Raw genomic sequence first — 56319 nt, forward strand, 5'->3', positions numbered from 1 at the left:
TACAATGTCGCTCCCCGCCCGAATAGCTCAGCCGGTTAGAGCACTTGACTGTTAATCAGGGGGTCGTTGGTTCGAGTCCAACTTCGGGCGCCAAGCACATCAAGGCTCGCAGCGATGCGGGCCTTTTTGTTGTGTCGCGAAAACGGGGCGTGTCCGAAATCCGATTCAGGGGCGACGTCGCCGCGTGGAGGGAACCGTCGTCGCCATAGTTGTGCTCACCTGGATCGTCTTCAGATGGACTCGTTCCGGCACGGCTGCAGACGAAGGCACGGCCAAGCTTCAAGCCGTCGGACGACCCGACCATGTCCAGGGCCGCGAACCACCGCTGGTAGACGTTGGTGGCTCATCAATGGCCGTGGTGATCAGGTAGCCGAGACCGGACATCCCGGCATCGCACGCCGACCCGTCCCGAATCATGCGAGGCGATCGGCGGGGCCTTGGAAGGCTATCGCGAAGTTCGGATGCTCGCGGCGGTCGAGGAGTACACCACTCATGCGCAGATCGCCGGAGCCCTCCACGAGGGCGACGAGCTCCGATGGTTCCATCAGGGCCACATGCCGGTCGCCCGTGATGTACCGGTCGGCCAGAACGCCGAGATGGGAGATCAGGCCGCCCGGGGCGACATCCTTCACGATCAGCACGCCGTTCGGCTTGAGCAGCGCGAGGCAGTCGCGAATGAACACGGCGCGTCCTTGCGACGGCACGTGGTGCATCACATCGCTCACCAGCAGCGCGTCGGCGCGGCGGCCGGCCTGGGCGCGGTACGCGGCGAGCGACGTGCTGGGGTGGAGCGTGACGCGCTCGCGGACATCAGGGTCCAGGAACATGCCTATCTGGGCGCGGAGGTCGAGCATGGCGACCGTGACGTCCGGCCGCATGCGCAGCAGGTAGTTCAGCGGCTCACCGTCGCCCCCGCCCACGTCGATCAGGTAGGCGTTCTCGGGAATCGCCTGGACGATCTGCTCAGTGCACCGATGGACATTGATGAAGACGGCGCGATAGGCGGCGCAGAGTTTGCGCTCTAGCGGTCCCGCGATCTTCCGAACGATTGCTCCTGCCGACACGCCCTTCTCCCAGCATCACGCTGGGTGGGAAGGATGCCACCATTCCGACCCGACGGCTGCGGAGTGCACCGCAGATCTGCTGTCAGAAGCTGCCTGCTTCGGACCGACTCGTCGGAGTCCTGCACAGCCGCTCTAGCGTCGGCCCATACGCAACAAGCGCGTAGCTGTCAGGCAACCTGAGACTGCCAATCCGGAGAGCGTTGGTTCGAGTCCAACTTCGGGCGCCAGATTCGAAAAGGCCTGCAGCGAATACTGCAGGCCTTTTTCTTTGTCTGGTTTCCCGGCGTCACGCCGCTGCCGAGAAAGGCCTGCGCGAAGCAGGCCTTTGCATTTCAGAAGCAATCGCTCGCGACGGCGCCGCTCACACTGACGTCCTTCGTGCCGGACTGATTGACGCCCAGCGTTCCGCACTTGGTCTCCTTCGACGCCTGCACGCCCTTGGGTTGTGCGATAAGCCGATAGGTCGACGCCGTGGGATCGGCCGCGAAGCTGAAATCGTAGTGATTCGCCAGTTCGGTGCGGCAGGTCGTCGCAGGCAGCTCGTTCTGCGCGCCCTCGTAGGTCATCTTGGTGGTGTAGTAGCGTTCGGCGAAGTGCGAAAGCTCGGTCAGGCACGCACCTGCGGCGACACGGCGCGTCTTGGCGATGTGTGCCTGATAGCTCGGGTAGGCGAGCGCCGCCAGGACGGCGATGACCGCGACCACGATCATCAGCTCGATCAGCGTGAAGCCGGTGGCTTTGTTACGCATTGTCAGGTTCCCTGTCAGATAGTTGAAAAACGCACGTCCTGTGCGTTCTCCAGATCGCCAGCCCGGTGGAAGCCCGGCCTGGCTTACGGCGGATTCGACGCTGCTCCGCCGGCGCGCCCGCTCCTGCGCCGCGCCGGCGAGGTGTTCCAAAGCCCCTGCTACTCCCGATTGTAGAGCTCGCGCCACGACAGCCGCTTCGGCGTACCGCCACCCGGTGGCGTCGGAACCGTACCGCACTTGCCATCCGAGCCGCACACCAGCACCAGGTTGTCGATCTGGTTCGACTCGGTCGGCATGCCGATGCCAAGGTTCACCGAACCCACCGGCAACTCGCCATCGCCGCTTCCGATGTTGTCGTTCTTGCCGTTGCCGTCGCCATTGACGTCGATGTACGAGGTGGACGAGCCGGAGTCGTCTCCGCCGCTGGTGCCGGTGAACAGGTCCAGGGCGTTGAGGTAGCCGGTACCGCCGGACTCGCACCCCTTGCCTGCTTCCGGAATGATGCTCGAGACCCAGAGCGCACGCCCGTTGATGCGTGGACCGCTGACGACGCGCTCACCTTCGGTCGGAACGCCAAGATTGACGTACCAGCCACGCTTGCCGGTCGGGAGCGCCGAGTACTTCTCGAACGCGCGGTACTTACCGTCGTCGGTCACCAGTGCGATCGAGCGCTGCACCAGCGCGGAATGGTTGACGATAGCGGTGCCGTCGTCCATCAGGCCATAGATGCGCTGCGTGTCGGTCGTTTCGATGTCGCCATCCGTGATCAGGCGGCCTGTGCCGAACGCGACCCAGATGTTGTTGCGGTTGACCGGGTCGCGCGCCAGCGCCAGGCCGCCGGTGATCGGCTGGTTGGTGCCCGTCGTGAAGAACGGCGCATTCCCCGAGATGGTCCAGGAACCGGCGCCGGTCCCGGTCATGTCGAACTTCCAGACGTTGCCCTTCAGGTCGCCCGCATAGACGTAGTCCACCTTGCCGTCGCCGTTGAGATCGGCGCCGCGCGGAGCGGACAAGCCGTTGCCACCGGCAACGCCCGTGTCGAAGCGCTTGATCTCGGCGCCGGTCGTCAGGTTGTAGACGTAAAGCACGGCCTTTCCGTTCGCGCTGTCGATACCGTTCGCGACGATGGCGATGTCCACGTTGTTGTTGCCGCGCGTGATCAGCGGCGCGCCCAGGACATAGCCCATGTCATTGTCGACATCGGCCGTGCGGTCCCACAGGACGCTCCTGGCACTGAAGTTCGACGGCCGGGTGACATCCAGTGCGTACGCGCCCTTGCCGCCGCGCCCCAGGGTGCCCACCAGGTAATTCTTGTCGGCGGTCTGGCGGTAAGCCGACACCGAGATGGGACCGTCCACGAAGAAGTGGTGTTCGTACTCGGGCTTGCTGATCGTCGACAGCGCGGCAAAATCCAGGCCGGCCGGGACATAGGAGAAGTTGACCTTGCCGGTCAGCGCATCGATGGCGTGCATCATGCCGTCGTTGGCGCCGATGAAGATGCTCTCCGATTCCTTCACGTAGAACGGCGAGGAATTGACGATGTCGCCGATCAGGCCGCTGCGCGTACGCAGCTTGCCGCCCTTGGCCTGCTCCAGGGACTGGTCGCCCTTGATGTAGGCGGCGTTGTCGTCGCCCTCCACCGGCGCGATGGAGCCGGTGCGGGTCAGTGCGGTAGCCTGGTCGCCGGTCGGGAACGACGTGCCCTGGGTACCGCTCCAGGTGAACACGCCGCGATCGGCGAACTTGTTCTCCGGCAACGCCACCTGCTTCGACAGCGTCCAGGCCGCCGTGGTGGAGATCCCCTTGGCAGTCACGTCGTAGGCCAGCATGTCGCCCGTCCACTCGCCCGACATGTAGGTCGCCTGGTAGGCGCGGGTGTTCGACTGGAACGAGGTGCTGTTGGTGGCAACGTTCGAGCCCGACGCGCGCTTCGCGTCGATCTTGCCCAGCACGTCCTTCAGCGCGTCGTAGAACTTCTGAGAGTCGGTCGCGGCGATGAACTCGCCGTGGCCGTTGACGGCGGCATGCAGCAGGTCGTCGATGTTGTTGGTGCTGTCAGCACTCGGCGTCGGCCAGCCCACGGTCCTGCCATCCTTGGTCACACCCTTCTGCGCCAGCACCTCCTCCACGGAGGACTGGTCCAGCGTGCCTTTCAGGCCGATGGAAATACCGAACGTGATCATGTGCTGCCAGAACGCGTCGCCCGTCTTCGGACGCGGCACCACGTTCGGCAGATCGGTGCGCAGGTCCGTGCGCCAGTACTTCATGGCCACGTCGGCGAGGGTGTTGCTCTGGCCGTCCGTGTAGGGAGCGACGGCCTTGTACGTGTACGAGTGCGCGGTGGTTCCGTCGTCGAGCTTGGGACTGGTGATCGTGTCCGTTGCATCCGTGCCGTCGTAGTTGGCCATGCTGAAACCACTGTCGCCGTTCCAGTAACCGTCCGTGGTCAACACGGTGAAGTTCTGGCGGCACGCGAGCTGCTCCGATGCGGCCTCGTTGGGGCCGTACGGACCATCGCCATCGTCTCGCGAGAAGTACTTGCCCGCCTTGTCGAGCGTGCTTCGCAACGGCGTTCCGTCGCTCGGGTCGGCGTCCAGCAGGCTCTCGTACCACTTGTCGCGGTTGGCGCCTTCGAACTTTCCCTCATTCGTCTTGACCGGGATGTTGAAGTCGCCATCGGCATTGTTGTGGAGCGACCAGAACCCCATGCGCACGTTGTCCACCGCGTCGAAGGCGCGACTCGCGCCTGCCTTGGCGAGTTTCATGCGGGTGCGGTGGAACGAATACCAGGTGGCGAAGTTGTTGCGTTCGGCCTCTTCGCTGCGCTGGGTGCCATCCTTCAGCACCGGGGTCGCCGGGTCGCACTTCGACCAGGAGTAATTGCCGCCCCAGTTGCTGCGGCTGACGGTCGTGCAGCGCGTGATGACACCCTTGTTCGAGATGGTGTAGCGGTCGTAGTTGCCGAGGTCTGTCGCATCGGCCGTGCTTGACTTCAACACGTAGAAGTACGCGGTGCCCTGGTTGTAAAGGCTGATCGTGGAGGAACCGGGGCCGGCGCTCCGGGCACTGCTGTAAGCGCTGCCGTAAGTGGTACCGCCGGCGATCGGCTTGCCGTCGCTGCCGAGCCAGGGCTCGTACGTGATCTCCGGGTTGTAGTAGAGCGTGTTGGTGGCCGGCGACTGGTCGTACACCGCGCGGATGTCGTTGTCGAACGGATCGTAGGAGCTGTCTGAGCTCCTGTTGTTGCCGGTGGGCCTGCTTACCTCATCGGAGCCGTAGTAGATCCTGCTGACGCTCGGGTTGTACATGTACCGCCATTCCATCGATCCTGAATCGTCCAGGATGAACAGGATGTTCGGCGGCACGGAGTTCGTGCCGGTCTGCAGCGGGTAGTTCGGGAACGTCGCGGCGTGCACGGGCAAGGCCAGCAGGGTGGCGATGAACGCGGCCAGCGGAGCGCGGCTCGACATGGATGCAATCTTGTTCTTGGTTTTCATGGGCGGCTCCGTCACGGTACTTCGTAGGCGGACTGCAGGATCACTTCCGCGCCATTGGGTGCGCGGCTGTAGACGGTGACGCGATAGCGCTGCACCTTGGTCGAGCAAGGCGCGGCGGACACGTCCAGGTCGGTGGAGCAGTTGGAGTTGATCGACCCAAGGCCGAAGTCCTCCACCACGTACTTCGGCCGGATCACGACCGGATCATCGGGATCGCCGGTCTTGAACTCCGTCGTGGCGATGCGGTACCCCGCTCCGCCGTCGTCCCAGAATCCGGCGGCTTCCCACGCGGACTGGGCGCCGTCCAGCGGCTGCGCGCACAAGCCGCCGTTGCAACCCGCCGCCGGCATCGCCGGCTTGGCCTGGGCGAACGACTCCGCCTCGCGGAGCACCGCCTCGGCGGCCTGGAACGAGTAACTGCGCGCGACGGCGTTGGAGGTCATCTTTTCCTGCATGAGCGAACCGCGCATCGCGGCCAGCCCCAGCACGGTGACCAGCAGCAACAGCAGCAGCACGACAGGAAGCGCGCTACCGCGCTGCGCGGGAGAATACGAGCGCATCACAGCACCCCCTGCCGGTTGCGCAGGGCAACCGTGTTGACGACGGTCCGGGTCAGCAGGTTGCCGTCGGTACCGCGGATGTCGCCCGCGGCGAGGCCGCCTTCGACGCCGGAGAAGGTGAGCGAAATACGCGCGGAGACGACGTTGCTCCAGTTCGCGACGGCCGCGGGCGCCTGATAGGCGGCACCGCCGTTCGACAGGTAGGTGATGCTCAAGCCGCTGACCCCTTCGGCGATTTCCACCGGCGGTTCCAGCGGATCCGGCGTGGCGTTGTTGTCCTTGGTCGTGAGCGTGGCGCGGTAGAGGGACGTGCTGCCGCGACCGTTGTTGCCGATGTACCAGCGGACCGAGACCACCCGCGCCATGCGCGCCGGCGTGTCGCTCTTCAGGTCGCACTCCGCGCTCGCGGCGCCGCCGGTCGGGACCAGCATGCAATACCGGTTCACCGAGCAGGTGCCGGTGCGATCGAACTTGAACGCCGCGCACGTATTGCCTGGCGTGGCGGCGCCGCCACCGCCGTTGTGCTGCACCTTGTCGGTGGAACTCAAGCCGGTCGCCTGGAAAATCAGGGCGAAATCCATGTTGCACACCATCAGGATCTCGCCTTCGGTGACGCCGGCGTTGGTATTCAGATCGAGTTCGGCGCTCGGGTTGGTGTGGGCGGTGACGCGGTAATCGCCGGTGTTCGCCAGATGCAGGTCGATGGCGTCGGTGCCGTTCACGCGGTTCGCGGCGGCCGAGCCGAACACGGTGCCGGGCGTCGCGGTGGCGCCGTTGTATCCCCGGATTCCCTGCGCGAACGACTGCCACCAGCTGTCGTCGGCGGTGGTCAGCTGGTTGATGAGGGTGGCGGACGAGGAACACGGGTTGCCGCCGGCCTCGCGCACATCGCGCGACATGAGTTCGAAGGCGACGCGCGAACTCTCCTGGATGCGGTTCACCGTTTCGGAGGTGCCGTATACGCGACGATTCGACAGGAACACCGCGCTGGCCGCGCCGACCACGATCAGGCCCAGCACGAGCGAGATCATCAGCTCGATGAGCGACAGGCCCGACTGGCGGCTGCGTGAGGTGGGAGTCTGTTTCATGATCACAGCCTGCTCGTGGTCTGGATTTCGATCTGGACCGGCCTGTCGGCCTTGGCACCGGTGCCGCGGCTGTCGCTCCAGCGCACGCCGACCGTGCAGCTCTGCGTGCCGCACTGGATGCGTCCGCATGCGGTCTCGCCCATGTTGGCCTGGAGCTGCGAGATCCACGCGCCGATCTCGCCGATGGCGCGCGCGTCGTCGTCGTCGCCCGCGGCCGGCGCTTCGCAGGTCCAGGCGCGGTTGTAGCCGCCACTGCGCGCGGTTTCGCGGTTGGTGCGCATCGCGTCGAAGATGGTGTAGGTCTGCATGATGGCCTGCGTGCGCTCGGCCGAACTGCTGGTGTTCTTCAACGTCACGGCCTGCAGGGCGGCGATGCCGAGCAGGCCGATCGCCATGATCAGCACGGCGATCAGCACCTCGAGCAGGGTGGCGCCCTGCTGCGACCGCCGACGGGGCGGAGGTGGCGAATGGATCATGCGAACTCCCGGATGTCTTTCAGGTTGTCGGGAACGCACGTCCTGTGCGTTCGCGAACAGATGTTTCCCACGTGCCGCTAGTTGCAGCCGGCGACGACGGACGGCTCGACGTGGACGCGGCTGACGTTGACCTTCACGCTGCGCAGGTTCGGCCCGCTGTCAACGGCGCTGGAGCACAGCGTGATGTCCGCGCTGCGCACGACCGGATTGCCCATGCGCACGAAACCGTCCGCGCTGAACCACATCCGGTTGTTGGTCGCCAGCGGCGCCGTCCCCTTCACGACGATGCCGCCCTGTGTCGCGACCACATCGCGGATCAACGTGTCGCCCGCGCCGGCATCATTGTTGCGGTCGGCGTCGAAGAACAGGATCACGCGCTGCCAGTCGGCGCCGGAGCACGTGGTGCCGTTGGCGCTCGGGCACAGGACCACCCGCCCGTTGCGACGCACGGCTTCCATGCGCGCCGTCTGGATCGCGGATACGTATTCGTTGGCTGCAGCGGTCAGCCGGTTGCGGGCAATGAGTTGCGAGAACGACGGCACCGCAAGGCCGATCAGCACGCCGAGCACGGCAAGTGTGACCATCAGCTCAATTAGCGATACACCGGACTGCTTCCCCATCCCCGCCGTCGACCGAGCGCTCCGGCTCGCAAGGCTCCCCATGCCTGCCCCCTAGCGGATTGATGGCGATACGTTAGCGAGCGCCCGACCCGCCGCCAAGCTCGCCGCGACGGACGGCCCGCCGGGCGGAGCGAGTGGCAGGACGCGGCGGAATCCGACACAAATGGCATGATGCCCGTCTCGAATCAGGCCTTCATCGCCGTGCGCAAGACCGACTCTTCCGTCAGGCCGCTCGATCCGCTCTGGCAACCGCCGGCGATCATCTGGACGCTGCTGGGCGGCCAGGGACTGGCCATCGTCCTCGCCTTGGCGCCGGGACTCACGCTGGATCGCATGGTGTACTTCGGCCTGGCGTCGTTCGGCGCGATGTGGGTTTGCCTGTTGAGCCTGGCGATGCTGTACGTGTTGCGCGTGCCCCTGGAACGGCTCAGGCCGGTCCACATCGCCCTCGTCGCCCTCGTGCTGCTGCTGCTGAACACGTGGCTGGCCGCATTCACCATCACCCAGTTGCTGGGATCGGCGCTTTCGCAAACGTTCCCCGATGTACGGACCCTGCTGCTGCAACTCACCGGCATCGCGTTGACGGTGGGCGTGCTCGGTTTCGCCGCGTTCCAGAGCCACTGGCGCGCGCAGAAGCTCGCGCTGCATGCGAAGCAGTCCGAGCTGGAAGCCCTGCAGGCCCGCATCCGTCCGCACTTCCTGTTCAACACGCTCAACACCGGGGCGGCGCTGGTGCATCGCCGGCCGGAGGAAGTCGAGCGTTTGCTGTTGGACCTGGCCGACCTGTTCCGCGCGGCGCTCGCGGGGCCGCGCGACATTTCGCTGGAGGACGAGCTGGCGCTCGCCCGACGCTATCTGGAAATCGAATCGCTGCGCTTCGGCGAACGCCTGCGCATCGAATGGAAGCTGCCGCGCGAGATCCCCCACGTGATGGTGCCGGCGCTGTCGATCCAGCCGCTGGTGGAGAACGCGATCCGCCACGGCATCGAACGTCGCCCCGAAGGCGGCGAGATCGAGATCGCGGTGTCGACGATGCCCGAGACCGTCATCGTGCGGATCATCAACCCGCTCGCGCCCGGCGGCGAGAACCGGCCGGGCCATCAGGTCGGATTGAACGCCTCGCAGGTGCGCATCGAAGCGCTGACCGGCGGTCGCGGCAGCGTGCTGACGCAGCAGGAAGGCCGGCGGTTCATCGCGACGGTGCGGTTGCCGACGAACGCCTGATCACCGGCCACGTGCGTCCGCATGACGAAAGCCGGCGCGAACCGCACCGGTCTTCGATGACGCTTACGCCACCACGCGATAGCAGGGCTTGTACTCGCCCGCGATCTTCATGCGGCGCTGTTCGACGAACGCGCGCAGCAGCGCGTCGAGCGACTGCATCATGTCCGGATCGCCGTGGATCTCGAACGGTCCGAACTGCTCGATGCGGCGCATGCCGTCTTCCTTCACGTTGCCGGCGACGATGCCCGAGAACGCGCGGCGAAGATCGGCCGCGAGCTCATGCGGCTTGCGGCCGTGGTGCAGGTCGAGCGCGGCCATCGCCTCGTGCGTCGGCACGAACGGACGCTGGAACGTCAGCGGGATGTCGATCGACCAGTTGAAGAAGAACGAGTCCTTCTGCGCGATGCGATGCTCGCGCACCTTGCGGATGCCCGTGGCCATGCGCCTGGCCACTTGGTCGGGATCGCCGATGACGATCTCGTAGCGCGAGGTCGCCGCCTCGCCGAGCGTGAGGCGGATGAACCTGTCGATCTGCTCGAAGTACGGCGCCGCCGATGCCGGGCCGGTGAAGATCAGTGGGAACGGCAGGTTCGCGTTCTCCTCGCGCAGCAGGATGCCGAGCAGGTAGAGGATTTCCTCCGCCGTGCCGACGCCGCCCGGGAACACGATGATGCCGTGGCCGATGCGGACGAACGCCTCCAGGCGCTTCTCGATGTCCGGCATGATCACCAGGTGGTTGACGATCGGGTTCGGCGATTCGGCCGCGATGATGCCCGGCTCGGTGATGCCGATGTAGCGCGTCTTGAAGCGGCGCTGCTTGGCGTGCGCGATCGTCGCGCCCTTCATCGGGCCCTTCATCGCGCCCGGGCCGCAGCCGGTGCAGATGTCCAGTCCGCGCAGGCCCAGTTCGTACCCGACCTGCTTGGTGTAGACGTATTCGTCGCGCGAGATCGAATGGCCGCCCCAGCACACGACCAGGTTCGGATCGGTCGGATGCAGGATGCGCGCGTTGCGCAGCAGGCCGAACACCGCGTCGGTGATGCCTTCGGTGCTCTCCAGGTCGCGACCGCAATCGGGGCCGAGGTCCATCGCCGTGTAGGCGAGATCGCGCACCACGGCGAACAGCAGCTCGGCCACGCCGCGGATGATCTCGCCATCGACGAACGCCATCGCCGGCGCGTTGTGCAGGTCGATGCGCATGCCGCGATCCTGCTGGTGCACTTCGATGTCGAATTCGGGATACAGCTCGCGCGCGGCGCGCGGATCGTCGGACGCGCTGCCGCTGGTCAGCACGGCCAGCGCGCAGCGGCGCAGCAGGTCGTGCATGCCGGTGGAGACGTCGCGCAGGCGCGCGACCTCGGCGTGCGAGAGGACGTCCAATCCGCCCTTCGGATAGATCCGGGCGTTGACGGTGGGAAGGGTGGTTTCCAGCGGGATGGCGGTGCTCATGTGGTTCTTCATTCGTTCTCGTTCTTCAGCCCTGCGACTCTAGCCCCCTGCCCCATAAAAAGAAAACGGCCGGGGAAACCCGGCCGTTTTCGGTGCAGCGATGACGCCTGGAACTTAGAACTTGTAGCGGAAGCCCAGCTGCAGCGACCACTGCGACACGCCCTGGTTGAAGCCGTCGGCGTCCGCGTTGGCGACCGCCGGAGCTTCCACCGAGTCCGGCGAGAAGTTGTAGATGTACTTGCCGGTGGCCGGATCGATGCCCACCGCGCGCAGCACGGTCTGGTCGGCGAAGAAGCCGTAGTCGTAGATGTGGCCCCAATCCTTGTTGAGCAGGTTGCCGACGTTGATGATGTCCAGCCAGATCTCGGATTTGTGGCCCTCGAAGAAGCCCGGCAGTTCCTGGCTGATGCGGACGTCGAAGGTGTTCACCCACGACGCGCGACCGGCGTTGGCCGGAGCCACCTGGCCGGCGTAGCGGGCCAGTTCCGGATTACGCGCGAGCCAGTCGAAGAACTCCGCTTCCATCGCCGCGCCACCGGTGAACAGCACGTCGCCCGGGCCGTTCGGCACGTAGAACAGGTCGTTCGTGCGGCTGTCGCCGTTCATGTCGTTGGTGAAGACGTAGCTGAACGGACGACCGCTGCGGCCTTCGTAGAACAGGCCGACGCTGGTGGTGTTGTCGCCGAAGAACTTGTGCTTCCAGTTCAGCTGGCCGGAGATGCGGTCCTTGATCTCGTAGCGAGCCGTCGAAGCGACTTCCTCGTTGGCCTGGAACACGTAGTTGTAGTTCCAGCCCGAGGTCGCGGTGGAGCTGGTCAGGCCGCTGACTTCGGTGGCGTTGGTGTAGGTGTAACCCAGCGACCAGGACCAGTCGCTCGCCTCGGTCCACGGCTTGCTCAGGCTGACCGTGAACTGCTGGCTCTCGCCCTTGTCGGTGGTGTCGAGCAGCAGCACGTCGCCGAAGCGCGGATCGCGGTTGGCGCGGGCCGACGAGAACGTGTTCGGGTTGCGCCAGTACAGCGCGCGACCGTCCTGGCCGGCGGCGGTCGACTCGCCGATGTCCAGGCGCTTGTAGAACAGGCCGCTGTTGACGCTGGTCAGCAGCAGCTCGGCCGAACCGACCAGGCCGTACCACGGCAGCTCATGATCGAACGCCAGGTTGGCCTTCCACACCGACGGCGCTTCGAAGTCCGGCGAGATGAAGTTGACGTTCTGGCGCGGCGTGGACGGGGTGACGCCCGGCTGCGCGAACTCTTCGACCTGCGTGTAGGTCAGGCCCGTGGTGTTGTAGGCGTTGGACAGCCACACCTGCGGCGAATCGCCCTGGAACAGGCCCAGGCCGCCGCGCAGCTGCGTCGGACGCTCGGTGTCGAAGGTGTAGTTGAAGCCGAAGCGCGGCTGCCACAGCCACTCGTCGCCGCCCACGTCGCTGTTGTCGTAGCCGTAGACTTCCTGCGCAAGCGCGTTGTGCGCCGGGTTCTCGTCGATCTTGAAGCGATCGCCGCGCACGCCGAAGGTCAGCGTCAGGTTCGGGCTGACGTACCACTGGTCCTGCACGAACACACCCATCGCCTTGTAGGTGTAGTCGGAGGCCATGTTGTTGACGTCGCCGCCGAGCGGGGTGCGGAACTGGCGGTAGCTCCAGAGGCCGGCACGGAAGTCTTCCATGCTGTTGTAGGTGTAGTAACCGTCGACGTACGGCGCGTAGAGATTGAAGATCTCGTTCGTCGAGTAGTCCGCACCGAACTTCAGATCATGGTCGCCCAGGGTGAACGTACCGGCGCCGAAGTAGTTCCAGGTCTTGGTGAACAGGTCGTTGTACTGCGAGTTCGTTTCCGTACCCAGGTACAGCTGCGGACGCTGGCCGACGCCGTCGTCGTTCGCGTCGCCGTAGGCGAGTTCGATCGCCGGCGTGCCCTGCGTCGGGGTGTTGCGGATCGCGGAGTAGTCGCGGTACGAGACCTTGAACTCGGTCGAGAACGTATCGGTCCAGTCGCTGAAGAGCTGGGCGACGTAGTTCTCGATGGTCTTGTCGTGCTGGTACCAGTACGAGCTCAGCGAGGCCGCGCCCGTGCTGCCGGAGAAGAAGCCGTTGAGGCGCAGCTTGCTCTGCTCCAGCTTGCTGTAGCGGAAGTCGGCGCGGTGGTTGTCGCTGATGTTCCAGTCGAGCTTGACCGCGTATTCCTCGAGGTCCGTGTCGCCGTCGCTGCTCAGGTCGCCCGCGTCGAACGGCGCGAAGTTGCCGTTGCCGGCCAGCGCGATGTCGCGCGCTTCGGACGGATCATCCGACGGGATGATGCCCAGGCCCAGCGGCGTGTTGGCGATGTCGGCGCCCGGCGCGGCCTGCTTGAACTTCTCGTAGTTGGCGAAGAAGAACAGCTTGTCCTTGACCAGCGGACCGCCGAGGGTCATGCCGTAGGTTTCTTCCTTGGTGAAGCCGTTGAACGGCGCGCCGGTCGGGTCGTCGCCGAACCAGTCGCCATCGCGGTAGTAGCCGTACACCGAACCGTGGAATTCGTTCGTGCCCGACTTGGTCACCGCGTCGACCACCGCGCCGGTGGCGCCGGTGATGGTCACGTCGTAGTTGGCCAGGTCGACGTTGATCGCTTCGATGGCTTCCATCGAGACCGGCTGGCGGCGGGTCGGCATGTTGTTGCCTTCCAGGCCGAAGGTGTCGGAAGCCGACACGCCGTCGATGCGGATGGCGTTGTAGCGCGGGTTCTGGCCGCCGGCGCTGATGCTGCCCGAGGCGCGATCGATGAACGCCACGCGCGGATCCAGGCGCATGTAGTCCTGGATGTTGCCGCCGTTGGTCGGCAGGGCTTCGATGGTCTGGCGGGAGACGGCGGTGCCGGCGCCCATCTTGGTCGCGCTGAAGACATCCGAACCGCCGACGGCGACCGCGGTCACCGAGTCCAGCGTGGTCACGTCGCCGGTGAGGGCGGCGTTGATCGTGTTGATCTTGTTGAGGTCGAGGTAGACGTTGTCTTCCGTCTTCGTGCCTTCGCCCGACTTGGTGATGGTCACCGTGTACGGACCACCGACGCGCAGGCCGCGCGCGGCGTAACGACCGCTCGCGTCGGTCGTGGCGCGGCTCACCGTGCCCGACTCGACGTGGGTGATGACGACTTCGGCGCCGGCGACCGGCTGGCCGTCGTTGCTCGTCACCATGCCGCCGACACCGGCGGAGGTGGACTGCGCGAACACGGGAGCGGCAGCCAGGGCGGCAAGCAGGCCAAGCGTGAGCTTGGACATGCGGACGCGGTTGGGATGGGTCATTACGATGGCCTCGATTACAGGGTTCACAAGAGGGATGTCAGGCGCGACCCCGGTCGCGCCTGAGCAGGAAATGGTTTTCGCCCCCTGGGGCGTCGGGCCGGAGCCCGCCGGTTAACGTCAGTTTAACAGGCTAGGAGGGGTGTGTGACAGGGACGTGACGGCGGTCACCAACGGCCACACGCCGTAAACCTGCCCTGACGCAGGTTCCCGCCGTCATGCGTCAACGCCGATGCGAAAACGCCCGACCCGGCAAAACCGGATCGGGCGTCGCCAACTCGCGCGCGTTATGGAGGCGAGATCTGGAGGTACGTACCCAGTCCGTCGAGCAGCATCTGCACGGAGATCGCCACCAGCAGCATGCCCATCAGGCGCTCGATGGCGGTCAGCGCGCGGCGGCCGAGCAGCTTGTAGAGCAGCGTGGCCGAGAACAGGATCGCCGCCGTCGCGCCCCAGGCGATCAGCAGCGCGAGACTCCATTCGTTGAGGCGCTCGGGCTCGTTGCTGCCCATCAGCATCACCGCCGCCATGCCTGATGGGCCGGCGACCAGCGGAATGGCCATCGGCACGATGAAGGGCTCGCCGTCGGGGATCTCGCCCATCAGGCCTTCCGGCGGCGGAAAGATCATGCGGATGCCGATCAGGAACAGCACGATGCCGCCGGCGATCGACACCGACTCCTGACGCAGGTGCATCAGTTCCAGCGCGTACTTGCCGCCCCACAGGAACATCATCAGCACGGCGAGCGCGATCAGCAGCTCGCGCGCGAGCACGATGCGCTGGCGTTGCGGCGGCAGGCCGCGCAACAGGCTCAGGAAGACCGGCACGTTGCCGAGCGGGTCGAGGATGAGGAACAGCAGCAGCGCTGCGGAAGCGATGGTCATGGACGTTCCGTCATTGCAGCTGGGTCAGCGCGACCGCGGCGGGCTTCGGCGCCCACACCTGTCCGCGATGGACGGCACCGGCGGACGACAGCAGCGTCACGCAGGCGGCGGCGTAGGCCGTCGGTTCGACGGCGGCGCGATCGTTCTCTTCCACGTAGGCCTTCGCGCGCAGCGGCGTGCGCATCGGGCCGGGTCTCAGGCCGGCGACTCGGATCGGCGAGTTGGCGAGTTCGGCATGCAGCATGCGCACCAGGCCTTCGCGGCCCTGCTGCGCGAGGCCGTATCCGCCCCAGTACGCCTGGCCGACGCGCGCGAGGTCGTCGACGACGAACACCACCGCTGGGTCCTCCGCCTTCGCCAGCAACGGCAGGCACGCCTGCGTGAGCCACCACGGCGCGGTGAGGTTCACGTGCACGGCGCGCGCGAACGTCGCCGGATCGGTCTGCGCCAGCGGCGTGAGGCCGGCAAAATCGGCGGCGCAATGCAGCACGCCGTCGAGCCGTCCAAGTTCGGCTTCGATGCGCTGCGCGAGCTCGGCGTAGTCGTCGGCGCTGGCGCCTTCGAGGTCGAGCGGGTACAGCAGCGGCTCGGGCCCGACCTGCGCCAGCGCGTCGTACACGCGATTCAACTTCGGCACCTTGCGGCCGAGCAGCACGACCGTGGCCCCGGCGCGTGCGCAGGCCTGCGCCGCCGCGCTGCCCAGTCCCCCATGCGCGCCGGCGACCAGGACGACGCGTCCTTCGAGCGCCGCTCCGGCCCGGGCGCCCTGACCTTCCGATGGACTCACTGGCGCTGCGTCTCGCTGATCATGCGCGCCAGTTCGCCCGACTCGAACAGCTCCAGCGTGATGTCGCAACCGCCGATCAGCTCACCGTGGATGAAGAGCTGCGGGAAGGTCGGCCAGTTCGAATAGCGCGGCAGGTTCGCGCGGATCTCCGGATCCTCCAGCACGTTGACCGTGTGCAGCTGCGTCGCGCCGGCGGCCTTGAGCGCCTGGACCGCGCGGCTGGAAAAGCCGCACATCGGGAACTGCGCGGTGCCCTTCATGAAAAGGACGATGGGATGGCTTTCGACCTCGGCCTGGATCCGCTCCATCACGGACATGGCGACAACTCCTGCAATGGTGCGTTGCCGGGCGGTTGACGGCACGGCAACGGAACGTGGGGATAGAATGTCCAATTGTAAGCCTTCCGCAAGCCGCGGACGCGCGCAGTTCACCAGCGCCGCCCGGCATTCCCTAGCCAGCCCCCAGGAGCCCGCAATGGCCATCGAACTGCCCCCCCTGCCCTACGACCGCACCGCGCTGGAACCGCACATCTCGGCCGAGACGCTCGACTACCACCACGGCAAGCACCACAAGACCTACGTGGACAACCTCAACAAGATGATCGAGGGCACGGAGTTCGAGCAGCTGTCGCTGGTGGAGATCATCCGCAAGGCGCAGGGCGGCATGTTCAACAACGCCGCGCAGGTATGGAACCACACCTTCTACTGGAACTGCCTCTCGCCCAACGGCGGCGGCGAGCCGACCGGCAAGCTGGCCGAGCTGATCAACAAGGCCTTCGGCGACTTCGCCAAGTTCAAGGACGAGTTCTCGAAGCTCTCCATCGCCACCTTCGGTTCGGGCTGGGGCTGGCTGGTGCAGCGTCCGGACGGATCGCTGGGCCTGGTGAGCACCTCCAACGCCAACACCCCGATCACCGGCGACGACACCCCGCTGCTGACCTGCGACGTGTGGGAACACGCGTACTACATCGACTACCGCAACGCCCGCCCGAAGTACGTCGAGGCGTTCTGGAACCTGGTCAACTGGGACTTCGTGGCGTCGAACCTGAAGTAAGTTCGCGTCGCGTTTCGAGATGCGAGAACGGCCGGGGAAACCCGGCCGTTTTCTTTTCCGCGCGGCGCCACGCAGGCGAACCTCATTCCGCCAAGGCGCGAATCCGTGGGGGCGCGAACAACGTCGCGTCAGCGCAACGCCCCGATCACCGGCGCCACCCGCGCTTCACGCGCCAGCCATGCCTTTGTAGCCCGGGTAAGCGCAGCGCACCCGGGGCGACGTCTCCGCGTCGATGCACGTCGATCCCGGGTGCGCTTGGCTGACCCGGGCTGCAACGGCAGGCGATCGTCATTCCGCCAAGGCGCGAACCCGTGGAGGCGCGAACGACGTCGCGTCAGCGCAACGCCCCGATCACCGGCGCCACCTGCGCCTCACGCCCCAGCGCCGCACCGACGCGCTCCAGCGACATCGCCAGCGCATTCGCATCGTCCGCGCGCAACGTCGCGTGGCCGACCTTGCGGCCCGCGCGCGGCAGCTTGCCGTAGTCGTGCCAGTGGCCGCCGGGCTCGCGCAGCATCGGCAGCGCGTCGGGCATCTCGCCGATCCAGTTGAGCATGCACGCCTGCCCGACCATGCGCGTGTCGCCCAGCGGCAGGCCGAGCACCGCGCGCAGGTGGTTCTGGAACTGGCTGGTCTCGCTGCCTTCGATCGTCCAGTGGCCGGAGTTGTGCACGCGCGGCGCGAGCTCGTTGGCGAGCAGTTCGCCGTCGCGGCAGAACAATTCGAGTGCGAACACGCCGACGTAATCCATCGCCTCGGCGAGGCGGCGTGCGTAGTCGTAGGCGATCTCACCCAGCGCGGTGTCCACGCGCGCCGGCGCGAGGCTCGCCGAGAGCACGCCATCGACGTGCCAGTTCTCGGTAAGCGGCCATGCGCGGAATTCGCCATCGCGGCCGCGCACGGCGACCACCGACAGCTCGCGCTGGAAGTGCACGAAGCCTTCCAGGATCAGCCCGACCTTCGGCGCCTGCGCACCGAGCGCGTCCCACGCGGCATCGGCATCGGCGAGCGTCTTGATGCGGAACTGGCCCTTGCCGTCGTAACCGAGCCGACGCGTCTTGAGGATGCACGGCGTGCCGATGTCGGCGAGTGCGGCATCGAGCTGCTCGCGCGTGTCGATCGCCGCGAACGGCGGCACCGGAATGCCCAGTTCGCGGAACAGCGTCTTCTCGGCCAGGCGATCCTGCGCGGTCGCGAGCGCGCCGGGATTCGGGAACACCGGCACGCGCTCGCTCAACCATTGCGCCGATTCGGCCGGCACGTTCTCGAAATCGAACGTCGCCACGTCCACGCGCGAGGCGAATTCGGCCAGCGTGGTTTCGTCGCGGTAATCGCCCACGACCATCGGCGCGAACTGCCCCGCGCACGCGTCGGCGACGTTGTCCATCACCAGGAAGCGCAGGCCGAGCGGCGCGCCAGACAACGCGAGCATGCGCGCGAGCTGGCCGCCGCCGAGGATGCCGACCGTGGTCATTTGCGCGGATCGTCGTTGGCCAGCACGTCGTCGGTCTGGCGGGTACGGAAGGCGTCGAGCGCCGCGCCGATCGCGGGCTGCTCGTTCGCCAGCAGCGCGGCGGCGAACAGCGCGGCGTTGGCCGCGCCGGCGTTGCCGATGGCGAAGGTGGCAACGGGAATGCCCGCCGGCATCTGCACGATCGACAGCAGCGAATCCATGCCGTTGAGCGCCTTGCTCTGCACCGGCACACCCAGCACCGGAACGGCGGTCTTGGACGCGAGCATGCCCGGCAGGTGCGCCGCGCCGCCGGCGCCGGCGATGATCGCGCGCAGGCCGCGCGCCTTCGCCGTGGCCGCGTATTCGAAGAGCACGTCCGGCGTGCGGTGGGCGGACACCACGCGCACTTCGTGCGGGACGCCCAGCGCCTCCAGCTTCGCGGCGGCATGCTGCATCGTCTCCCAGTCGGAGCGCGATCCCATCACGATGCCCACGAGCGGGGCGGCGGCAGTTCCGGACATTGGGCGGGTCCTGAGACAAAGACGTATTCTAACGCCCCGTCTTCCCCCGGCACCGCATTCCATGGACCGCAAGCTGCTCGACCTGCTCGTCTGCCCCACCACCCGCCAGCCGCTGCAGATGCTGGACGGCCGGGGCCTCACGGCGCTGAACGCCGCGATCGAGTCCGGCGGGCTGCAGCGCGCCGACGGCAGCGCCCAGACCGAGCCGCTGCGCGAGGCGCTGGTCACGCGCGATCGCCGCACCGTCTACCGCATCGACGACGGCATCCCGGTGCTGCTGGCCGAGGAAGCCATCGCCACCGCGCAGATCCCGGCCTTCCCCGGCGCATGAGCGCCTTCGCTCCGCCGCCGGCAGAGGCCGTCGCGCAGGACGTCGCGCTCGCGCTCGCCGAGGACCTGGGCGACGGCGACGTCACCGCGGCGCTGCTGCCGGACGTCGCCGACGACGCGTACCTGCTGTGCAAGGAAGACGCCGTCGTGTGCGGGCGGCCGTGGTTCGATGCCTGCCATCGCGCACTCGATCCGCTGGTACGCATCGACTGGCGCGTGGACGAAGGCGACCGCGTGAAGGCCGGCACGGTGCTGGCGACGCTGCACGGCCGCGCGCGTGCGCTGGTGAGCGCCGAGCGTGCATCGCTCAATTTCATGCAGACGCTGTCGGGCACGGCCACGACCACCGCGACCTACGTCGAAGCGGTGCGCGGTACGGCGGCGAAGATCCTCGACACGCGCAAGACCCTGCCCGGCCTGCGCCAGGCGCAGAAGTACGCCGTGCGCGTCGGCGGCGGCGTCAACCATCGCATCGGCCTGTTCGACGCGGTGATGCTCAAGGAAAACCACGTGCGCGCGGCCGGCTCGATCGCCGCGGCGATCCGCGCCGCACGCTCGATGCATCCGGCGTTGCCGCTGATCGTGGAAGTCGAATCGATCGCGCAGCTGCGCGAAGCGCTGCACGAAGGCTGCGACCGCATCCTCATCGACGATTTCGATGCGGCGATGCGGCGCGAGGCGGTGCGTATCGCGCACGAGGCGCCGGTCGCCCGGCGCATCCCGCTGGAGGTATCCGGCGGGGTCGACATGCAGACCCTGCGCGCGATCGCCGAAGACGGCGTGGACTGCATCTCGATCGGCGGACTGACCAAGCACGTCCGCGCGATCGACCTGTCGCTCAAGCTCGGTCCGCCGCCTGCCTGAGGCGGCGGCGCGTCAGGGCATCAGCACCACGGCCGCGGCACCCGCGGCGGCCAGCGCAAGCACCAGCGCAACCCAGGGCCACGGCGAACGCCGCGACTGCGGCTTGCGCATCGACGTCGCCACCACCTGCACCGGCTCCGTCGCCGCCGCGCCGGCCAGGCGGAAACGCAGCACGTCGAAGGCGAGTTCGTCGCCGACCTTCGCCTCGCCGCGCAGGACGCGCTTGCCGTTGAGAAAGGTGCCGTTGCTGGAGCCAAGGTCCTCGACCTGCACTCCGGCGTCGGTGGGAATGAGCCGCGCGTGCATGCGCGACAAACCCGGCGCATCGAAACGCAGGTTGCAGTCCGGTCCGCGGCCGACGGTCAGCACGCCGACGATCGCATCGCTGCGCGTGCCCAGCTCCGCCGAGACGCTGCGCAGGAAGAAGCGCGGCAGCACCGGACGCACGGCGGTGACGCCGGGGTCGTCGTTGGCGGACACCAGATCCGGCCCGGGCACCGACTGGCGCGCGACCACCGGCGGCGGACCGAGCGCGGCGAGCTTGGCCTGCACCTGGTCGAAGCCGACGCTGTCGCCTGGGCGTAGCGCGATCAGGCCCTGCACCTGCCGTCCGTTGACGCTGACCGTGGTGCCGGCCGGCACGTCGAGCATCACGCCCTGCGCGGTGACGTGCAGTTGGCAGTGTTGCGGCATGACGCCGGGACGGTCGATGACGATGGTGGATTCCGGATCGGAGCCGACGCGGTTTACGCCGTGACCGAGCAGTACCTGCGGGTGTTCGCCACCCGGAAAGACGAGTTTCAAGCGGGATCTGCCCCCTGCAGCGGTTCCCTGGTCCGACTGTGCCGACAGGCCTGCGCTCCGGAACTTGCGAGCGGCGCGGCACGTCGCCACAGTAATCGGCATGACTCTACTGATCTTGATGATCGTCGCTGCGATGGCGTTCGCATTCTGGAGCGCCAGCCGTGCCGCCGCCGAACGCGCCGAAGCCGTCGGGCGCGACGCCTGCCGCGCCGCCGGCGTGCAGTGGCTGGACCAGAGCGTGCACGCGATCGGCATTCGGCTGTATCGCCAGGAGAGCGGCTGGCTCGGCTTCGAGCGCACGTTCCGCTTCGATTACTCGATCAACGGCGAGGACCGCCACGTCGGCAAGCTGGTGCTGCGCGGCGAGCGGCTGGTGGCGTTCACCGGGCCGGTGACGCGGGAGCCTTCGGCTTTGCATTAGCCCGGGCAAGCGAAGCGCACCGGGGTTCGCGGGCGCCCATCCTGGGTGCGCTTCGCTTACCCGCGTTACAAACGCCGGCGCGCTGATGCGGGAACAAGCCGGGTTCCCCGCCTCGCGGGGATGACCTATCGGCAGACGCGCCCGCGCTTCGCGCGAACGCGCCGATGCGTCACTTCACGATGCGCAGGTGCGCCCCGCGCCGCGGCGTCGGCGTCGGCGTCTGCGGGCCCTCGTCGTCGCCGTCGGGCGCCGGCTCGCTCGGCACGGCGCTGAGCGGACTTGCGGGCGTTTCGTCGGCCAGTTCGATGTCGACCTCGCCTTCCTCTCCCGCCGCATGGATGTCTTCGGGCAACGCCATGCCCTGCCCCGTTTCGCGCGCGTAGATCGCCAGCACCGCCTGCACCGGCACCGTCACCGGATAGCTCACGCCGCCGAAGCGGGCACTGAAGCGGATGGCGTCGTTGGCCATCTCCAGGCGCGACACCGCGCGCTCGGCGATGTTGAGGACGATCTTGCCGTCCTTCACCGCATGCGTGGGCACCTGCACGCCGTGGCGGGTGGCATCGACCAGCAGGTGTGGCGTCATGCCGTTGTCGGCGATCCACTCGTACAGCGCCCGCAGCAGGTACGGACGATGGCTGGTCATCGAAGAAGTGCTTTCCTGACTCATGTCGGGAGTGTAGCGCCGCGGGGTCGCCCCCAGGTACACGCGCGGCGTGCTCGGCGTCGGCCAAACGGACGCGCGGGAAGCGAAAACGGGCCCGAAGGCCCGTGTCGTTCTCGCACCCGATCAGGCCCCCTCAGGCTGGCAGTTCGCGCAGCTTGCGTTCCTGTTCGGTCAGGCTGCGGGTGAAGCCGGGGTTGCGGAAGATGCGGTTGCCGTAATCCTCGATGGCCTTGCCGTCCTTCGGCAGCGGCACGCCCAGCGCGTCCAGGCGCCAGATGATCGGCGCCATCGCGCAGTCGGCCAGGCTCATTTCGGGGTTCAGGAAGAACTTGCTCGCCTTGAACAGCGGGACCGATGCGGTCAGCAATTCCTTCAGGCGTTTGCGGCCGGCTTCGGCCTGGGCCTTGTTGCCCAACTGGATGGCCTGCACCTGCGGCACCCAGTCGTGCTCCAGCCGCAGCATCGCCAGGCGCAGGCGCGCGCGGGAGAGCGGATCGACCGGCATCAGCGGCGGATGCGGATAGCGTTCGTCGAGGTATTCGCTGACCACGCTGGCCGCGTAGAGGACCAGGTCGCGCTCGACCAGCGTCGGCACCGAGTGGTACGGGTTGAGGTCGACCAGGTCTTCCGGCGGGTTCTGCGGATCGACCGGCACCAGGTCGTACGTCACGCCTTTCGCGGCCAGCACCAGGCGCACGCGATGGCACAGCACGCAGTCGGTGGAAGAAAACAGCGTCAGGGCATTGCGCATACGTGGACTCGCCGCCATTCGACCTCTCCGGCCACCGGATTCCGCCGGTGGTTAGACGCCGTCCACCCCGTGTGGACGGTCGTCACGGCCTCGATCAGCTGCTGCTGCCTGCAAACCAAGGAGCCCGCACATTCCTGTACGGGCTCCAAGGGATACAGCATGCGATCAGTGCTTGTCCACGTCCCGCCAGTACTCGTGCTTGAGCAGGTAGGCCAGCAGGGTGAACATCGCCAGGAACAGGATCACCCACACGCCCATGCTCTGGCGCTTGAGGGCGGCCGGTTCGCCGGCGTACTCGAGGAATGCCGTGATGTCGCGCACCGACTGGTTGAACTCCTCGGCGCCCTGGTGACCCGGCTGGGTGACCTTGAGGCCCAGCACCGGCCGCTCGCCGGTGGCCTTGTCGGCCTCGCCGAACTCGGCGTGCTGCAGGCCCTGCAGCTCCCACAGCGGGTTCGGCATGGAGGCGTTCGGGAACAGCTTGTTGTTCCAGCCCAGCGGACGCGATTCGTCCAGGTAGAACGACTTGAGGTAGGTGTAGATCCAGTCGCTGCCGCGGACGCGGGAGATCAGGCTCAGGTCCGGCGGCATCTTGCCGAACCACTGGTTGGCGTGGTCCGGGGTCAGGCTGACCTGGATCTGCTCGCCGAACTTGGCGCCGGTGAAGTTGAGGTTGTTCATCACCTCTTCTTCGGTCAGGCCCAGGTCCTCGGCCATGCGCGAGTAGCGCAGGTACTTCAGCGAGTGGCAGCCGGAGCAGTAATTCATGAACAGCTGGGCGCCGCGCTGCAGCGACGCGCGGTCGCCCAGGTCGGTGCCCGACTGCATCAGGTGGCCGCCCTCGGCTGCCGACGCACTGGTCGTCAGCGCGGCGAAGGACACCAGCAGGCCGGCGGCAAAGGTGGCGAACTTGTTCACGATGCGCATCTTCTGGACGGGGCGGTGGATGGCGTGAGCGGTCATCTCAGTCATGCATCGTCACCCGTTGCGGTACCGGCTTGGTTTTGTCGAGCTTGGTCCAGATCGGCATGCTGATGAAGAAGGCGAAGTACAGGAACGTCAGCACGCGACCGATGATCGTTTCGACCGGATCGGTACCCGGGCCGGCACCGATCTTGCCCAGCCACAGGAAGCAGATGGCGAGGATGGCGAGCATCACCTTGGTGATCCAGCCGCGGTAGCGGTGCGACTTCACCGGCGAGCGGTCGAGCCACGGCACGAAGAACAGGATGGCGATCGCCGCGAACATCACGATCACGCCCAGCAGCTTGTCCGGGACCACGCGCAGCATCGCGTAGTACGGCGTGTAGTACCACACCGGCTTGATGTGCTCCGGCGTCACCAGGCGGTTGGCCTCGGTGAAGTTGTCGTGCTCCAGGAACCAGCCGCCGAAGGCCGGCGCGAAGAAGATCACGAACGCGCAGATGATCAGGAAGAAGCCGACGCCGAACAGGTCCTTCACCGTGTAGTACGGATGGAACGGGATGCCGTCGGCCGGCTTGTTCGGATCCCAGCGGTTGCCCTTCGGACCCTTCTTGATCTCGACGCCGTCGGGGTTGTTCGAACCCACCTCGTGCAGCGCGCCCAGGTGCAGCACGACCAGCAGCAGCAGGACGAGCGGCAGCGCGATGACGTGCAGCGCGAAGAAGCGGTTCAGCGTGGCGTCGCCCGGCAGGAAGTCGCCCATGATCCATTCGGTCAGGCCGTTGCCGATGACCGGGATCGCGCCGAACAGCGAGATGATCACCTTGGCGCCCCAGAACGACATCTGGCCCCACGGCAGCACGTAGCCCATGAAGGCTTCGGCCATCAGGACCAGGTAGATCAGCATGCCCAGGATCCACACCAGCTCGCGCGGCTTCTGGTAGGAGCCGTACATCAGGCCGCGGAACATGTGCAGGTACACGACGATGAAGAACATCGACGCGCCGGTGGAGTGCATGTAGCGGATCAGCCAGCCCCACTCCACGTCGCGCATGATGTATTCGACCGACGCGAACGCTTCGGCCGCGGACGGCTTGAAGTGCATCGTCAGGAAGATGCCGGTGACGATCTGGTTGACCAGCACCAGCAGCGCGAGCGAACCGAAGTAGTACCAGAAGTTGAAGTTCTTCGGCGCGTAGTACTCGGTCATGTGCTTGCGGTACGCCGGCATCATCGCCGGGGCCCGCTCGTTGACCCAGTCCATCACGCCGTTGGCGGCCTTCGTGAAGATGTTCGCCATGGCTTACGCCGCTCCCTTGCTGCTGGACGACGGGTCGACACCGATGACGATCGTGGTGTCGTTCTCGTAATGGTGCGGCGGCACGAGCAGGTTGGTCGGCGCCGGGACACCCTGGAACACGCGGCCGGCCATGTCGAAGCGCGACTTGTGGCACGGGCAGAAGTAGCCGCCTTTCCATTCGGGATCGAACGGCTCGGGGCGGATCTCGGCCTTCATTTCGGGCGAGCAGCCCAGGTGGGTGCACAGGCCGACGAGGACGGAGATCTCGGGCTTGATCGAACGCAGCTCACCGGTGATGTACGCCGGCTGCTGGTCCTTGTTCTCGGACTTGGGATCGCGCAGGTGCGAATCCAGGGTCGGCAGCGCGTCGAGGATCGCCTTGGAACGCTTGACGATCCAGATGGGCTGTCCGCGCCATTCCAGGATCAGGCGCTGGCCTTCTTCGAGGGCGCTGATGTCGGCGGTCACCGGCGCACCGGCGAGCTTCGCCCGCGTGCTCGGATTCCAGGACTTGATGAACGGCACCGCCACGAAACCGGCACCGACCGCACCGACCACGGCAGTGGTCGCGGTCAGGAACCGACGGCGGCCCTGGTTGACAGGATCGTTGACCCCTTGGTTGGCCATCCGGCACTCCGCAAAGCTGGAACGAAGTTTCGCCGCACAACCCACGCCACTGGCGACGGCTCGCGGCACAAAAGACGGGGAAGTGTAACGGAACCGTGAATGAGCCGACAATCCGCTTCACGTTGCACGACTCGTCCGCTCGACGGGCGCGCACGCGGCCCACGCCCGACCGGGCGCGGGACGGGAAAAATCGTCAGCGCATCACGGCCATGGCGCCCCGGTAGCGGTCCGCCAGCACGCCCACCCGCTGGACGTATCGCTGGGTCTCGCTGTAGGGCGGCACGCCGTTGTACTTGTCCACCGCGCCCTCGCCCGCGTTGTAGCCTGCGGCGGCGAGGGTCAGGTTGTTGTTGAAACGCTTGAGCAGCCACGCCAGGTACTGCACGCCGCCCTGGATGTTCTGCTTCGCGTCGAACGCGTTGCTCACGCCGAAGCGCCGCGCCGTACCCGGCATCAACTGCATCAGGCCCTGCGCGCCCGCACGCGAGAGCGCGTTGGGGTTGTAGGCCGATTCGGCGTGGATGATCGCGCGCACGATCGCCTCGTCCACGCCGTGCTGGCGCGCGGCGGCGGCGATCTCGTCGCGGTAGGCGTCGGTGTTGAGGCGGACCGTGCCGAAGTTCACGCCCGGGCGGGCCGAACACGCATAGCAGGTCTGGATGTAGCTGTAGCGGATGGTGCGCACCGCCGAGGCGTTCGCCACGCCGTGCGGCTTGCGGCTGGTGTAGTGGCGCACGCCGTCCTTGATGTACGAGTACACCTGCCCGCGCACCACGCGCGGCGCGTTGTAGGAAGTCGTGGGCGTCGGGGCGATCGGCGCCGACGTGGCGACGGTCGCGACGGCCGGTACGGAGGCCACGGCGGGCGCCGAAGCCGCCACCGTGACGGACGAGGCCGAGGTCATGCCGCCGACCGCTGCGGCCGGCTTCGGGGATTCGGACGTGCGCGCGGGGCGGTCGGCCGAGTGGCTGATGACGGTGCACCGGGCGCCGGCCACGCGCTTGCTCACGTAGCTGCGCGCGCCGTCGGCGCCTTCGCAACGGTAGAGCGTGCCGGCCACGGACGGCGCCGCGGCCAACAGGCAGACGATCCCCAGCAGCAGCGAGCCCCCCCTCATGGCGGCGAGTGTGTCCTGTCTCCCGCCCCTTCACAAGTCCTTGATTGCGCAGGGAGCGGGAAACGTGACCACGCCCGCATCCGCATCTGCGACCCGTCCGCGGAACGCGAACCGGCCACCTCGCTCAGCGCCGCATCGCGCTCGCCGTGCGGTAGCGCTCGGCCAGCAGGGCGACGCGCTGCACGTAGCGCTGGGTCTCGTCGAACGGGGGAACGCCGCGATAGCGGTCGACCGCACCCTCGCCCGCGTTGTAGCCGGCCGCGGCCAGGACCAGGTTCCCGTCGAACCGCCGCAGCAGCCACGCCAGGTACTGCACGCCGCCGCGGATGTTCTGGCGGATGTCGAACACGTTGACCACACCGAAGCGCCGCGCCGTCGCCGGCATCAGCTGCATCAGGCCCTGCGCGCCGACGCGCGAGATCGCGTTGGGGTTGTAGGCCGATTCGGCGTGGATGATGGCCCGCACCACCGCCTCGTCGACGCCGAAGTCGCGCGAGGCCGCGGCGATTTCCGCGCTGAAGGTCTGGGTGTCGAGCCGGATCGTCGCGAAGTCCACGCCCGGCTGCAGCGCGCAGGCGTAGCAGGTTTCCATGTAGGTATAGGTGAGCCGGCTGATCTGGCCGAGCCCGGCGCGCGGGCTGGGCCGCTGGCTGGCGTAGTGGACCACGCCGCCCTCGACGAACCGGTAGACCTGGCCCTGGGCGACGCGCATCGGCGGCGTCGCCGCGGCGGAGCCCGGCGCCTGGCCGGTCGCGGGCGCATCCGCATGGACCGCCGCCCCGCCCGCGAACCCGAGCGTCCGCCCCGGCGCGGCCGGCCGGCTCGGCTGCCCGAGCTGGGCCGGAGCGGATTGCGCCCACGCGGAGGTCGCCGCCACCAGCAGCCCGGCGAACCCCAGCGATGCAAGGCGAGCCTTCAGCGATTCCACGAACGTACGGGCCTGCCGGCGCGGCCCGCGCGCCCTCCTCCTGCCCTCGGACCAGCAAACGCGATTCCCGGCCCGGCGCGGCCTGCGGTCGCCCGGGCCTGTAGAATGGCGCCCCCTCCGGCGCGGAATAACCGCCGCCCTTCCCGGATCGAGCCAGATGAGCCAGACCCAGACCCCGGCCGCCACGCGCGGCACCGACGCTTCCCCCGCGCCCGCGACGAAGAAGCTCTACATCCAGACCCACGGTTGCCAGATGAACGAGTACGACTCGGCCAAGATGGCCGACGTGCTCGCCGCCAGCGACGGTCTGGTGCTGACCGACAACGCCGAAGAGGCCGACGTCATCCTGATCAACACCTGCTCGATCCGCGAGAAGGCGCAGGAGAAGGTCTTCAGCCAGCTCGGCCGCTGGAAGTCGCTCAAGCAGGGTGACAAGCCGGTGGTGATCGGCGTCGGCGGCTGCGTGGCGTCGCAGGAAGGCGAGGCGATCGTGAAGCGCGCGCCGTTCGTGGACCTGGTCTTCGGCCCGCAGACCCTGCACCGCCTGCCCGAACTCATCCAGGCCCGCCGCGACACCGGCCTGCCGCAGGTCGACATCTCCTTCCCGGAGATCGAGAAGTTCGACCGCCTGCCCGAGCCGCGCGCCGAAGGACCGTCGGCGTTCGTGTCGATCATGGAAGGCTGCAGCAAGTACTGCTCGTTCTGCGTGGTGCCCTACACGCGCGGCGAGGAAATCAGCCGCCCGTTCGAGGACGTGCTGGTGGAAGTGGCCGACCTCGCCGCGCAGGGCGTGCGCGAGATCAATCTGCTCGGGCAGAACGTCAACGCGTATCGCGGACCGTTCGGCGATGGCGAAGTCGCCGACCTCGGCCTGCTGATCCGCGCCATCGCCGAGATCGAAGGCATCGGCCGCATCCGCTTCACCACCTCGCATCCGCTGGAGTTCTCCGACTCGCTGGTCGAGGCGTATCGCGACGTGCCCAAGCTCGCCAACTACCTGCATCTTCCGGTGCAGGCCGGCAGCGACCGCATCCTGGCGGCGATGAAGCGCGGTTACACGGCGCTGGAATTCAAGCAGAAGATCCGCAAGCTGCGTGCGGTGCGTCCGGACATCTCGATCAGCTCGGATTTCATCGTCGGCTTCCCCGGCGAGACCGACGCGGATTTCGAGAAGACCATGAAGCTGATCGAGGACGTCGGCTTCGACCAGTCGTTCTCGTTCATTTACTCGCGTCGCCCCGGCACGCCGGCGGCCGACCTGGAAGACAACGTTTCCAGCGAGGAGAAGCACGCGCGCCTGTCGCGCCTGCAGGCGCACATCAACGCGCATGCGCGCACGATCTCCGACGCGATGGTCGGAAGCGTGCAGAGCGTGCTGGTCGAAGGCCCGTCGAAGAAGAATCCGAACGAACTCACCGGCAAGACCGAGAACATGCGCTCGGTGAACTTCCCGGGCCATCCGCGCCTGATCGGCCAGTTCGTCGACGTGGTGATCACCGAGGCGATGAGCAATTCGCTGCGCGGACGCGTGGCGATGGCGGACGCGGACGTGGCCTGACGGCCACGTCGCGCCTTCATCCGTTGCGGTTCAAGCCCGATGCCGGATGACAGCCGCGCATCCGGCGCGCCGACTCACTTCGCGCGATACACCGCCTTCCCGTCCACGTACGTCGCCTGCACCGTGAGGTTGCGCAGGCCGTTCGGCGCGATCGCCAGCGGGTCTTCGCTCAGCACCACGAAATCCGCGCGCTTGCCGACGGCGAGGCTGCCCACCTGCGTTTCGGCGAAGCCTGCGTAGGCGGCGTCGAGGGTGAAGCCGCGCAGCGCCTCGAACGCCGTGAGCTTCTCCTGCGGGAACCAGCCGCCAGCGGGCAGGCCCTGCGCGTCGGCGCGCGTTGCTGCGGCGTACAGGCCGAAGCGCGGATCGACCGATTCCACCGGGAAATCCGAGCCCAGCGCGAGTCGCGCGCCGCTGTCGCGCAACTGCCGCCACGCGTACGCACCGATGATGCGCTGCGGTCCTACGCGGTCCTCCGCCCAGGGCATGTCGCTGGTCGCGTGCGTGGGTTGCATCGACGCGATGACGTGCATCCGCGCCAGGCGCGGCAGGTCCGCCGGCGACAGCACCTGCGCATGTTCGATGCGCCAGCGGTGATCGGTCGTCGCCGCGTTCTGGCCGAGCGCCTTCGCGTAGGTTTCGAGCACGACGTGGTTGCCGCGATCGCCGATGGCGTGCGTGGCGACCTGCACGCCGCAACGTTTCGCCTTGTCCACGGCGACGGCGATCTGTTCGGGCGAGGTCACCATGATGCCGAGGTTGCCGTGATCGTCGCTGTATTCCTTCAGCATCGCCGCGCCGCGACTGCCCAGCGCGCCGTCGGCGTAGAGCTTCAGCGTGCGCATCTGCAGGCGGCCCGACGGATGGGTGTACAGCCCGTGCTGGCACAGCGATTCCAGCGCTTCGCTGTTGCCGTCGGCCATCGCGGTGATGCGCAGCGGCATCGCACCGCGATCGGCGAGGCGCTGGTAGCGCTTCAGTTCGGCCAGGCTCACGCCCGCATCGTGCACGCCGGTGAGGCCGTGTTCGACCGCCGACTGCATGCCCAGCGTCAGTGCGCGCTCGGCGGTCGCTTCGTCGAGCGGCGGGCGGGCTTCGTCGACCAGCGCGGAGGCGGCGTCGATGAAGATGCCGGTCGGCTGCCCGCGCGCATCGCGTTCGATGCGACCGCCGTCGGGCTGCCAGTCGCCGGAGAGACCGCGCTTCACCGCGCGCATCGCGGCGCTGTTGGCCCATCCGGCGTGGCCGTCGATGCGCTCCAGCCAGACCGGGCGATCGGGGAAGGCGGCATCCAGGTCGGCGGCGCTCGGGAATGCCTTCTCCGGCCAGTCGTTCTGGTCCCAGCCGCGGCCGATCAGCCACGCGCCGGCGGGCAACTGCTTCTCGAACGTCTTGAGGCGTTGCAGCACTTCCTGCTTGCTCGACGCATCGACGAGGTCCGCGCTGAGCATCGTCATGCCCAGGCCCGACACGTGCGCGTGCGCGTCGATCAGGCCGGGAATCACCGTCGCCTGGCCCGCGTCGATGCGGTCCGCCTTCGGATAGCGCTTCATCAGGTCTGCGGTCGCGCCCAGCGCGAGGATGCGGCCGGTGTCGTCGAACGCCAGCGCCTGCACCTTCGGTTGCGCGGTTTCCATGGTGTGGATGCGCGCCGCGCTGAGCACCGTGACCTGCGCGGCTATCGCGTGACCGGACATCGCCACCAGCACCGCCGAAACCGCTGACACCAGCTTGCGCATCCCGTTCCCCTCATGTCCGAAAGTGTCCGGACTGTGCGCAATCGCGTGCGTCGTGGCAAGTCCCGGCCGCGGTGCGGCGACTCAATCCAGCCGCTTGCGGAACCGCGATATCGCCAGCGTCATCATCACCACGATGAAGGCGATCAGCGCCAGCACGTCCGGCCACAGTTCCGTCAGGCCCGCGCCGCGCAGCATGATGCCGCGGATCAGCCGCAGGAAATGCGTGAGCGGCAGCAGTTCGGCCAGCCACTGCACCACCTTCGGCATGCCCGCGAACGGGAACATGAAACCCGACAGCAGGATCGACGGCAGGAACACGAAGAAGGTCATCTGCATCGCCTGGAACTGCGACTGCGCCCTGGTCGATATCAGCAGGCCCAGCGTCAGGTTGGCGAGGATCAGCAGCACGCCGGCGAGGTACACGTCGAGCAGGCTGCCACGCACCGGCACGTCGAACAGCCACGTGCCCAGCACCAGGATCACCGTCGTCTGGATCAGGCCGATCGCCGCGTACGGCAGCACCTTGCCGATCATCAGTTCCGAACTCGACAGCGGCGTGGCGATCAGCAGCTCCATGTTGCCGCGCTCGCGTTCGCGCACGATCGCGACGCCGGTGAACAGCACCATCGTCATCGTCAGGATCACCCCGATCAGGCCCGGCACGATGTTGATGGCCGAACGTCGCTGCGGGTTGTAGAAGCTCACCACGCTCACCTGCCCCGGCCCGACCTGCCCCACGCTGCCGACGACGCGGTTGTCCGTGGGTCGCGTGTCGAGCGGCAACTGCGCCAGTTGCACCGCCGCGCTCTGCACCACCGTGTCGCTGCCGTCGACCAGCACCTGCACGGCTTCGCGGCCTTCGAAGCGGCGGCGTTCGAAGTCCGGCGGAATCACCACCCCGATGCTGATTTCCCCGCGCCGCAGGCTCTCCATCAGTTGCTGCGGCGAGGTCGCGCTCACGGTCGGATCGATCACGCCGGTGGCGACCATGTCCATCACCAGCGCGCGCGAGGCGGCGGTGTTGGATTGATCCGCGATGCCGGTGTCCAGGCCGCGCAGGTTGAGGTTGATCGCGTAACCGAACAGCACCAGCTGCATCACCGGAATACCGACGATCATCGCCAGCGTGATGCGGTCGCGGCGCATCTGCCGCAGTTCCTTCATCACGATCGCGAACAGCCGGCGCAGGTTCATGCGGCCTTCTCCGGCGCCTCGTGGTCGCGTCCGCGCGTGGAGGAGACGAACACGTCCTCCAGGTTCGGATGCGAAGCGGCGACTTCGGCGTCGAGCCCCGCGTCGGCGAGCGCTTTCCTCACGCGATCGGCGGCATCGCCGTTGGCGTCGTTGAGCACGCGCAGCGCGTTGCCGATCTGCGCCACGCTGAGCACGCCCGGCACGCCCATCAGCACCTGCTGCGCGCGACGCGGCTGCTTCGCCATGACTTCCAGCGTGCGCCCGGCGAGCGCGTGGGTGAGTTCGTCGGGCGTGCCGTCGGCGACGAGCGCGCCACGGTCGAGGATCGCGATGCGATGGCAGCGCTCGGCTTCGTCCATGTAATGCGTGGACACGAGGATCGTCGTGCCGGCGTCGGCCAGATCGAACAGTTTTTCCCAGAAATCGCGGCGCGATTCGGGATCCACCGCGCTCGTCGGTTCGTCCAGGAACAGCAGTTCCGGCTTCTGGATCACCGCACCGGCGAGCGCGAGGCGCTGCTTCTGGCCGCCGCTCATGGTGCCGGCGAGCTGTTTCTGGCGATCGGCGAAGTGGTACTGCTCGACGAGCTCATCGATGCGCTTGCCCGCCGCCGCGCGCGGGATGTCCTGCACGGCGGCGAGGAATTCCAGGTTCTCGCGCACGGTCAGGTCCTCGAACAGCGAGAACTTCTGGGTCATGTAGCCGATGCGGCGACGCAACTCCTCGGCCTGTTCCGGAACGCGCAGGCCGAGCACTTCCACATCGCCGTCGCTCGGCGTGAGCAGGCCGCACAGCATGCGGATCGTCGTGGTCTTGCCCGATCCGTTCGGGCCGAGGAAGCCGTACACGTTCGCGCGCGGCACGCTCAGATCGACGTGGTCCACCGCGACGAGCTGGCCGAAGCGCTTGGTCAGGCCACGCGCGCGGATGGCGAGCTCGTCGGGCGCGCCGTTCATCGCGCGAATTCCACGCGCACCGGCACGCCGGCCGGCAGTTCGCCGGGCGCGCCGGTGATCTCCACTTCGGCGAGATAGCTCAGTCGCGCGGCGTCCTCGCCGATCAATGCGTAGTACGGGGTGAAGCTGGGTTCGCTGCGGATCATGCGCACGCGGCCCTGCAGGGCGGCGTCGCGTCCACTGAGGAATACGTTTGCGGTGTCGCCTACCTTGACGTTCGCGCGGATCGGCTCGGGCACGTAGATCCGCGCGTACGGGCGATCGCCGACCAGCATCACCGCCAGCGGCGCGCCGATGGGCGCTTCGTCGCCGAGACGGTACGGGAGGCTGTCGACCACGCCCGCGCGCGGTGCGGTGAGGTCGAGCCGACGCAGCGTCGCCGCCTGCGTGGCGGCCTGCGCCTGCGCCGACGCGACCGCCGAGCGGCCCTGCGCGATCTGTTCGCTGCGCGTGCCGCGTTCGAGTTCGAGCAGCACGGCCTGCGCGGCGCGCACCTGGCCGTCGGCGTTGCCGGCGGCGGCGCGGGCGCGATCAACTTCGGACGCGGCGACAAGCTGCTGACGCCCCAGCGGCTGAAGTCGTGCGTAGTACGCGCGCGCGTCGACCGCCTGCGCCTGCGCGGCGGCGAGGTTCGCGCGCGCCTGCGCGATCTGTTCGCTGCGAGGGCCATGTTCGAGCTCCTCCAGCGCCTGGCCCGCCTGCTGCGCCTGCGCCTGCAAGGCCTGCAACTGCGCCTGCGTGCGCGTGACCTCCAATTGCAGCAGGCGCGTGCCGGCCTTCACCCGTTGTCCTTCGCGCACGTCGATGCGGACGATCTTCTCCGCCGCGGGCGCGGGCAGCGCGATGCGGTCCCATTCCAGCGTGCCGAGCGCCTGCGGCGTGTCGTCGCGGCAGGCCGCGAGCGTCGTGGCGAGGACGATGACGAGAGAAACGAAGAACGCGCGGGACGCCCTCCTCCCGTTTCCCGTTCCTTTCCACTGGTGCTTCCGGATCTTCATGGCGTCACTCCAATCCCGGTCTCATGCGAGGAACGAGAGATGAGGAACGAGAAACGAAGGTGCACCACCTTCGCCTGGTTTCTCGTTCCTCTCCGCTCGTTCCTCGTTTCCTTCCGTCCTCATGCCAGCCCCAGCCCGCGATCCAGCAGCGCCAGCGTGTGCCGGCGCAGCGCTTCGAAATCGAGGTCGTCCGCCTGCAGCAGGCGGCGCCAGATCGGCGCGCCCGCGGCGGGAAACAGCGTCAGGCCGACCAGCGACACCATCAACAGGCGGGGATCGAGGTCTTCGTTGATCTCGCCGCGTGCCTGCGCCTGGGCGAAGCGCGTGGTCATCATCTGCGGCAGTTGCGGACCGATGCGTTCGAACAGCACGTCGCGCAGGGCGCCGCCCTCGCACAGCACCTCCCGCACCCAGAGCGGCGGCAGCCAGGGATGCGCGGCGACCACGCGCCCCACACCCTGCACGAAGGCGGCGATCAGCGCGGCCACGTCGTCGCCGGCGGCCATGATCGGCTCGCGCAGTTGCCCGAATGCCGGCAGCACGCGCTCGCCGATCACCGCTTCCTGCAACTGCGCCTTGTCGCCGAAGTAGTAGTGCAGCAGCGCTGGCGTCACACCGGCCTCGGCCGCGATGGTGCGCAGCGACGTGCCGGCGATGCCCTCGCGGACGAAGCAGGCGATGGCGGCGTCGAGCAGGCGTTCGCGCAGGTCCGGGCCGTCGGCGCCGGGGCGTCCGGGCGATCGCTGGCCGGCGGGACGGCCTGCGCCGGAGCGTCGGCTGGACGTCGTGGCCGGGGTCTTTTCCGCCTTCCTGCGCGGCGTCTTCGGGTGCTCGGCGTTCATGGCGCTTATTTAATTGTTCGATTAATTAGAATTCAAGCCCGACCCGACGAACGGTCGAGCCGGCCCGCAACGGCAACCCCATCGACGCCGCGGAGGTCCATGATGCGAATGGTCCAGTCCGGTTCCCCGCCATGAACCCAATGCCCACCCTGTTCCAGCGCTGCGCCCTCGGTCTCTGGTTCCTCGGGCTCGGCCTGCTCGGATTGCTGCGCTGGTGGATGCGCTACGCACGCGACGCGCAGGTCTTCCACGATGCGGTGATGCATGCGTGGCTATGGGGTTCGCTGGCGCTTGCGGCATTCGGTTCGATCGCGATCCTGCGGGCGTTCGCAGCGCACCGGCGCGATCGGACGTCCACGCAAAGCCGATAGACGCCTGCGCGACCCGAGCGACGGACGCGGACTTGGCAAGTCCGCGACGCGCGGCGATCCTCGCGTGTCCCCAGCGCATGAAGGCACCACCCTGTCCGCCCTGACGATCGCGCAATCCCGCCTGCCCGCGTCCAGCCGCATGCTGCTCGCCAGCGCCGTCATCGGCATGGTGACGCTGGTGTACCTGGTGACGGTGCACCTGCCACTGCGCGTTCCGCGGCCGATGACCCCGACGGCCGTCGATCGGGTGATCGGCTGGCATGCGTGGGCGATCTGGCCCTATTGGCTGCTGCTGGTGATCGCGCCGGCTTTCATCCTGGCGATCAGCGACCGCCGCATCTTCCTGGCGACGCTGCGTGCATACGCGTGGTCGATGGCGGCCAACGCCGCGATCTGGGTGCTGTGGCCGACCTCGCTCGCGCGGCGCGAGGTTCCGATCGACCTGCACGGTGCGACCGCCGCGGCATGGCGCCTGCTGCACTTCCTCGACGGCAGCGGCAACTGCTTTCCCTCCGCACACATCACCGCACCGGTCGTCGCCGTCGCCGGCTACTGCGCGCAGCATCCGCGCGCGCGCGCGTGGGCGTGGCCGTTGGCGATCTCGTTGTTCCCCAGTGTCGTCGCGACGGGCCAGCACTACGCGTGGGATATCGTCGGCGGCGCGGGTACGGCTGCGATGGGATTGTGGATCGCACGCCGCGACCTGTTCCGGTAACCGACGCCGACACGGTTCCTTTGCGAAATCGGCAGCGCAGGCGCAAGCTTCATTCCTGCGTCGCTTCCCCCGATCCTCACGATGGCTTCACGAACCACGTCCGAATTCGTCCTCGAGCCGGCCGAAACCGAGCGCCTGGCCAACCTCAGCGGCCCCTTCGACGGCCATCTGCGCATGATCGAACTGCGCCTGGGCGTGGAGATCGCGAATCGCGGCAACATCTTCCGCATCGTCGGCCCGCAGGACGCGGTCGGCAAGGCCGAACGGCTGCTGCGCGATCTGTGGCGCGACGCGGCGGAGGAAACGCTCACCGAGCCGGCGATCCACCTGCGCCTGACCGAGATCGATGCCGACGGCGTCGCCAACGACGACGTCGAACCGCAGGAAGTCGCCATCCGCGTCAAGCGCGGCACCATCCGCGGGCGCGGCATCAACCAGGCGAAATACCTGCACGCCATCGCCACGCACGACATCAACTTCGGCATCGGCCCCGCCGGCACCGGCAAGACCTTCCTCGCCGTCGCCAGCGCGGTGGAGGCGCTGAACGAAGCGCGCGTGCAGCGGCTGATCCTGGTGCGCCCGGCGGTGGAAGCCGGCGAGAAGCTCGGCTTCCTGCCCGGCGATCTCACCCAGAAGGTCGATCCCTACCTGCGTCCGCTCTACGACGCGCTGTACGAAATGCTAGGCGTCGAGAAGGTGGTGAAGCTGCTGGAGAAGAACGTCATCGAGATCGCGCCGCTGGCCTACATGCGCGGACGCACGCTTAACGACGCGTATGTGATCCTCGACGAGGCGCAGAACACCACGATCGAGCAGATGAAGATGTTCCTGACCCGCATCGGCTACGGCAGTACCGCCGTCGTCACGGGGGACCTGACGCAGATCGACCTTCCGCGAAACCAGAAGTCCGGCCTGAAGGACGCGCTGGACGTGCTGCGCAACGTCAACGGCATCAGCTTCACCTTCTTCGAATCGCGCGACGTGGTGCGCCATCCGCTGGTGGCGCGCATCGTCAACGCCTACGACGCCCGCGACGCGAAGGACGCGTCGACCGGCCCCTCCGCCTGAGCGTCCACGCCATGACCCAGGGCCCGGTCCGCCTCGACGTCAGCATCAACTATGCGGTGCCGCGCACCGGCGTTCCCTCGGCGGTGAGCTTCCGCAAGTGGGTCGCCGCCGCGCTGCACAGCCGCATCCGCGAGGCCGACCTCGCCATCCGCATCGTCGGCACCAAGGAAGGCCGCGCGCTCAACCACCACTATCGCGGCAAGGACTACGCGACCAACGTGCTGAGTTTTCCCGCCGAGCTGCCCGAAGGGCTGCCCAAGGGCGTGAAGATGCCGCTGCTGGGCGACCTGGTCATCTGCGCGCCGGTCGTGGCGCGCGAGGCCAGGGAACAGAAAAAGCCGCTGGCCGCCCACTACGCGCACCTGACCGTGCACGGCGTGCTGCACCTGCTGGGCTGGGACCACGAGGACGAGAAGGAAGCCGTCTGCATGGAGCAGCTGGAACGCGAGATCCTCGCCACGCTGGGCATCGAGGACCCCTACGGCGACTGAGCCCGGTCCTGGCGCCCGGCCCGACGGGCCTCGCCAAGCGCCTGTCGCGCATCCGCGCTAGACTCCTCCGGACGTCCCCCTTCCCCCCGGGGCGCCTGACTATCGCAATGTCCGAGGACGACAGTAGTAGCTTCCACTCGCCCGAGCTCCAGGAAAAGCGCGCCGAACGGCGCGGGCACGAAAGGCCGCGGTCCTGGCTCGAACGCATCAGCTCGGCGCTTTCCGGCGAACCGACCACACGCGAGGACCTGGTCGAACTGCTGCGCGACGCGCAGGCCGACGGGCTGATCGCCGCCGACACGCTGCGCATGATGGAAGGCGCCATCGCGGTGTCCGACCTCACCGTGGGCGACGTGATGATCCCGCGCTCGCAGATGGTCTCGCTGCCGGCGGACGCCCGCTTCCTGGACCTGATGAAGCAGGTGGTCGAATCCGGCCATTCGCGTTTCCCGGTGCACGGCGAGGACAAGGACGAGATCCTCGGTGTGCTGCTCGCCAAGGACCTGCTGCGCGGCGTGGTCGCCGACAACGGTCCGGGCAGCGTCCACGAGCTGCTGCGCCCGGCGGTGCTGATCCCCGAATCCAAGCGCCTGAACGTGCTGCTGCGCGAGTTCCGCCAGTCGCGCAACCACATGGCGATCGTGATCGACGAGCACGGCGGCGTCGCCGGCCTGGTCACCATCGAGGACGTGCTGGAGCAGATCGTCGGCGAGATCGACGACGAACACGACGACGCCGAGGATCCGAGCGCACTCATCGCCGCGCAGGCGGACGGCCAGTTCGTGGTCGATGCGCTGACGCCGATCTCCGATTTCAACGAGCGCTTCGGTGCCGACTTCGATGACGACGAATACGACACCATCGGCGGCCTCGTCACGGCCGCGATCGGCCACCTGCCCGAAGCCGGCGAGGAACTCACGCTGGGACGCTTCGTGTTCCGCGTCTCCGGTGCCGACGCGCGCCGCGTGCACGCCTTCCACGTCGGGGTGCTGGGTGACGCGTAAGCCGGGCGCGATGCGCCGCGCGTTCGCGCTGATCGCGTTGTTGCTCGCATTCGTCGCCCTGCCCGCCTTCGCCGCGCCGCGCATCGGCGTGGCGACGATGCAGCCGGGCGAGATTTTCTTCGAGCGCTTCGGCCACAACGCGATCGTGGTGGTCGATCCGGAGACGAACGAGGCGATCTCGTACAACTTCGGTTTCTTCGATCCGACCGAGAAGGATTTCGTCAGCCGCTTCGTCAAGGGCGACATGCGCTATCGCCTGGCGGCGCTGCCGTTCGAACAGGACCTGATGCAGTACCGCGAGGAAGGCCGCGGCGTGAGCATCCAGTGGCTGGACCTGGACGAAGCGCAGGCGGTCGAGCTCGCCGCCGCGCTGGCCGAGAACGCCAGGCCCGAGAACGCGTTCTACAAGTACGAATACTTCGACGACAACTGCTCCACGCGCGTGCGCGACGCGCTCGACCGCGTGCTCGACGGCGGCCTGCGTCGGCAGATCGAAGGGCGTTCGCACGGCTCCACCGCGCGCAGCGAAGCCGTGCGACTCGCGTCGCCTGCGTGGTGGATGTGGCTGGGTTTCGACGTCGGCCTGGGCCCGTCGGCCGACCAGCCGATGCCGGTGTGGCGCGAAGCCTACGTGCCGATGCGCCTCGCCGCCGCGCTGCGCGAGGTGAAGAACACCGACGGCCGCCCGCTCGTGCTGGAAGAACAGCAGATCCTGCCGCATCGCCTGCCGCCGGAACCGCAGGACGGCCCGGTGCGCTGGTGGCCGTGGGCGCTGGCCGGCATCGCCATCGGCATCGCCGCGGCGATGCTGGGACGCACGCGTCCGCGTCTGGTCGCCGCGATCGCATTGCCGTTCTGGGTCCTCGCCGGCCTGCTCGGCGCGCTGATGCTGTTCCTGTGGTTCGGCACGCAGCACACCTACGCATGGGCGAACGCGAACCTGCTGTTGCTCAGCCCGTTGTGCTGGCTGCTGGTTCCGGGCGGCGCGCGCGCGTTGCGCGGGCGCGATCCGGGGCGCTTCTTCCGCGGCGTGCTGGCGGCGATCGCGCTGGGCGCGGTGGCCTCGCTGTTCGTGTACTGGCTGCCGGTGAACCCGCAACGCAACGTGCACTGGATCGCGCTGCTGCTGCCGATCCACCTGGGCCTGCTGCAGGGCTTCGGCGCGCGTCGCTGAAGCTCGCCCACGGCTTGCCGCGCGCGCGGCGCGGGCGCACGATTCGCGGATGAGCACGCCCGTCCCGACGTCCGCCGACACCCATCGTCCCGACCTGCCGCAATGCGTGGTCAACTGCGCCGCGTACGAACCCGGCGGCAAGCGGCGCGAGATCGGCCTGGACGAGATCAGCGAGGTCCTGGCGAAGGACGACGACACCTTCGTCTGGGTCGGCGTGTACGAGCCGGAGGACGCCATCCTCGACAAGCTGCAGGAGGAGTTCTGCCTGCACGACCTCGCCATCGAGGACGCGCGCAACGCGCACCAGCGCCCGAAGATCGAGACGTACGGCAACTCGCTCTTCATCGTCGTGCACACCGCGCAGAGCGTGGACAGCCACATCCGTTTCGGCGAGACCCACATCTTCGTCGGCCCGCGCTACCTGGTCACGGTGCGCCACGGCGCGTCCACCAGCTACGCGCCGGCGCGCGCACGCTACGAGCGCGACGCGGACGATCTCGCGCACGGTCCCGGCGCCGCGCTGTACACGGTGCTCGACCTCATCGTCGACAACTTCCAGCCGATCGTGCAGGAGTTCAGCCAGGACCTGAACGAGCTGGAGCAGGACATCTTCGCCGAGGAATTCCGCAGCGACACGGTCAAGCACCTGTACGACCTCAAGCGCGAACTCACCCGGCTGCGCATGGCGGTCGCGCCGCTGCAGGACATCCTCGGCCAGCTCACGCGCGGGCGAAGCAGCCTCATCGACGAGGAAAGCCGGCTGTATTTCCGCGACGTGCACGACCACGCGGTACGGCTCAACGAAACCACCGACACCCTGCGCGAAATGCTCACCGCCGCGATGAGCGTGAACCTGTCGCTGGTGACGATCCATCAGGGCGAGGTGGTGAAGCGGCTGGCGGGCTGGGCCGCCCTGCTCGCCGCGCCGACCCTGATCACCAGCTGGTACGGCATGAACTTCGCGCACATGCCCGAACTGGAAGGCCGCTGGAGCTACCCGGCCCTGATCGCCCTGGTCGGCGTGGTCTGCGTGGTGCTCTACGGTCTGCTGCGACGGGCCAAGTGGCTGTAAAGGTTCGGATTTCTCTTATTGTTTAGACCAAAGTCGCAGGCGAGTTGACGCATTGCGCATTGACCCGGTGCCCGCGCCGGCGCGACCCTTCGGTGATCCTTCCGGAGGGGTGTCATGAAATCTCTGTCCTGGCTCGGCTGGGCCGTCGTGGCGGTACTGGCGGCGTTCTGCATCGGCACGATCGCGCTGCATCGCGGCGAAACCATCAACGCGATCTGGCTCGTCGTCGCGGCGGTGACGACGTTCACCATCGCCTTCCGCTTCTACGGCCTGTACATCGCGCGCAACGCGCTGATGATCGACGGCTCGCGCGCGACGCCCGCGTGGCGACGCAACGACGGCCTGGATTACGTCCCCACCGCCAAGAGCATCGTCTTCGGACACCACTTCGCCGCGATCGCCGGCGCCGGCCCGCTGGTCGGCCCCGTGCTCGCCGCGCAGATGGGCTACCTGCCCGGCACGTTGTGGATCCTGTTCGGCGTGGTCCTCGCCGGCGCGGTGCAGGACATGCTGGTGCTGTTCTTCTCCACGCGCCGCGACGGCCGCTCGCTCGGCGAGATGATCCGCGCCGAGATGGGCCCCGCGGCGGGCGTGATCTCGATGGTCGGCATCCTCATGATCATGGTGATCCTGCTGGCGGTGCTCGCGCTGGTGGTGGTGAAGGCGCTCGCGGAAAGCCCGTGGGGCACGTTCACCGTCGCGATGACCATTCCGATCGCGATCCTGATGGGCCTGTACCTGCGCTACTTCCGCCCGGGCCGGATCCTGGAGGTCTCCGTCATCGGCTTCGTGCTGCTGCTGCTGGCGATCTGGGGCGGCGGCGTGGTCGCGGCGCATCCGACCTGGGGCCCGGCGTTCCATCTGGAAGGCACGACGCTGGCCTGGCTGATGATCGGCTACGGCTTCGTGGCCTCGGTGCTGCCGGTGTGGTTCCTGCTGGCGCCGCGCGATTACCTTTCCACCTTCCTCAAGATCGGCACCGTGCTGATCCTCGCGCTGGCGATCGTGGTCGCGATGCCGGACCTGCAGATGCCTGCGATGACCAAGTTCGTCGACGGCACCGGCCCGGTGTTCTCGGGCAAGCTGTTCCCGTTCCTGTTCATCACCATCGCGTGCGGTGCGGTGTCGGGCTTCCACGCGCTGATCAGCTCGGGCACCACGCCGAAGATGATCTCCAACGAACGCGACATCCCGATGGTCGGCTACGGCGGCATGCTGATGGAGGCGTTCGTCGCGATCATGGCGCTGATCGCCGCCTGCGTGCTGCAGCCGGGCGTGTACTTCGCGATGAACGCCCCCGGCGCGCTGATCGGCACCACCGCCGAATCCGCCGCCGCGGCGATCTCCAGTTGGGGCTTCGTGCTCACGCCCGACGTGCTGACCGCCACGGCGAAGGAGATCGGCGAGAACACCATCCTCTCGCGCACCGGCGGCGCGCCGACGCTCGCGGTGGGCATGGCGCAGATCCTGCACGGCCTGCTGCCGGGCGAAGGCATGATGGCCTTCTGGTACCACTACGCGATCCTGTTCGAAGCGCTGTTCATCCTGACCACGGTCGACGCCGGCACGCGCGTGGCGCGCTTCATGATCCAGGAACTCGCGGGCTTGGCGTATCCGCCGTTCCAGCGCACCGAAAGCTGGGCCGCGAACGTCGCCTGCACCTTGATCGCCGTCGCGCTGTGGGGCTACTTCCTCTACCAGGGCGTGGTCGATCCGCTGGGCGGCATCAACACGCTGTGGCCGCTGTTCGGCATCGCCAACCAGATGCTCGCGGGCATCGCGCTGGTGTTCTGCAGCGTGGTGATGGTGAAGATGAAGCGCGAGAAGTTCCTGTGGATCCCGCTGATCCCGACCGCGTGGCTGCTGATCTGCACGCTCACCGCGGGCTGGCAGAAGTTGTTCCACCCGGACCCGAAGATCGGCTTCATCGCCAACGCCCGCAAGTTCGCCGACGCCGCCGCGCGTGGCGAGGTGCTCGCGCCGGCGAAGTCGATGGACGACATGTCGCGGGTGATCTTCAACAACTACCTCGACGCCGCGCTGTGCGGGTTGTTCGTCGCGGTCGTGGTGGCGACGGTGCTGTTCGGCATCCGCGCCGCGCTCGCCGCACGACGCAGCAACGCACCGACGGCGAAGGAGTCGGACTATGTCGCGCTCGATGCCGTCGCCCGCTGATCGCGTCGTCCGCGTGGCGCTGGAGCTGCTCGCACGCTGGTGGCGTGCGAGCTGCCAGACCGCGCGGCTGGCCATCGGCATTCCCGACTACGACGTGTACGTCGCGCACGTGCGGCGCACGCATCCGGATCGCGAACCGATGACACGGGACGAGTTCTTCCGCGAGCGGATGGAAGCGCGTTACGGGAAAGGACGAAGCCGCTGTTGTTGAGCGGTCTCACGGAAAAGGCGCCTTGAAGGCGCCTTTTTCTTTTGTAGCCCGGGCAAGCGAAGCGTGCGCGGGATCACGCGCGCAAACCCCGGCTGCGGCCCGCGGCCTTACCCGGGATACAAGGCGCTACTCGACCGCTTCGGTTCCGGGCCAACGCAACGTGCGCAGCACGGCCTGCGAGGAATGCGCCGGGAACGTGATCCGCAGCGCGCGCGAGGACAGCACGCCGCGCAGTTCGATGGCGAACAGGCACACGCGCCGCTTCCGTCCGAACGCGCGCGAGTAGTGCACGCCTGCGACGCCGCCGAGCGGATGGCAGCGTTCGATCAACCGCCCCCGCCGCGTGCGGCGGACCACCAGCACGCCTTTCCACAGTCGCACGTCCGGCGGCGTGCGCCAGCTGCGCAGCACGACGAAGGCGATCGTCCCCAGCGCAAGGCCGGCACCGCAGACGAGCGGCGCGAGCCACCACGACGGCGCATCGAACGACCCCGGCCACAGCATCGCCGGCACGTGGCACGACACGGCCACCACGAGCCCGGACGCCGTCGACAACGGCATCGCGACCAGTTCGGGGCAGCGCGCCCACCAGGGCATCGCGGCGATGTCGCCGCCCAGGCGCGGCGCGCACTCGCGCATCGACGGATCGGGCAAGCGCCGCAGCAGCTCGGCCAGCATCGGCGAGCGCACCCGCGTCAGCGCGTTGCGATGCGCGAAGGCGAAGCCGAGCCGCGCGTCGTCGGCAAGACGCAGCGTGACGACTTCCAGCGGGAACACGTCGCGCACCTCAACGTCGCGGACCTGCGCGAGTGCGACGTGGCGCTCGCCGTGTCCGTGTTCGACGTGCAGCGCGTCGCCATCGAGCCGCACGCGCGAGAGCCGTTCGCCGATGCGGTTCCGGCAGGCGCTCATCAGGCCTGCCGCGAGCACGGCCGCCGCGACCGCGCCGAAGCCCGCGACCATCGGGCGCGATTCCGCGCACCGCCATGCCAGCCATGCGAGGGCGACGCCGGGCACACCCGCGCAGTACAACGGAACCGCGGCCACCCGCCAGCGGGCCGCGGCGTTGGAGACGGACAGGGAAGAACGCATCGGCGCCGCACCCGTATCGGGGAATCGGCCTCGCATTCTCGGCATGCGGACGCGCGGTTCGAATCAGACGCTTCCGAGTCTTGGCGGCGATTTCGTGCGACGCATGGCGCGATCGTGCGCCATCGCAACTTCAGTCGACCCGGAACGTCGCCGTACGGAGCTGCGACAGAGGCGCTGCACTCACGCCGCCAGCGACCGCAGGATCAACCCCAACGCATACGCCAGCCCCGTGCCGGTCGCATACCCCAGCGTGCCGAGCAGCGCGCCCACCGGCGCCAATGCAGGATGAAACGCCGATGCGACCACCGGCGCCGACGCCGGACCGCCGATGTTGCTCTGCGAACCGATCGCGAAATAGAAGAACGGCACCTTCAGCAGGCGCCCGACCAGCCACAGCAGCAGGACGTGGATCGCCAGCCACACCAGGCCCAGCAGGTACAGCCACGGGCGGTCGAACAGCGCCAGGATGTCCATCTGCATGCCGATGGCGGCGATCAGGAAATACAGCAGCAGCGTGCCGATGTTCGACGCCCCGGCGCCTTCCAGGGTGCGCGCGCGGGTGAAACTCAGGCCCAGGCCGACGAAGGTGGAGATGAGCACCACCCACACGAACGGCTCGTGCAGGCTCACCGAGCGCGCCCACGACACGTTCGCGCCGAACCACGCCGACAGCGGCGACGCCAGCCAGTGCGCCAGCCCAACGGTACCGAACGCGATGCCGACGATCACCATCAGGTCGGTCAGCGACGGCACGCGGCTGTGCTGCGCCTTGAAGGCGGCGAGCTTGTCCTTCAGTTCGTCGATCGCGCGCGTGTCGGCGCCGCTGCGCGCGTCGATCGCCGCGGAGCGGCCGGCGAGGAAGATCAGCACCGCCATCCACACGTAACCCACGCCGACGTCGACGACCGCGAACTGCCCGAACGTGGTCGCGTCGACCTGGAAGATTTCCTTCATCGCGAGCATGTTCGCGCCGCCGCCGGTCCAGCTGCCGGCCAGCGCCGTCATGCCGGCCCACGTATCGCCCGCGACGGTTTCCGGATGCACGGCCTGGAACAGCAGGAACGCGAGGATGCCGCCGGCGACGACGCTGAGCGACGCGGTGACGTACATCGCCACCAGTTTCGGCCCGAGGCGCAGCACGGCCTTCAGATCGATGGAGAGCGTCAGCAGCACCAGCGCCGCGGGCAGCAGCACGCGGCTGGCGACCGGGTTGTAGAGCTTGCTGTGTTCGCCGTCGATGATCCCGAAGGTGTTGAACAGCCCCGGGATCAGGTAGCACAGCAGCAGTGCGGGAACGACCGAATAGAACTTGCGGAACGACGCGAGCGACGACGTCCAGAACACCGCGCCGAGCGTGGCGGCGATCAGCCCCAATATCACGATGTCGTTGGTGATCAGCGCGGTACCGGGGGTGTCGTTGGGCATCGTGTCGTTCCGTTTCGTTGCGTCGGAGGGCGGCGGCTTACTTGAGGTCCTGGCCGATGTACCGCTTCAGCCACGCATTGACCGTGTCGTGCCACTGCACCGAGTTGGCCGGCTTGAGCACCCAGTGGTTCTCATCCGGGAAGTACAGGAACTGCGACGGGATGCCTTTACGCTGCAGCGCGGTGAACACGCCGATGCCCTGCTCCACCGGGATGCGGAAGTCCTGCTGCCCGTGCACGACGAGCATCGGCACGCGCCATTCCTTGACGTGGTTGACCGGGTTGAACTTCTCGTAGTTCGCCGGCTTGTCGATGGCGCTGCCGCCCTGCTCCCAGTCGGTGAACCACTGCTCTTCCGTCGCGAAGCCCATCATGCGCTGGTCGAACACGCCGTCGTGCGAGACCAGGCACTTCCACGGCTGGTTCCAGTTGCCGGCGATCCAGTTGACCATGAAACCGCCGTAGCTCGCGCCCAGCGCGCAGGCCTTGTCGCCGTCGAGGAAACCGTACTGCTTCTGCGCCGCGGCCCAACCCTTCTGCAGGTCTTCCAGCGGGCGGTCGCCCCAGTGCTGGCTGATCGCATCGGTGAACGCCTGGCCGTAGCCGGTCGAACCATGGAAGTCGATCATCACCACCGCGTAGCCTTGGCCCGCGTAGGTCTGCGGGTTCCAGCGGTAGCTCCAGCCGTTGCCGAAGCTGCCCTGCGGACCGCCGTGGATCAGGAACGCGACCGGATACTTCCGGCCTTCCTGGTAGTTCCACGGCTTGACGATGTAGCCGTGCACCGTGTCGCCGTTCCAGCCCTTGAAGTCGAACTGTTCGAAATCGCCGAACGCGACGTCGGGCAGGCGCTCGCCCGCGGTCGGCGTGATCGCGCGCAGCGGCGCGGACGCATCGGCGCTGGTGGTGTAGAGCACATCGCCGGTCTTGAGCGTGTTGCGCGTCAGCGCGAGCGTCGGGCCGGCCAGGTCAATGGCCGAAATGCTGCCGTCGCCGACGAGCTTCTTCGCCTCGCCGCTGGCGACATCGACGGCGAACAGCGGGTGCTCGCCCAGGTCGGTGGCGGTGGTGTAGATCGTCTTGCCGTCGTTCGCCAACGTGATGCCGTCGGCGGAGCGGTCCCACTTCGGTGCGATCTCGCGCGCGCTGCCGGTCGCGAGGTCCATCGCCATCAGGCCGAAGCGGTCGGCCTCGAAGCCCGGGCGCTTCATCGCGCGATAGAACAGCGTCTTGCCGTCGCTGCTGAAGGTCGCGCCCGTGTCCCACGCCGGGTTCGACGCGGTGAGGTTCTTCGCCGCGCCGGTGCCGTCCGCGTTCACCTGGTACAGGTCGAAGTTGGTCGACATCGGTTCCTTCGCATCGGCGATGCGCGCGCTGAACACCAGCGACTTGCCATCGGGCGACCAGGTGTATTCGCTGCTGTCACCGAACGGACGCGACGGCACGTCGCCGTTGACGTCGCCGCTGACGAGCGTCGCCGTGGTCGCGGCCTTGTCGCCGAGCGTCGCCACGAACAGGCGGTTGAGGCGACCCTCGTTCCACGCATCCCAGTGGCGGATGAACATGCGGTCGAACACCACGCCGGTGTTCTTCTGCGCGCCGCGCTCGTCGAGCTTCTTCTTCGAACAGGCCAGGTCGCCCTTGCAGTCGGGGAACGCTTCGAGATTGATCGCCACGCGCTTGCCGTCGGGCGAGAGCTTGTAGCCGCCGACGTCGGTGTCCAGCGCGGTCACCTGCTTCGGGGTGCCGCCGGCGGCGGGGATCGAATACAGCTGCATCGAGCCGCCCTTCGCGCTGAGGAAATAGACGATCTTGCCGTCCGGCGAGAAGGCCGGCGAATTGACGTTCCAGCCTTCCGGCGTGAGGCGCTTGGGCGGCGCGGCATCGCGCGCCATCAGGTCTTCGATGTAGAGCGCGGTCGAGGACTTGTTCGCCGCCATGTCGACCACGCGCTTGGCGAACACCACGCGGCGGCCGTCGGGCGACAGCGTCGGCGAGGACACGCGTTCGAGCGAGGCAAGGTCGCGCACGTCGAAGCCGCGGGCGGCCAGTGCGTTGGTGGAACCGCAGGCGAGCAGCAGGGCGAGCGGAAGGATGGCGTGGCGTGGCGTCATGGTGGTTCCCGATTGCAGAAGATGGATGAGGCGGCTGGATTCCCGCGCGTCATTCCCGCGCGGCGGGAATCCAGTGCCTTTCATGCGTGAAAGCCGGAGTCGCCGCATCCCCGCTTGCGCGGGGACGACGGCATGGCATGCGTCAGGCGACCGGCTTGGTCGATTCCGCGCCGCCGTTGCGCACGCTGGTGCGGAACAGCAGCCAGCCGACGAAGGCGAGGATGGCCAGGCCGACCCATGGGCCCAGGTGCACGCCCAGCGACATCACGTCGGCGCGGCCGGAAACGACGATCGGAATCGCGATCAGGATGCCGGTCAGCGCCTCGCCGGTGATCAGGCCGGCGGCGAACAGCGTGCCCGGACGATGCGCGCGATCACGCTCGGCTTCGTCGCTGTCGATCGACAGGCCATGGCGACGCTCGACGATGTACGCCAGCAGGCCGCCGAGGAAGATCGGCACCATCAGTTCCAGCGGCAGGTAGATGCCGATGGCCGCGGCCAGCACGGGCACGCGGAAGTGCGCCTTGCGCGACTTCAGCCATTCGTCCAGCGCGATGACCACCGCGCCGATGAGCGCGCCGATGGCGATCATGTCCCACGGCAGCTTGCCGCCGAACAGGCCCTTCGCCACCGACGCCATCAACGTGGCCTGCGGCGCGGCGAGCGAGTTCGGGTGCGCGGCCGTGCGCGGGCCGATGCCGTACGCCTCGGCAAGCAGGTTCAGCACCGGCGCCATGATCAGCGCGCACGAGAACGCGCCGATGCCCAGCATCAGTTGCTGCTTCCACGGCGTGGCGCCGACGATGTAACCGGCCTTGAGGTCCTGCAGGTTGTCGCCGCCGACCGCCGCCGCGCAGCACACCACCGCGCCGATCATGATCGCGGCGACCGGGCCGATCGACGAATCGCGGCCCATGAGCAGCATCAGCACCAGCGAGGCGAACAGGATCGTCGCGATCGTGATGCCGGAAACTGGATTGTTCGAGGAACCCACCAGGCCGGCGAGGTACGCCGACACCGATACGAACAGGAAGCCCGCGACGATCATGATGATCGTCATCGTCAGGCTCACGCCCCAGGACTGCACGATGGCGTGGTAGAGCATCCACAGCGGGATCACGAACACCGCGAGCGCCACGAGCATCCACTTCATCGGCAGGTCGCGTTCGGTTTCCGCGACCGCCAGGCCGCCGCCCTTGCGCGCCGCGGCGAGGCCGCTCTTGATGCCCGAGGCGAGCGAATTGCGCAGCGAGAACAGCGTCCAGATGCCGCCGATCAGCATCGCGCCGACACCGAGGTAGCGGACCTTCGCCGACCAGATCGCGCCGCCCGCGTCAGCGGCGGACGCGCCGGCGATCTGCGCGGCGAGTGCGGGATCGGAGTCGAGGAAGAACGCGTGGTAGATCGGAATCGCGAACTGCCACGACAGGATCGAACCGGACACGACCACGATGCCGATGTTCAGACCGACGATGTAACCCACGCCCAGCAGCGCCGGCGACAGGTTCGTGCCCATGTAGCCCAGGTACTTGCCGATGAAGCCCGAGGCGACGGCATTGTCGGGGATCAGGCGCAGGCCGCTTTCGGCGGCGAGCTTCACCAGCGCGCCGAGCGCGCCGGCGACGCCGAGGATCTTTAGGCCCGGGCCGGGGTTCTCGCCGGCCTTGAGCACTTCGGCCGCGGCCTTGCCTTCGGGGAACGGCAGCGGCTCCTCGACGATCATCGAACGGCGCAGCGGCACCGAGAACAGCACGCCGAGCAGGCCGCCGAGACCGGCGATGCCCACGACCCACCAGTATTTGAAGTCGGGCCAGACGCCCATGATGATCAGCGCGGGGATCGTGAAGATCACGCCGGCGGCGATCGACGAACCGGCCGAGGCGCCGGTCTGGACGATGTTGTTCTCCAGGATGCTGCCGCCGCCGAGCAGGCGCAGCACGCCCATCGAGACGACCGCCGCCGGGATGGCGGTGGCGATGGTCAGGCCCGCGAACAGGCCCAGGTAGGCATTGGCGGCGGAGAGGATCACCGCCAGCACGATGGCCAGCAGGACAGCTCGGAAGGTCAATTGTGGCGTCGCGGGCGAGGCCATCGGCAGCTCCAGGAGGACTCGGTTAAATCGAGCGGTCCCGGATCATCGCATTGGCTGCCGGGGCCTGTAAAAACTCCGCGGCAAATGGACAGGACGCGGCAAATATGCGGCGGTGCAGCGATACGTGGGGGTATCGCGTGGCAGGTCGACAGGGCCACCTTCGTCATCGCGCGGGATGACGATGCTGCGGCGAAGGCCGGCGGGCGGCGCCGATGGGTGCCGGTGCAGCCTCGCGCGGACACATCGCGGCCCTCGAACGACTCGCGGCGAGCCTCGCGCGGGTCGGCGCGAGGCTCAGGCGGGCGCTGGCGCACCCGCGCGCGGCTGCGGCGGAGCCTGCCGAGGCTGCGCGACACCCTCGGACGGCTCGCCGGCACCTTCGCGCGGGCATGGCGCAGGGCTCGCACGGCTGCCGCGCAGCCTCGGATTGCGAGAAAGTCGCAGCGCACGACTGCGTTGCAGCCTCGCGAGGACACCGGCCTCTCCGACGCAGGCTCGCGCGCACTCGATCGAACGTTCGCCGGTGCCCGCGCGAGGGACCATGCATCCCGACGCGGCGGGCGCCCTCCGCCGTCGCTCCTATACTCGCGACCGACTCACCGCGGAGCCCGTCGTGGCCGCCATCGACCTGCCGCACCACCATGTCGACGATGTCGCCCGCGATCCGCGCGACGAGCTCTTCGGCCATCCCAAGGGCGTCTACGTCTGCTTCTTCACCGAGATGTGGGAGCGTTTTTCGTTCTACGGAATGAAGGCGCTGCTGCTGCTCTACCTGCTCCAGCACCACCGCTTCGGCGACGGGCCGGGGCTGGACGTGCTCGGCGCCTACGGCGGTCTCGTCTACTGCCTGCCGGTCGTCGGCGGGTTGCTCGCCGATCGCTACCTCGGCATGCGCAAGGCGGTGGTGTTCGGCGGGCTTCTGCTCGTCGCCGGCCACCTCGGCATGGCAGTGGAAGGCCACGCCGCCACCGTCAGCGGCGGCACCGTCGTGCGCGACGAAGGCGCGCTGCGCGTGTTCTACCTTTCGCTCGCGCTGATCATCGTCGGCGTTGGCTTCCTCAAGCCGAACATCTCCACCATCGTCGGGCGCCTGTATCCGGAGAACGATCCGCGCCGCGACTCGGGCTTCTCGCTGTTCTACGCCGGCATCAACCTGGGCGCGCTGTTCTCCGCGCTGGTGTGCGGCTATCTCGGGCAGACGCTCGGCTGGAAGTGGGGCTTCGGCGCGGCCGGCATCGGCATGCTGCTCGGACTGGCGCAATTCCTGTGGGGCCAGAAATACCTGCACGGCCACGCCGAGCCGCCGGATGCCGCGCGCCTGCGCGAACCCGTGTTCGGCATCCCGCGCGAATGGGCGATCTACCTCGGCGCGGTGCTCGCACTGGTGCCGCTGGCGGCACTGATGTGGGCCGTCGCCAACGGCCGCTTCGCACTTGGCGGCGAGATCTCGCTTGCCTTGATGCTGATGTTGCTGGTGATGCTCGCCGTGCTGGCGTGGTTCGCGTGGTTCCTCAAGGCGCGCTGCACGCGCGAGCAGCGCCATCGCATGCTCGCGCTGATGGCGCTGATCTTCATGGCGCTGGTGTACTTCACGCTGTACGAGCAGACGTACGGCTCGTGGGTAACCTTCACCGATCGCCTGCTGACCAAGGATGTCTTCCCGTCGCTGGTGATCCGCGAAGGCACGCCGTGGCCGTGGTCGACCGTATCGCTGGTGCTGGCGCCGATGGCGTTCGTCGCGGCGGCGATGCTGTCGGACCGCGATCCCGATTCGCCGATGCCGAAGCTGCTGTTCGCCGGCGCGATCGTGCTGATGCTCGTGTTCCTGCTGCGCGACTGCGTGGTGCTGCCGCAGACGGCTGGTTCGCTGACGTACCTGGGCGCGCTGTTCCTGGTGCTGCTCGCGCCGGTGTTCGCGCGGCTGTGGGATTCGCTCGACCGGCGCGGGCTGGATCCTTCGAAACCGGCGAAATCCGCGCTTGGCCTGCTCTTCGCGGGGCTGAGCTTCGTGCCGATGGCGTGGGCCGCGCAGCACGCGGGCGAAACGGGTCAGCTCGCCAGCGTGTGGTGGCTCGTGCTGGCCTACCTGGTGCTGGAGATCGGCGAGATGTGCCTGGCGCCGGTCGGCCTTGCCGCGGTGACGCAACTGTCGGTGAAAAGCGTGATGAGCCTGATGATGGGCACGTGGTTCCTCGCGACCGCGTTCTCCGAAACGCTGGCGGCGCTGTTCGGCAAGCTCGCCGCGATCGACGTCCCCGAAGGCGCCGTGCTCGATTTCGCCGCCGCCGGCGCGAAGTACGCGAACCTGTTCTGGCTGATGACGGGCATCGGCATCGGCTGGGCGGTGCTGGCCTTCACCGCCGCGCCGATGCTGCGGCGGCTGATGCATGGCGTGAAGTGATCGCGCCGGAAACACGAACGGCGCCCGCAGGCGCCGTTCGTGTGTGCCGCCTTCGATCGCCTACTTCGCGGCCTTCGCTTCCGCGGCGCCGGCTCCGGTCGTCGCGACCGCGCCGCCGAGGCTGCGCGAAAGGAACGCGAGCAGTTGCGTGTAGAACGCCTGACGGTGTTCCTGCGTGTAGAAGCCGTGCGCTTCGGTGTCGTAGTAGAGGGTTTCCACCGGCACGCCGGCCTTGCGCAGGGCCGACTCCATCATCCGGCTGTGCTCGATCGGCGCGACGCGATCCTCACCGCCCGCGGCGAGGAACACCGGCACCTTGATGCGGTCGGCGAGGCGGTTCGGCGAAACGTCGCCCAGCGCGGCGGGATCGCCGACCCATTCGCGCAGCCAGTTGCCCGAACGGCGACTGTCGCGGGTGTCGTCGGCGATCATCTTCGGCAGGTCGTACACGCCCACGTAGCCCACCGCGCACTTGTAGAGGTCCGGTTCCTTCGCCACGCCCATCAACGAGGCGTACGCGCCATAGCTTGCGCCGTACAGGCAGATGCGGCCCTTGTCGGCGATGCCTTCGGCGATGGCCCAGCGCGTGGCGTCGGTGAGGTCGTCCTGCATCCGGCCGCCCCACTCGCGCGCACCGGCGCTGACGTAGGACTTGCCGTAACCGGACGAACCCCGGTAGTTCAGTTGCAGCACGGCATAGCCCGCCGCCGACAGGAGCTGGGCGTCGGAGTCGAACTCCCAGTGATCCTGCACGTCGATCGGGCCGCCGTGCGGCATCACCACGAGCGGAAGGTTCCGGCCGTTGCTGCCGTTCGGCGTGGTGATGTACCCGTGCAGCAGCATGCCGTCGCGCGCCTTCACCTCGATCGGCTTCGACGTCGCCTGCTGCGCCGGATCGAACCATTCACGCTTGGCCAGTACGTGCGCGGCCTTCCTGGCCTTCGTGTCAAAGAGGTAGAAGTCGCCCGGATTCTGGTCGCTGTACACCTGGACCAGCGCGAGCGAGCCGTCGTTGGTCTGCGATGTGACGACCACGCCCTGTCCCGCGAACGCCGCCTCAAGGCTCTTCTGAAGGCGCGCCTCGGGGGCCTCGCGCTCGAAAAAATCCGAATGGAGGCGGCCGTCGGAGAAGTACGCGCCGATCGGCACGCGCGTGTTGTTGCGGTAGATGATGCGCCACGGGTCGGCGCGGTCGTCGCGCAGCACCTGCGTGCGCTTGCGCGTCGCCAGGTCCATCGCGACGATCGCATCGGGACCGCTCGGTTGTTCGACCTGCAGGTACACCGTCTGGTTGTCCGCGGAGAAGCCGACCGGCACCTCGAACAGGCCATCCTTCTCGATCGTCACCAGGTCCCACGCGGCGCCGTCGCCGGTGCGGTAGTAGAGGTGACGGATGTTGTCCGAATTCGAGCCCCAGGTGAACCGCACCACGCCCTGGTTGTCGGTGGCGAAGCGCGCGTTGCGCATCGGTGCGATCGCCACGCGCTGCATCCGCCCGGTGAACGCGTCGATGCGCTCGGCGGTCGAGTGCGGATCCCGCGAATACGGCTGCGCAGAGATCAGCGCGGTACGCCCATCGCCGACCGGGGTCGGGATCAGGTAGGCCCAGATCCGGTCGTTGCCCTTCTTCGGCTTGATGTTCGTGCCCAGGCCGCCGTCCTGCGTGCGATAACCGACCAGCATCTCGGCCTTGCCGCCGTCGGCGTTCATCGCGAACAGCTCGCCGGTGGGTTGCGGCTCGTCGAGCGAACCGAACTTCTCGGCGGCGCTCAGCACCACGCGCTCCGGGCCGACCCATTCGAAATCCGCGATGTAGTTGTCGCGGGGCAGCCTGAACGTGCCGGTGAGCTTGCCGGTCTGGCGTTCGATCACCGCCAGCACGCTGCGGTCCTCCATCGGCAGCGTCGCCGCGAAATACTGCCCGCCTGGCGAGATCCTGATGTCGGTGAACTGGTCCTTGCGCGTGTAGACCGATACATCGACGCCACCGGCCGCGGCATTGAGCGATAACGCCGCGAGAGCAGCGACGAGCAGAAGCTTCTTCATGGGGCCCCTTCCGTGTGAGTTCGTCGCCCAGCTCCCCGCTGGCGACGCCTGCAAGCCTAACGCGTTGTGGCGAACGGTGGCGCGGAATCAGGCCAGCGTCCGCGCGAGCGCATCCCGCCAGTGCGGCAGGTCCAGCGCGTACTCCACGCGCAGGCGTGCGGTGTCGAGCACCGAGTACGCCGGGCGTGCCGCGCGCGTGGGGTAATCGGCGGTCGCGATCGCATGCACGAGGGGGCGACGCGCGAGCATCCCGCGTGCCGTCGCTTCGTCGAAGATCGCCTCGGCGAAGCCGTGCCAGGTCGTCTGTCCGTCCGCGACGAGATGACGCACGCCGGCGGCGACGATGCCGCGGCGCAGGATCGCCGCCGTCGCATCCGCGATGAGCCATGCCGGCGTGGGGCAGCCATGCTGGTCGGCGACCACGCGCAGTTCGTCGCGTTCGGCGCCGATGCGCAGCATGGTTCGCAGGAAATTGTGACCGTGGAGGCCGTAGACCCAGGCGGTTCGCAGGATCAGGTGGCGCGCGCCGCTCCGGGCGATCGCCGCCTCGCCTTCGAGCTTGCTGTCGCCGTAGACGCCCAGTGGCGCGGTCGGATCGTCCTCGCGATACGGACGCGTGCCACGGCCGTCGAAGACGTAGTCGGTGGAGTAATGCACGAGCGCGGCACCGGATGCGGCGCACGCCGCCGCGAGGTGCCCCGCAGCCTGCGCGTTGATCCGGAACGCGGCTTCGGCGTCGTCCTCCGCGCGATCCACCGCGGTGTACGCGGCGGCGTTGACGACGACGTCCGGACGCACGCGCGCAACGAGCGGCGCAATCGCATCCAGGTCGGACAGGTCCAGCGATTCGCACGCCGCACCATCATCGAGCCGACCATTGCGCGTGGTGGCGACCACATCGCCCAGCGGCGCAAGGCTGCGCGTGAGCGCATGGCCGACCTGCCCGTTCGCGCCGACGAGAAGCAGCTTCACGATGCGCGCCTCACGGCGAATTGACCGGCAGACGGTCCTCGGGGATTTCGTCCAGGAACGGCGCGCGCGCGTCCTTGTCAGACAGCGTGACGTCGGACACCGGCCAGTCGATCGCGAGCCGCGCATCGTTCCAGCGGATGGCCGCATCGGCCGTCGCGTCGTAGGTCGCAGTGCACAGGTAGGTGAACACCGCGCGCTCGCTGAGCGTGACGAAACCGTGCGCGAAGCCTTCGGGGATCCAGAAATGCCGCTTGTTCTCCGCGCTGAGCAGCACCGCGGTCCAGCGGCCGAAATGCGGCGAGCCGCGACGGATGTCGACCGCGACGTCCCACACCTCGCCTTCGACCACGCTGACGTACTTGCCTTGCGGATTCGGCCACTGGTAATGGAGGCCGCGCAGCACGCCGCGCCGCGAGGACGAGACGTTGCCCTGGACGAAGGTTGGACGTATTCCCGAGTCGCCCAGCCTGTCGAGGTTGAACGACTCGAAGAAGAAGCCGCGATCGTCCCCGAACACGCGCGGTTCGATCACCACGCATCCGGGCAGGTCGGTTTCGATGACCTTCACGGCACCGGGCCCCGCTCGGCCAGGCTCAACAGGTATTCGCCGTAGCCATTCTTGGCGAGCGGACGCGCGAGTGCGTTGAGCTGTTCGGCGTTGATCCAGCCGTTGTTCCAGGCGATCTCTTCCGGGCAGCACACGCGAAGGCCCTGACGCGCCTCGATCGTCTCGATGTAGTTGGACGCTTCCAGGAGCGACTGGTGGGTGCCGGTGTCGAGCCAGGCATAACCGCGGCCGAGCTGCTCCAGATGCAGCGAGCCTTCGTCGAGGTACCGCTGATTGAGATCCGTGATTTCCAGCTCGCCGCGCGCGGACGGCTTGAGTTCGGCCGCGAAGTCGCTCGCCCGGCCGTCGTAGAAGTACAGGCCGGTGACGGCGTAGTTCGACCGCGGCTGCGCCGGCTTTTCCTCCAGGCCGATCACGCGGCCGGCGGCATCGAACTCCGCCACGCCGTAGCGCTGCGGATCGCGCACCCAGTAGCCGAACACCGTCGCGCCGTCGTGCCGCGAATCGGCGCGTCGGAGCATCGCCGTCAGGCCCGGGCCGTGGAAGATATTGTCGCCCAGCACCAGGCAGCTGGACTGGCCTGCGACGAAATCGCGGCCGATCAGGTA

50 protein-coding genes, 1 tRNA gene and 1 pseudogene (1 of these 52 running past the window's edge) are annotated in these 56319 nt (G+C 67.9%); 17 read left to right on the plus strand and 35 right to left on the minus strand.

Translation table 11 applies throughout. The features are described 5' to 3' along the window. Positions 1–16 precede the first annotated feature (16 nt). Positions 17–93: transfer RNA gene (locus I4U41_RS11955), tRNA-Asn, on the plus strand. A 320-nt stretch (positions 94–413) separates the two neighbouring features. On the opposite strand, the gene I4U41_RS11960 is transcribed toward I4U41_RS11955, so the two are convergent. The 7 genes from I4U41_RS11960 to I4U41_RS11990 all read right to left on the minus strand — a co-directional run bounded on the left by I4U41_RS11960 (position 414) and on the right by I4U41_RS11990 (position 8096). Further along, positions 414–1064: a methyltransferase domain-containing protein gene (locus tag I4U41_RS11960; protein WP_206861321.1), complete on the minus strand. Its 651-nt coding sequence runs from the start codon at positions 1062–1064 to the stop codon at positions 414–416. A 332-nt stretch (positions 1065–1396) separates the two neighbouring features. Next, positions 1397–1963 (minus strand): type IV pilin protein, encoded by a 567-nt coding sequence (locus I4U41_RS18530; RefSeq protein WP_305062268.1) that lies wholly within the window; start codon positions 1961–1963, stop codon positions 1397–1399. 8 nt (positions 1964–1971) lie between these two features. Next, positions 1972–5310: a pilus assembly protein gene (locus I4U41_RS18395; RefSeq protein ID WP_242525130.1), complete on the minus strand. Its 3339-nt coding sequence runs from the start codon at positions 5308–5310 to the stop codon at positions 1972–1974. A gap of 11 nt (positions 5311–5321) precedes the next feature. Then, positions 5322–5870 (minus strand): pilus assembly PilX family protein, encoded by a 549-nt coding sequence (locus tag I4U41_RS11975; protein ID WP_206861322.1) that lies wholly within the window; start codon positions 5868–5870, stop codon positions 5322–5324. Beyond that, positions 5870–6958, minus strand: coding sequence for a prepilin-type N-terminal cleavage/methylation domain-containing protein (locus tag I4U41_RS11980; protein WP_206861323.1), 1089 nt, complete (start codon positions 6956–6958; stop codon positions 5870–5872). Before I4U41_RS11980 ends, I4U41_RS11975 begins: the two co-directional genes overlap by 1 nt. A 2-nt stretch (positions 6959–6960) precedes the next feature. Continuing rightward, positions 6961–7434: a type IV pilus modification protein PilV gene (gene pilV, locus I4U41_RS11985; protein ID WP_206861324.1), complete on the minus strand. Its 474-nt coding sequence runs from the start codon at positions 7432–7434 to the stop codon at positions 6961–6963. A gap of 77 nt (positions 7435–7511) precedes the next feature. Then, on the minus strand, positions 7512–8096 hold the full coding sequence (locus I4U41_RS11990) for a GspH/FimT family pseudopilin (protein WP_320415181.1): 585 nt from the start codon (positions 8094–8096) through the stop codon (positions 7512–7514). A 129-nt stretch (positions 8097–8225) separates the two neighbouring features. Here I4U41_RS11990 and I4U41_RS11995 point away from each other — a divergent pair, with 129 nt between their 5' ends. Next, positions 8226–9278, plus strand: a complete 1053-nt coding sequence (locus tag I4U41_RS11995) for a sensor histidine kinase (RefSeq protein ID WP_206861326.1) — start codon at positions 8226–8228, stop codon at positions 9276–9278. A gap of 63 nt (positions 9279–9341) precedes the next feature. On the opposite strand, the gene ppnN is transcribed toward I4U41_RS11995, so the two are convergent. From ppnN to grxD, 5 genes are all read right to left on the minus strand, one after another. After that, a complete protein-coding gene (ppnN, locus tag I4U41_RS12000; RefSeq protein WP_206861327.1) occupies positions 9342–10727 on the minus strand; it encodes a nucleotide 5'-monophosphate nucleosidase PpnN in 1386 nt (461 codons plus the stop codon). 114 nt (positions 10728–10841) lie between these two features. After that, positions 10842–14006 carry a TonB-dependent receptor gene (locus I4U41_RS12005; protein WP_242525131.1) on the minus strand — a complete coding sequence of 1055 codons (3165 nt, stop codon included), beginning with the start codon at positions 14004–14006 and terminating at the stop codon, positions 10842–10844. 284 nt (positions 14007–14290) lie between these two features. Continuing rightward, positions 14291–14887 carry a YhgN family NAAT transporter gene (locus tag I4U41_RS12010; RefSeq protein WP_206861328.1) on the minus strand — a complete coding sequence of 199 codons (597 nt, stop codon included), beginning with the start codon at positions 14885–14887 and terminating at the stop codon, positions 14291–14293. Positions 14888–14897: 10 nt separating this feature from the next. After that, on the minus strand, positions 14898–15674 hold the full coding sequence (locus I4U41_RS12015; RefSeq protein ID WP_206861329.1) for an SDR family NAD(P)-dependent oxidoreductase: 777 nt from the start codon (positions 15672–15674) through the stop codon (positions 14898–14900). Continuing rightward, a complete protein-coding gene (gene grxD / locus I4U41_RS12020) occupies positions 15671–15991 on the minus strand; it encodes a Grx4 family monothiol glutaredoxin (protein ID WP_206861330.1) in 321 nt (106 codons plus the stop codon). The genes I4U41_RS12015 and grxD overlap by 4 nt, the downstream gene beginning before the upstream one ends. A gap of 157 nt (positions 15992–16148) precedes the next feature. Here grxD and I4U41_RS12025 point away from each other — a divergent pair, with 157 nt between their 5' ends. Continuing rightward, entirely contained in the window at positions 16149–16727 is a 579-nt protein-coding gene (locus tag I4U41_RS12025; RefSeq protein ID WP_206861331.1) for a superoxide dismutase, read from the plus strand. A gap of 334 nt (positions 16728–17061) precedes the next feature. Here the strand turns inward: I4U41_RS12025 and I4U41_RS12030 are convergent, their stop codons facing one another. Next, positions 17062–18201, minus strand: coding sequence for a 5-(carboxyamino)imidazole ribonucleotide synthase (locus I4U41_RS12030; RefSeq protein ID WP_206861332.1), 1140 nt, complete (start codon positions 18199–18201; stop codon positions 17062–17064). After that, the gene (purE, locus tag I4U41_RS12035; RefSeq protein ID WP_206861333.1) at positions 18198–18701 is read right to left on the minus strand and encodes a 5-(carboxyamino)imidazole ribonucleotide mutase; all 504 of its coding nucleotides are present in this window, start codon (positions 18699–18701) and stop codon (positions 18198–18200) included. The genes I4U41_RS12030 and purE overlap by 4 nt, the downstream gene beginning before the upstream one ends. Before the next feature lie 61 nt (positions 18702–18762). Here purE and I4U41_RS12040 point away from each other — a divergent pair, with 61 nt between their 5' ends. Beyond that, positions 18763–19032, plus strand: a complete 270-nt coding sequence (locus tag I4U41_RS12040; protein ID WP_206861334.1) for a Trm112 family protein — start codon at positions 18763–18765, stop codon at positions 19030–19032. Then, positions 19029–19895 (plus strand): carboxylating nicotinate-nucleotide diphosphorylase, encoded by an 867-nt coding sequence (gene nadC / locus I4U41_RS12045; RefSeq protein WP_206861335.1) that lies wholly within the window; start codon positions 19029–19031, stop codon positions 19893–19895. Before I4U41_RS12040 ends, nadC begins: the two co-directional genes overlap by 4 nt. A 12-nt stretch (positions 19896–19907) precedes the next feature. On the opposite strand, the gene I4U41_RS12050 is transcribed toward nadC, so the two are convergent. Next, on the minus strand, positions 19908–20699 hold the full coding sequence (locus I4U41_RS12050; RefSeq protein WP_206861336.1) for an FHA domain-containing protein: 792 nt from the start codon (positions 20697–20699) through the stop codon (positions 19908–19910). Positions 20700–20799: 100 nt separating this feature from the next. Here I4U41_RS12050 and I4U41_RS12055 point away from each other — a divergent pair, with 100 nt between their 5' ends. Further along, positions 20800–21120: a DUF3301 domain-containing protein gene (locus I4U41_RS12055; protein WP_206861337.1), complete on the plus strand. Its 321-nt coding sequence runs from the start codon at positions 20800–20802 to the stop codon at positions 21118–21120. 169 nt (positions 21121–21289) lie between these two features. On the opposite strand, the gene I4U41_RS12060 is transcribed toward I4U41_RS12055, so the two are convergent. The 7 genes and pseudogenes from I4U41_RS12060 to I4U41_RS12090 form a co-directional block, all read right to left on the minus strand. Next, positions 21290–21790, minus strand: a complete 501-nt coding sequence (locus I4U41_RS12060; protein ID WP_320415182.1) for a ClpXP protease specificity-enhancing factor — start codon at positions 21788–21790, stop codon at positions 21290–21292. A gap of 130 nt (positions 21791–21920) precedes the next feature. After that, complete coding sequence (locus I4U41_RS12065; protein WP_158984988.1) at positions 21921–22556, minus strand: glutathione S-transferase N-terminal domain-containing protein; 636 nt, start codon at positions 22554–22556, stop codon at positions 21921–21923. A gap of 147 nt (positions 22557–22703) precedes the next feature. Beyond that, a complete protein-coding gene (locus I4U41_RS12070; protein ID WP_206861649.1) occupies positions 22704–23465 on the minus strand; it encodes a cytochrome c1 in 762 nt (253 codons plus the stop codon). Positions 23466–23502: 37 nt separating this feature from the next. Then, positions 23503–24762 carry a cytochrome b gene (locus I4U41_RS12075; RefSeq protein WP_206861339.1) on the minus strand — a complete coding sequence of 420 codons (1260 nt, stop codon included), beginning with the start codon at positions 24760–24762 and terminating at the stop codon, positions 23503–23505. Positions 24763–24765: 3 nt separating this feature from the next. Then, positions 24766–25389 carry a ubiquinol-cytochrome c reductase iron-sulfur subunit gene (gene petA / locus I4U41_RS12080; protein WP_206861340.1) on the minus strand — a complete coding sequence of 208 codons (624 nt, stop codon included), beginning with the start codon at positions 25387–25389 and terminating at the stop codon, positions 24766–24768. Between the two features lie 193 nt (positions 25390–25582). Beyond that, positions 25583–26506, minus strand: a complete 924-nt coding sequence (locus tag I4U41_RS12085) for a lytic transglycosylase domain-containing protein (RefSeq protein WP_206861341.1) — start codon at positions 26504–26506, stop codon at positions 25583–25585. A 124-nt stretch (positions 26507–26630) separates the two neighbouring features. Continuing rightward, positions 26631–27245 (minus strand): annotated as a pseudogene (locus I4U41_RS12090) (lytic transglycosylase domain-containing protein); the annotation flags it as partial. A gap of 346 nt (positions 27246–27591) precedes the next feature. On the opposite strand from I4U41_RS12090, the gene miaB reads away from it, so the two are divergent. Further along, positions 27592–28992: a tRNA (N6-isopentenyl adenosine(37)-C2)-methylthiotransferase MiaB gene (gene miaB, locus I4U41_RS12095; protein WP_206861342.1), complete on the plus strand. Its 1401-nt coding sequence runs from the start codon at positions 27592–27594 to the stop codon at positions 28990–28992. A gap of 74 nt (positions 28993–29066) precedes the next feature. Here the strand turns inward: miaB and I4U41_RS12100 are convergent, their stop codons facing one another. The 5 genes from I4U41_RS12100 to I4U41_RS12120 form a co-directional block, all read right to left on the minus strand. Beyond that, on the minus strand, positions 29067–30719 hold the full coding sequence (locus I4U41_RS12100) for an amidohydrolase (RefSeq protein ID WP_320415183.1): 1653 nt from the start codon (positions 30717–30719) through the stop codon (positions 29067–29069). A 93-nt stretch (positions 30720–30812) separates the two neighbouring features. After that, positions 30813–31925 carry an ABC transporter permease gene (locus I4U41_RS12105; RefSeq protein WP_206861344.1) on the minus strand — a complete coding sequence of 371 codons (1113 nt, stop codon included), beginning with the start codon at positions 31923–31925 and terminating at the stop codon, positions 30813–30815. Further along, positions 31922–32854 (minus strand): ATP-binding cassette domain-containing protein, encoded by a 933-nt coding sequence (locus I4U41_RS12110; RefSeq protein WP_206861651.1) that lies wholly within the window; start codon positions 32852–32854, stop codon positions 31922–31924. The genes I4U41_RS12105 and I4U41_RS12110 overlap by 4 nt, the downstream gene beginning before the upstream one ends. A gap of 23 nt (positions 32855–32877) precedes the next feature. Continuing rightward, entirely contained in the window at positions 32878–33879 is a 1002-nt protein-coding gene (locus tag I4U41_RS12115; protein ID WP_206861345.1) for an HlyD family secretion protein, read from the minus strand. A gap of 119 nt (positions 33880–33998) precedes the next feature. Beyond that, on the minus strand, positions 33999–34721 hold the full coding sequence (locus I4U41_RS12120) for a TetR/AcrR family transcriptional regulator (protein WP_206861346.1): 723 nt from the start codon (positions 34719–34721) through the stop codon (positions 33999–34001). Positions 34722–34852: 131 nt separating this feature from the next. Between I4U41_RS12120 and I4U41_RS12125 the strand changes: the two genes are divergently transcribed. From I4U41_RS12125 to I4U41_RS12165, 9 genes are all read left to right on the plus strand, one after another. Then, positions 34853–35092, plus strand: a complete 240-nt coding sequence (locus I4U41_RS12125; RefSeq protein WP_206861347.1) for a hypothetical protein — start codon at positions 34853–34855, stop codon at positions 35090–35092. Between the two features lie 64 nt (positions 35093–35156). Next, positions 35157–35807, plus strand: a complete 651-nt coding sequence (locus tag I4U41_RS12130) for a phosphatase PAP2 family protein (RefSeq protein ID WP_206861348.1) — start codon at positions 35157–35159, stop codon at positions 35805–35807. 81 nt (positions 35808–35888) lie between these two features. Continuing rightward, positions 35889–36875, plus strand: coding sequence for a PhoH family protein (locus I4U41_RS12135; RefSeq protein ID WP_206861349.1), 987 nt, complete (start codon positions 35889–35891; stop codon positions 36873–36875). Positions 36876–36886: 11 nt separating this feature from the next. Continuing rightward, positions 36887–37366 carry an rRNA maturation RNase YbeY gene (gene ybeY / locus I4U41_RS12140; protein WP_206861350.1) on the plus strand — a complete coding sequence of 160 codons (480 nt, stop codon included), beginning with the start codon at positions 36887–36889 and terminating at the stop codon, positions 37364–37366. 107 nt (positions 37367–37473) lie between these two features. Continuing rightward, the gene (locus tag I4U41_RS12145; protein WP_206861351.1) at positions 37474–38370 is read left to right on the plus strand and encodes a CorC family transporter; all 897 of its coding nucleotides are present in this window, start codon (positions 37474–37476) and stop codon (positions 38368–38370) included. Positions 38371–38380: 10 nt separating this feature from the next. After that, positions 38381–39544: a lipoprotein N-acyltransferase Lnb domain-containing protein gene (locus I4U41_RS12150; RefSeq protein ID WP_206861652.1), complete on the plus strand. Its 1164-nt coding sequence runs from the start codon at positions 38381–38383 to the stop codon at positions 39542–39544. A 49-nt stretch (positions 39545–39593) separates the two neighbouring features. Further along, positions 39594–40616, plus strand: coding sequence for a magnesium/cobalt transporter CorA (gene corA, locus I4U41_RS12155; protein WP_206861352.1), 1023 nt, complete (start codon positions 39594–39596; stop codon positions 40614–40616). Positions 40617–40730: 114 nt separating this feature from the next. Next, on the plus strand, positions 40731–42791 hold the full coding sequence (locus tag I4U41_RS12160; RefSeq protein ID WP_206861353.1) for a carbon starvation CstA family protein: 2061 nt from the start codon (positions 40731–40733) through the stop codon (positions 42789–42791). Further along, on the plus strand, positions 42775–43002 hold the full coding sequence (locus I4U41_RS12165) for a YbdD/YjiX family protein (RefSeq protein ID WP_206861653.1): 228 nt from the start codon (positions 42775–42777) through the stop codon (positions 43000–43002). Before I4U41_RS12160 ends, I4U41_RS12165 begins: the two co-directional genes overlap by 17 nt. A 126-nt stretch (positions 43003–43128) precedes the next feature. Here the strand turns inward: I4U41_RS12165 and I4U41_RS12170 are convergent, their stop codons facing one another. The 4 genes from I4U41_RS12170 to I4U41_RS12185 all read right to left on the minus strand — a co-directional run bounded on the left by I4U41_RS12170 (position 43129) and on the right by I4U41_RS12185 (position 49724). Then, complete coding sequence (locus I4U41_RS12170) at positions 43129–44094, minus strand: hypothetical protein (RefSeq protein ID WP_206861354.1); 966 nt, start codon at positions 44092–44094, stop codon at positions 43129–43131. Between the two features lie 180 nt (positions 44095–44274). Then, positions 44275–45519, minus strand: a complete 1245-nt coding sequence (locus I4U41_RS12175) for a DUF819 family protein (protein WP_206861355.1) — start codon at positions 45517–45519, stop codon at positions 44275–44277. 37 nt (positions 45520–45556) lie between these two features. After that, positions 45557–47632, minus strand: coding sequence for a S9 family peptidase (locus I4U41_RS12180; RefSeq protein ID WP_206861356.1), 2076 nt, complete (start codon positions 47630–47632; stop codon positions 45557–45559). A gap of 142 nt (positions 47633–47774) precedes the next feature. Further along, positions 47775–49724, minus strand: a complete 1950-nt coding sequence (locus I4U41_RS12185; RefSeq protein WP_206861357.1) for an OPT family oligopeptide transporter — start codon at positions 49722–49724, stop codon at positions 47775–47777. A gap of 622 nt (positions 49725–50346) precedes the next feature. Between I4U41_RS12185 and I4U41_RS12190 the strand changes: the two genes are divergently transcribed. Further along, a complete protein-coding gene (locus tag I4U41_RS12190; protein WP_320415191.1) occupies positions 50347–52125 on the plus strand; it encodes a peptide MFS transporter in 1779 nt (592 codons plus the stop codon). 60 nt (positions 52126–52185) lie between these two features. On the opposite strand, the gene I4U41_RS12195 is transcribed toward I4U41_RS12190, so the two are convergent. The 4 genes from I4U41_RS12195 to rfbA form a co-directional block, all read right to left on the minus strand. Beyond that, a complete protein-coding gene (locus I4U41_RS12195; protein WP_206861359.1) occupies positions 52186–54171 on the minus strand; it encodes an alpha/beta hydrolase family protein in 1986 nt (661 codons plus the stop codon). Positions 54172–54258: 87 nt separating this feature from the next. Beyond that, positions 54259–55143: a dTDP-4-dehydrorhamnose reductase gene (gene rfbD, locus I4U41_RS12200; protein ID WP_206861360.1), complete on the minus strand. Its 885-nt coding sequence runs from the start codon at positions 55141–55143 to the stop codon at positions 54259–54261. Between the two features lie 10 nt (positions 55144–55153). Then, positions 55154–55711, minus strand: a complete 558-nt coding sequence (gene rfbC, locus I4U41_RS12205; RefSeq protein WP_206861361.1) for a dTDP-4-dehydrorhamnose 3,5-epimerase — start codon at positions 55709–55711, stop codon at positions 55154–55156. Then, on the minus strand, positions 55708–56319 hold the 3' portion of the coding sequence (gene rfbA / locus I4U41_RS12210; RefSeq protein ID WP_206861362.1) for a glucose-1-phosphate thymidylyltransferase RfbA. 273 nt of this gene lie beyond the right edge of the window; only the last 612 of its 885 coding nucleotides appear in the window; its start codon lies off the right edge, out of view — the gene reads right to left on this strand; its stop codon occupies positions 55708–55710. The genes rfbC and rfbA overlap by 4 nt, the downstream gene beginning before the upstream one ends.

Origin of the sequence: Lysobacter changpingensis (assembly GCF_017308985.1) — a bacterium.
Lineage (GTDB): Bacteria > Pseudomonadota > Gammaproteobacteria > Xanthomonadales > Xanthomonadaceae > Lysobacter_J > Lysobacter_J changpingensis.

What these genes read in the sequence shown, in the direction of transcription:
- I4U41_RS12085 (WP_206861341.1), bottom strand. Translation starts at nt 26,506, where the DNA reads ATGAGGGGGGGCTCGCTGCTGCTGGGGATCGTCTGCCTGTTGGCCGCG.
- pilV (WP_206861324.1), bottom strand. Translation starts at nt 7,434, where the DNA reads ATGATCCATTCGCCACCTCCGCCCCGTCGGCGGTCGCAGCAGGGCGCC.
- I4U41_RS12060 (WP_320415182.1), bottom strand. Translation starts at nt 21,790, where the DNA reads ATGAGTCAGGAAAGCACTTCTTCGATGACCAGCCATCGTCCGTACCTG.
- ybeY (WP_206861350.1), top strand. Translation starts at nt 36,887, where the DNA reads ATGACCCAGGGCCCGGTCCGCCTCGACGTCAGCATCAACTATGCGGTG.
- I4U41_RS12105 (WP_206861344.1), bottom strand. Translation starts at nt 31,925, where the DNA reads ATGAACCTGCGCCGGCTGTTCGCGATCGTGATGAAGGAACTGCGGCAG.
- I4U41_RS11990 (WP_320415181.1), bottom strand. Translation starts at nt 8,096, where the DNA reads ATGGGGAGCCTTGCGAGCCGGAGCGCTCGGTCGACGGCGGGGATGGGG.
- corA (WP_206861352.1), top strand. Translation starts at nt 39,594, where the DNA reads ATGAGCACGCCCGTCCCGACGTCCGCCGACACCCATCGTCCCGACCTG.
- I4U41_RS12145 (WP_206861351.1), top strand. Translation starts at nt 37,474, where the DNA reads ATGTCCGAGGACGACAGTAGTAGCTTCCACTCGCCCGAGCTCCAGGAA.
- grxD (WP_206861330.1), bottom strand. Translation starts at nt 15,991, where the DNA reads ATGTCCGTGATGGAGCGGATCCAGGCCGAGGTCGAAAGCCATCCCATC.
- I4U41_RS12165 (WP_206861653.1), top strand. Translation starts at nt 42,775, where the DNA reads ATGCCGTCGCCCGCTGATCGCGTCGTCCGCGTGGCGCTGGAGCTGCTC.
- I4U41_RS11975 (WP_206861322.1), bottom strand. Translation starts at nt 5,870, where the DNA reads ATGCGCTCGTATTCTCCCGCGCAGCGCGGTAGCGCGCTTCCTGTCGTG.
- I4U41_RS12180 (WP_206861356.1), bottom strand. Translation starts at nt 47,632, where the DNA reads ATGACGCCACGCCACGCCATCCTTCCGCTCGCCCTGCTGCTCGCCTGC.
- I4U41_RS12195 (WP_206861359.1), bottom strand. Translation starts at nt 54,171, where the DNA reads ATGAAGAAGCTTCTGCTCGTCGCTGCTCTCGCGGCGTTATCGCTCAAT.
- I4U41_RS18395 (WP_242525130.1), bottom strand. Translation starts at nt 5,310, where the DNA reads ATGAAAACCAAGAACAAGATTGCATCCATGTCGAGCCGCGCTCCGCTG.
- I4U41_RS11980 (WP_206861323.1), bottom strand. Translation starts at nt 6,958, where the DNA reads ATGAAACAGACTCCCACCTCACGCAGCCGCCAGTCGGGCCTGTCGCTC.
- petA (WP_206861340.1), bottom strand. Translation starts at nt 25,389, where the DNA reads ATGGCCAACCAAGGGGTCAACGATCCTGTCAACCAGGGCCGCCGTCGG.
- I4U41_RS12185 (WP_206861357.1), bottom strand. Translation starts at nt 49,724, where the DNA reads ATGGCCTCGCCCGCGACGCCACAATTGACCTTCCGAGCTGTCCTGCTG.
- I4U41_RS12040 (WP_206861334.1), top strand. Translation starts at nt 18,763, where the DNA reads ATGGACCGCAAGCTGCTCGACCTGCTCGTCTGCCCCACCACCCGCCAG.
- I4U41_RS12030 (WP_206861332.1), bottom strand. Translation starts at nt 18,201, where the DNA reads ATGACCACGGTCGGCATCCTCGGCGGCGGCCAGCTCGCGCGCATGCTC.
- I4U41_RS12160 (WP_206861353.1), top strand. Translation starts at nt 40,731, where the DNA reads ATGAAATCTCTGTCCTGGCTCGGCTGGGCCGTCGTGGCGGTACTGGCG.
- I4U41_RS12075 (WP_206861339.1), bottom strand. Translation starts at nt 24,762, where the DNA reads ATGGCGAACATCTTCACGAAGGCCGCCAACGGCGTGATGGACTGGGTC.
- I4U41_RS12125 (WP_206861347.1), top strand. Translation starts at nt 34,853, where the DNA reads ATGAACCCAATGCCCACCCTGTTCCAGCGCTGCGCCCTCGGTCTCTGG.
- I4U41_RS12005 (WP_242525131.1), bottom strand. Translation starts at nt 14,006, where the DNA reads ATGACCCATCCCAACCGCGTCCGCATGTCCAAGCTCACGCTTGGCCTG.
- miaB (WP_206861342.1), top strand. Translation starts at nt 27,592, where the DNA reads ATGAGCCAGACCCAGACCCCGGCCGCCACGCGCGGCACCGACGCTTCC.
- I4U41_RS12070 (WP_206861649.1), bottom strand. Translation starts at nt 23,465, where the DNA reads ATGCGCATCGTGAACAAGTTCGCCACCTTTGCCGCCGGCCTGCTGGTG.
- nadC (WP_206861335.1), top strand. Translation starts at nt 19,029, where the DNA reads ATGAGCGCCTTCGCTCCGCCGCCGGCAGAGGCCGTCGCGCAGGACGTC.
- I4U41_RS12115 (WP_206861345.1), bottom strand. Translation starts at nt 33,879, where the DNA reads ATGAAGATCCGGAAGCACCAGTGGAAAGGAACGGGAAACGGGAGGAGG.
- ppnN (WP_206861327.1), bottom strand. Translation starts at nt 10,727, where the DNA reads ATGAGCACCGCCATCCCGCTGGAAACCACCCTTCCCACCGTCAACGCC.
- I4U41_RS12150 (WP_206861652.1), top strand. Translation starts at nt 38,381, where the DNA reads ATGCGCCGCGCGTTCGCGCTGATCGCGTTGTTGCTCGCATTCGTCGCC.
- I4U41_RS12135 (WP_206861349.1), top strand. Translation starts at nt 35,889, where the DNA reads ATGGCTTCACGAACCACGTCCGAATTCGTCCTCGAGCCGGCCGAAACC.
- I4U41_RS12025 (WP_206861331.1), top strand. Translation starts at nt 16,149, where the DNA reads ATGGCCATCGAACTGCCCCCCCTGCCCTACGACCGCACCGCGCTGGAA.
- I4U41_RS12175 (WP_206861355.1), bottom strand. Translation starts at nt 45,519, where the DNA reads ATGCCCAACGACACCCCCGGTACCGCGCTGATCACCAACGACATCGTG.
- I4U41_RS12065 (WP_158984988.1), bottom strand. Translation starts at nt 22,556, where the DNA reads ATGGCGGCGAGTCCACGTATGCGCAATGCCCTGACGCTGTTTTCTTCC.
- I4U41_RS11995 (WP_206861326.1), top strand. Translation starts at nt 8,226, where the DNA reads ATGCCCGTCTCGAATCAGGCCTTCATCGCCGTGCGCAAGACCGACTCT.
- I4U41_RS12170 (WP_206861354.1), bottom strand. Translation starts at nt 44,094, where the DNA reads ATGCGTTCTTCCCTGTCCGTCTCCAACGCCGCGGCCCGCTGGCGGGTG.
- I4U41_RS12120 (WP_206861346.1), bottom strand. Translation starts at nt 34,721, where the DNA reads ATGAACGCCGAGCACCCGAAGACGCCGCGCAGGAAGGCGGAAAAGACC.
- I4U41_RS12055 (WP_206861337.1), top strand. Translation starts at nt 20,800, where the DNA reads ATGACTCTACTGATCTTGATGATCGTCGCTGCGATGGCGTTCGCATTC.
- I4U41_RS12010 (WP_206861328.1), bottom strand. Translation starts at nt 14,887, where the DNA reads ATGACCATCGCTTCCGCAGCGCTGCTGCTGTTCCTCATCCTCGACCCG.
- purE (WP_206861333.1), bottom strand. Translation starts at nt 18,701, where the DNA reads ATGTCCGGAACTGCCGCCGCCCCGCTCGTGGGCATCGTGATGGGATCG.